This window comes from Vagococcus silagei (assembly GCF_004795745.1).
In the GTDB taxonomy this organism is placed as follows: Bacteria; Bacillota; Bacilli; order Lactobacillales; family Vagococcaceae; genus Vagococcus; species Vagococcus silagei.
Genome location: NZ_SDGV01000004.1, coordinates 115,344 through 173,014, shown reverse-complemented (window position 1 = coordinate 173,014; position 57,671 = coordinate 115,344). Strand labels below are relative to the sequence as shown.

58 protein-coding genes (2 of these 58 cut by a window edge) are annotated in these 57,671 nt (G+C 35.3%); 41 read left to right on the top strand and 17 right to left on the bottom strand.

From position 1 onward, the window contains the following. The 18 genes from yqeH to ESZ54_RS02250 form a co-directional block, all read left to right on the top strand. Positions 1–361: the 3' portion of a ribosome biogenesis GTPase YqeH gene (yqeH, locus tag ESZ54_RS02335; RefSeq protein WP_136136065.1), read on the top strand. The gene continues 749 nt to the left of window position 1, outside the view; the window shows 361 of its 1,110 coding nt (coding positions 750–1,110); its start codon lies beyond the left edge, outside the window; its stop codon occupies positions 359–361. Between the two features lie 15 nt (positions 362–376). Then, entirely contained in the window at positions 377–691 is a 315-nt protein-coding gene (gene yhbY, locus ESZ54_RS02330; RefSeq protein WP_136136064.1) for a ribosome assembly RNA-binding protein YhbY, read from the top strand. A gap of 16 nt (positions 692–707) precedes the next feature. Continuing rightward, entirely contained in the window at positions 708–1,361 is a 654-nt protein-coding gene (locus ESZ54_RS02325) for a nicotinate-nucleotide adenylyltransferase (protein ID WP_136136063.1), read from the top strand. Next, positions 1,336–1,935: a bis(5'-nucleosyl)-tetraphosphatase (symmetrical) YqeK gene (gene yqeK, locus ESZ54_RS02320; RefSeq protein ID WP_136136062.1), complete on the top strand. Its 600-nt coding sequence runs from the start codon at positions 1,336–1,338 to the stop codon at positions 1,933–1,935. The genes ESZ54_RS02325 and yqeK overlap by 26 nt, the downstream gene beginning before the upstream one ends. 10 nt (positions 1,936–1,945) lie before the next feature. Continuing rightward, on the top strand, positions 1,946–2,302 hold the full coding sequence (rsfS, locus tag ESZ54_RS02315) for a ribosome silencing factor (protein ID WP_136136061.1): 357 nt from the start codon (positions 1,946–1,948) through the stop codon (positions 2,300–2,302). Beyond that, on the top strand, positions 2,280–3,041 hold the full coding sequence (locus tag ESZ54_RS02310) for a class I SAM-dependent DNA methyltransferase (protein WP_136136060.1): 762 nt from the start codon (positions 2,280–2,282) through the stop codon (positions 3,039–3,041). The genes rsfS and ESZ54_RS02310 overlap by 23 nt, the downstream gene beginning before the upstream one ends. 64 nt (positions 3,042–3,105) lie before the next feature. Next, complete coding sequence (locus tag ESZ54_RS02305; RefSeq protein WP_136136059.1) at positions 3,106–4,275, top strand: nucleotidyltransferase; 1,170 nt, start codon at positions 3,106–3,108, stop codon at positions 4,273–4,275. A gap of 120 nt (positions 4,276–4,395) precedes the next feature. Continuing rightward, a complete protein-coding gene (liaX, locus tag ESZ54_RS02300; protein ID WP_136136058.1) occupies positions 4,396–5,898 on the top strand; it encodes a daptomycin-sensing surface protein LiaX in 1,503 nt (500 codons plus the stop codon). 29 nt (positions 5,899–5,927) lie between these two features. Continuing rightward, positions 5,928–6,263 (top strand): PspC domain-containing protein, encoded by a 336-nt coding sequence (locus ESZ54_RS02295; protein ID WP_136136057.1) that lies wholly within the window; start codon positions 5,928–5,930, stop codon positions 6,261–6,263. Further along, a complete protein-coding gene (locus ESZ54_RS02290) occupies positions 6,263–6,619 on the top strand; it encodes a phage holin family protein (RefSeq protein WP_136136056.1) in 357 nt (118 codons plus the stop codon). Before ESZ54_RS02295 ends, ESZ54_RS02290 begins: the two co-directional genes overlap by 1 nt. A 277-nt stretch (positions 6,620–6,896) precedes the next feature. Beyond that, positions 6,897–7,835 (top strand): HPr(Ser) kinase/phosphatase, encoded by a 939-nt coding sequence (hprK, locus tag ESZ54_RS02285; protein ID WP_136136055.1) that lies wholly within the window; start codon positions 6,897–6,899, stop codon positions 7,833–7,835. A gap of 3 nt (positions 7,836–7,838) precedes the next feature. Beyond that, positions 7,839–8,654, top strand: coding sequence for a prolipoprotein diacylglyceryl transferase (lgt, locus tag ESZ54_RS02280; protein WP_136136054.1), 816 nt, complete (start codon positions 7,839–7,841; stop codon positions 8,652–8,654). A gap of 58 nt (positions 8,655–8,712) precedes the next feature. After that, positions 8,713–9,723, top strand: coding sequence for an NAD(P)H-dependent glycerol-3-phosphate dehydrogenase (locus tag ESZ54_RS02275; RefSeq protein WP_136136053.1), 1,011 nt, complete (start codon positions 8,713–8,715; stop codon positions 9,721–9,723). 18 nt (positions 9,724–9,741) lie between these two features. Then, positions 9,742–10,644 (top strand): UTP--glucose-1-phosphate uridylyltransferase GalU, encoded by a 903-nt coding sequence (gene galU / locus ESZ54_RS02270; protein ID WP_136136052.1) that lies wholly within the window; start codon positions 9,742–9,744, stop codon positions 10,642–10,644. Positions 10,645–10,721: 77 nt separating this feature from the next. Next, entirely contained in the window at positions 10,722–11,711 is a 990-nt protein-coding gene (locus tag ESZ54_RS02265; protein ID WP_136136051.1) for a nucleoid-associated protein, read from the top strand. A gap of 253 nt (positions 11,712–11,964) precedes the next feature. Then, the gene (locus tag ESZ54_RS02260; RefSeq protein WP_136136050.1) at positions 11,965–14,640 is read left to right on the top strand and encodes a cation-translocating P-type ATPase; all 2,676 of its coding nucleotides are present in this window, start codon (positions 11,965–11,967) and stop codon (positions 14,638–14,640) included. A 151-nt stretch (positions 14,641–14,791) separates the two neighbouring features. Next, positions 14,792–15,352, top strand: a complete 561-nt coding sequence (locus tag ESZ54_RS02255) for a histidine phosphatase family protein (RefSeq protein ID WP_136136049.1) — start codon at positions 14,792–14,794, stop codon at positions 15,350–15,352. A 133-nt stretch (positions 15,353–15,485) separates the two neighbouring features. After that, positions 15,486–17,735, top strand: a complete 2,250-nt coding sequence (locus ESZ54_RS02250) for an ATP-binding cassette domain-containing protein (protein ID WP_136136048.1) — start codon at positions 15,486–15,488, stop codon at positions 17,733–17,735. Between the two features lie 284 nt (positions 17,736–18,019). Here ESZ54_RS02250 and ESZ54_RS02245 read toward each other — a convergent pair whose 3' ends face one another. The 6 genes from ESZ54_RS02245 to ESZ54_RS02220 form a co-directional block, all read right to left on the bottom strand. Beyond that, on the bottom strand, positions 18,020–18,292 hold the full coding sequence (locus ESZ54_RS02245) for a type II toxin-antitoxin system RelE family toxin (RefSeq protein WP_136136047.1): 273 nt from the start codon (positions 18,290–18,292) through the stop codon (positions 18,020–18,022). After that, the gene (gene relB / locus ESZ54_RS02240) at positions 18,292–18,513 is read right to left on the bottom strand and encodes a type II toxin-antitoxin system RelB family antitoxin (RefSeq protein WP_136136046.1); all 222 of its coding nucleotides are present in this window, start codon (positions 18,511–18,513) and stop codon (positions 18,292–18,294) included. Before relB ends, ESZ54_RS02245 begins: the two co-directional genes overlap by 1 nt. Before the next feature lie 171 nt (positions 18,514–18,684). Continuing rightward, positions 18,685–20,109, bottom strand: a complete 1,425-nt coding sequence (locus tag ESZ54_RS02235) for an MFS transporter (protein WP_136136045.1) — start codon at positions 20,107–20,109, stop codon at positions 18,685–18,687. 23 nt (positions 20,110–20,132) lie between these two features. Then, complete coding sequence (locus tag ESZ54_RS02230) at positions 20,133–20,891, bottom strand: ABC transporter ATP-binding protein (protein WP_204249503.1); 759 nt, start codon at positions 20,889–20,891, stop codon at positions 20,133–20,135. Beyond that, on the bottom strand, positions 20,888–21,916 hold the full coding sequence (locus tag ESZ54_RS02225) for a FecCD family ABC transporter permease (RefSeq protein WP_136136044.1): 1,029 nt from the start codon (positions 21,914–21,916) through the stop codon (positions 20,888–20,890). The genes ESZ54_RS02230 and ESZ54_RS02225 overlap by 4 nt, the downstream gene beginning before the upstream one ends. Next, positions 21,913–22,893, bottom strand: a complete 981-nt coding sequence (locus tag ESZ54_RS02220) for an ABC transporter substrate-binding protein (protein WP_136136043.1) — start codon at positions 22,891–22,893, stop codon at positions 21,913–21,915. The genes ESZ54_RS02225 and ESZ54_RS02220 overlap by 4 nt, the downstream gene beginning before the upstream one ends. Before the next feature lie 70 nt (positions 22,894–22,963). Here ESZ54_RS02220 and ESZ54_RS02215 point away from each other — a divergent pair, with 70 nt between their 5' ends. After that, positions 22,964–23,605: a TetR/AcrR family transcriptional regulator gene (locus ESZ54_RS02215; RefSeq protein WP_136136042.1), complete on the top strand. Its 642-nt coding sequence runs from the start codon at positions 22,964–22,966 to the stop codon at positions 23,603–23,605. 189 nt (positions 23,606–23,794) lie between these two features. Then, positions 23,795–24,160 (top strand): hypothetical protein, encoded by a 366-nt coding sequence (locus tag ESZ54_RS02210; protein WP_136136041.1) that lies wholly within the window; start codon positions 23,795–23,797, stop codon positions 24,158–24,160. Between the two features lie 143 nt (positions 24,161–24,303). Here ESZ54_RS02210 and ESZ54_RS02205 read toward each other — a convergent pair whose 3' ends face one another. Genes ESZ54_RS02205 through ESZ54_RS02195 form a run of 3 tightly spaced genes read right to left on the bottom strand, consistent with a single transcriptional unit; the run spans position 24,304 to position 27,894 of the window. Next, a complete protein-coding gene (locus tag ESZ54_RS02205; RefSeq protein WP_136136040.1) occupies positions 24,304–25,590 on the bottom strand; it encodes a TPM domain-containing protein in 1,287 nt (428 codons plus the stop codon). Further along, complete coding sequence (locus tag ESZ54_RS02200; protein WP_136136039.1) at positions 25,587–26,636, bottom strand: TFIIB-type zinc ribbon-containing protein; 1,050 nt, start codon at positions 26,634–26,636, stop codon at positions 25,587–25,589. The genes ESZ54_RS02205 and ESZ54_RS02200 overlap by 4 nt, the downstream gene beginning before the upstream one ends. A 34-nt stretch (positions 26,637–26,670) precedes the next feature. Beyond that, the gene (locus ESZ54_RS02195; protein WP_136136038.1) at positions 26,671–27,894 is read right to left on the bottom strand and encodes an SPFH domain-containing protein; all 1,224 of its coding nucleotides are present in this window, start codon (positions 27,892–27,894) and stop codon (positions 26,671–26,673) included. 175 nt (positions 27,895–28,069) lie between these two features. Between ESZ54_RS02195 and dnaX the strand changes: the two genes are divergently transcribed. From dnaX to guaC, 17 genes are all read left to right on the top strand, one after another. Further along, positions 28,070–29,773, top strand: a complete 1,704-nt coding sequence (gene dnaX, locus ESZ54_RS02190) for a DNA polymerase III subunit gamma/tau (RefSeq protein ID WP_136136037.1) — start codon at positions 28,070–28,072, stop codon at positions 29,771–29,773. A 36-nt stretch (positions 29,774–29,809) separates the two neighbouring features. Then, positions 29,810–30,124: a YbaB/EbfC family nucleoid-associated protein gene (locus ESZ54_RS02185; RefSeq protein WP_204249502.1), complete on the top strand. Its 315-nt coding sequence runs from the start codon at positions 29,810–29,812 to the stop codon at positions 30,122–30,124. A 75-nt stretch (positions 30,125–30,199) separates the two neighbouring features. After that, positions 30,200–30,796 (top strand): recombination mediator RecR, encoded by a 597-nt coding sequence (recR, locus tag ESZ54_RS02180; RefSeq protein WP_136136036.1) that lies wholly within the window; start codon positions 30,200–30,202, stop codon positions 30,794–30,796. A gap of 29 nt (positions 30,797–30,825) precedes the next feature. Then, entirely contained in the window at positions 30,826–31,470 is a 645-nt protein-coding gene (gene tmk / locus ESZ54_RS02175; protein ID WP_136136035.1) for a dTMP kinase, read from the top strand. A gap of 17 nt (positions 31,471–31,487) precedes the next feature. Further along, positions 31,488–31,817, top strand: a complete 330-nt coding sequence (locus ESZ54_RS02170; RefSeq protein ID WP_136136034.1) for a cyclic-di-AMP receptor — start codon at positions 31,488–31,490, stop codon at positions 31,815–31,817. Beyond that, on the top strand, positions 31,817–32,740 hold the full coding sequence (locus tag ESZ54_RS02165; RefSeq protein ID WP_136136033.1) for a hypothetical protein: 924 nt from the start codon (positions 31,817–31,819) through the stop codon (positions 32,738–32,740). Before ESZ54_RS02170 ends, ESZ54_RS02165 begins: the two co-directional genes overlap by 1 nt. A 12-nt stretch (positions 32,741–32,752) precedes the next feature. After that, on the top strand, positions 32,753–33,562 hold the full coding sequence (locus ESZ54_RS02160; RefSeq protein WP_136136032.1) for a PSP1 domain-containing protein: 810 nt from the start codon (positions 32,753–32,755) through the stop codon (positions 33,560–33,562). Positions 33,563–33,587: 25 nt separating this feature from the next. After that, positions 33,588–33,911 (top strand): initiation control protein YabA, encoded by a 324-nt coding sequence (locus ESZ54_RS02155; protein ID WP_136136031.1) that lies wholly within the window; start codon positions 33,588–33,590, stop codon positions 33,909–33,911. Positions 33,912–34,106: 195 nt separating this feature from the next. Further along, positions 34,107–35,003, top strand: coding sequence for a 16S rRNA (cytidine(1402)-2'-O)-methyltransferase (rsmI, locus tag ESZ54_RS02150; protein ID WP_136136030.1), 897 nt, complete (start codon positions 34,107–34,109; stop codon positions 35,001–35,003). Between the two features lie 145 nt (positions 35,004–35,148). Then, positions 35,149–37,044: a coiled-coil domain-containing protein gene (locus ESZ54_RS02145; RefSeq protein WP_136136029.1), complete on the top strand. Its 1,896-nt coding sequence runs from the start codon at positions 35,149–35,151 to the stop codon at positions 37,042–37,044. Between the two features lie 21 nt (positions 37,045–37,065). After that, positions 37,066–38,658: a glucosaminidase domain-containing protein gene (locus ESZ54_RS02140; RefSeq protein WP_136136028.1), complete on the top strand. Its 1,593-nt coding sequence runs from the start codon at positions 37,066–37,068 to the stop codon at positions 38,656–38,658. An 89-nt stretch (positions 38,659–38,747) separates the two neighbouring features. Then, a complete protein-coding gene (locus ESZ54_RS02135) occupies positions 38,748–39,323 on the top strand; it encodes a xanthine phosphoribosyltransferase (protein WP_136136027.1) in 576 nt (191 codons plus the stop codon). Between the two features lie 166 nt (positions 39,324–39,489). Then, on the top strand, positions 39,490–40,620 hold the full coding sequence (locus ESZ54_RS02130; RefSeq protein ID WP_204249501.1) for an ATP-grasp domain-containing protein: 1,131 nt from the start codon (positions 39,490–39,492) through the stop codon (positions 40,618–40,620). 20 nt (positions 40,621–40,640) lie between these two features. Continuing rightward, positions 40,641–41,279, top strand: a complete 639-nt coding sequence (locus ESZ54_RS02125; protein WP_136136025.1) for a GntR family transcriptional regulator — start codon at positions 40,641–40,643, stop codon at positions 41,277–41,279. A 30-nt stretch (positions 41,280–41,309) separates the two neighbouring features. Continuing rightward, positions 41,310–42,173, top strand: coding sequence for an ATP-binding cassette domain-containing protein (locus ESZ54_RS02120; protein ID WP_136136024.1), 864 nt, complete (start codon positions 41,310–41,312; stop codon positions 42,171–42,173). A gap of 16 nt (positions 42,174–42,189) precedes the next feature. Next, positions 42,190–42,954, top strand: a complete 765-nt coding sequence (locus ESZ54_RS02115) for a hypothetical protein (RefSeq protein ID WP_136136023.1) — start codon at positions 42,190–42,192, stop codon at positions 42,952–42,954. A 167-nt stretch (positions 42,955–43,121) separates the two neighbouring features. Then, complete coding sequence (gene guaC / locus ESZ54_RS02110) at positions 43,122–44,099, top strand: GMP reductase (RefSeq protein WP_136136022.1); 978 nt, start codon at positions 43,122–43,124, stop codon at positions 44,097–44,099. Positions 44,100–44,352: 253 nt separating this feature from the next. Here guaC and yidA read toward each other — a convergent pair whose 3' ends face one another. The 3 genes from yidA to ESZ54_RS02095 are packed head-to-tail and all read right to left on the bottom strand — an operon-like array spanning position 44,353 to position 47,383. Then, the gene (gene yidA / locus ESZ54_RS02105) at positions 44,353–45,162 is read right to left on the bottom strand and encodes a sugar-phosphatase (protein ID WP_136136021.1); all 810 of its coding nucleotides are present in this window, start codon (positions 45,160–45,162) and stop codon (positions 44,353–44,355) included. A gap of 17 nt (positions 45,163–45,179) precedes the next feature. Beyond that, positions 45,180–46,532 carry an HD domain-containing protein gene (locus tag ESZ54_RS02100; protein ID WP_136136020.1) on the bottom strand — a complete coding sequence of 451 codons (1,353 nt, stop codon included), beginning with the start codon at positions 46,530–46,532 and terminating at the stop codon, positions 45,180–45,182. Between the two features lie 2 nt (positions 46,533–46,534). Continuing rightward, complete coding sequence (locus tag ESZ54_RS02095; protein WP_136136019.1) at positions 46,535–47,383, bottom strand: lipoate--protein ligase family protein; 849 nt, start codon at positions 47,381–47,383, stop codon at positions 46,535–46,537. 143 nt (positions 47,384–47,526) lie between these two features. Between ESZ54_RS02095 and ESZ54_RS02090 the strand changes: the two genes are divergently transcribed. From ESZ54_RS02090 to ESZ54_RS02075, 4 genes are all read left to right on the top strand, one after another. Then, complete coding sequence (locus ESZ54_RS02090) at positions 47,527–47,964, top strand: YwiB family protein (protein ID WP_136136018.1); 438 nt, start codon at positions 47,527–47,529, stop codon at positions 47,962–47,964. 130 nt (positions 47,965–48,094) lie between these two features. Beyond that, a complete protein-coding gene (gene rpoE / locus ESZ54_RS02085; RefSeq protein WP_420824348.1) occupies positions 48,095–48,664 on the top strand; it encodes a DNA-directed RNA polymerase subunit delta in 570 nt (189 codons plus the stop codon). Between the two features lie 57 nt (positions 48,665–48,721). Continuing rightward, on the top strand, positions 48,722–49,060 hold the full coding sequence (locus ESZ54_RS02080) for a DUF1622 domain-containing protein (RefSeq protein WP_136136016.1): 339 nt from the start codon (positions 48,722–48,724) through the stop codon (positions 49,058–49,060). A 324-nt stretch (positions 49,061–49,384) separates the two neighbouring features. Beyond that, complete coding sequence (locus ESZ54_RS02075; RefSeq protein WP_204249499.1) at positions 49,385–53,158, top strand: SpaA isopeptide-forming pilin-related protein; 3,774 nt, start codon at positions 49,385–49,387, stop codon at positions 53,156–53,158. Between the two features lie 71 nt (positions 53,159–53,229). Here ESZ54_RS02075 and ESZ54_RS02070 read toward each other — a convergent pair whose 3' ends face one another. The 5 genes from ESZ54_RS02070 to ESZ54_RS02050 all read right to left on the bottom strand — a co-directional run. Beyond that, a complete protein-coding gene (locus tag ESZ54_RS02070; RefSeq protein ID WP_136136014.1) occupies positions 53,230–54,090 on the bottom strand; it encodes a polysaccharide deacetylase family protein in 861 nt (286 codons plus the stop codon). A 67-nt stretch (positions 54,091–54,157) separates the two neighbouring features. Then, on the bottom strand, positions 54,158–54,790 hold the full coding sequence (locus tag ESZ54_RS02065) for a hypothetical protein (protein WP_136136013.1): 633 nt from the start codon (positions 54,788–54,790) through the stop codon (positions 54,158–54,160). Beyond that, entirely contained in the window at positions 54,787–56,166 is a 1,380-nt protein-coding gene (locus ESZ54_RS02060; RefSeq protein WP_136136012.1) for a HAMP domain-containing sensor histidine kinase, read from the bottom strand. The genes ESZ54_RS02065 and ESZ54_RS02060 overlap by 4 nt, the downstream gene beginning before the upstream one ends. 2 nt (positions 56,167–56,168) lie before the next feature. After that, complete coding sequence (locus ESZ54_RS02055) at positions 56,169–56,828, bottom strand: response regulator transcription factor (RefSeq protein WP_136136011.1); 660 nt, start codon at positions 56,826–56,828, stop codon at positions 56,169–56,171. 85 nt (positions 56,829–56,913) lie between these two features. Beyond that, on the bottom strand, positions 56,914–57,671 hold the 3' portion of the coding sequence (locus tag ESZ54_RS02050; protein ID WP_136136010.1) for an LCP family protein. It continues 148 nt past the right edge of the window; 758 of the gene's 906 nt are visible here — the last part of the coding sequence; its start codon lies beyond the right edge, outside the window — the gene reads right to left on this strand; its stop codon occupies positions 56,914–56,916.

Below are 57,671 nucleotides of genomic sequence, written 5' to 3'. Positions count from 1 at the left end.
AAAAGTCTATCAATTAAATGCTGGACAAACGCTATTTTTAGGTGGTTTGGCGCGCTTTGATTATCTTCAAGGTGAGAAGACATCATTTGTCGTTTATGCTTCAAATGAATTATATCTTCACCGAACTAAAACAGATAATGCGAGCGATTTTTATGCCAAACATGTGGGAGACCTTTTACAACCACCAACCCAAGATGATGTAGCGGAGTTCCCGGAACTCACTCGTTTTGAGTTTTCAGTGAAAGAGCCATCTGATTTAGTCTTTGCTGGCTTAGGTTGGATTACAATTAAAGATCCTGGTGTTGTAGCTGGTTGGGCCCCAAAAGGTGTCGATGTCGTGATTCGTAAGGCATTAATTTAAGAAAGTAGGAAAAACATGGAATTAAGAGGAAAACAAAAAAGATTTTTAAGAAGTCAAGCACACCATTTAACACCAATCGTTCAAATTGGAAAAAGTGGTTTAAGTGAGAACTTACTTGATCAAGTCGATGATAACTTAGAGCGTCGTGAATTAATTAAAGTGACGCTTTTACAAAATACAGATGAAAATGCTGAAGAAGTGGCTGCAATTTTAGAAGAAACACTGCATTGTGCGGTGGTCCAAATCATTGGCCGAGTGTTAGTTGTGTATCGCCCATCTTCAAAAGCAAAATTTCAAAAAATATCACTTCAAGTAAAAGTGATGTCATAAAGAAAGGATGTCTTGCATGATAAAGCAAACAAACGTTACAACGGAAGTCGTGCCGGAACTTGCAAGTGAACCTAAAAAAATCAAAAGAGTAGGACTACTTGGTGGCGGCTTTAATCCCGTTCATTATGGTCATCTTTTAGTAGCAGATCAAGTGTTTCATCAACTTAACTTGGACGAGTTTTATCTCTTGCCAAGTTATGAATCACCACATAAAGATCCTAAGAAAACAATTTCAGCAGAGCATCGGGTGGCGATGTTAAAATTAGCCATTGCAGATAATCCTAATTTAAGTTTAGATTTGTCTGAAATTCATCGCCAAGGTAAAAGCTATACGTTTGAGACGATTCGCCATTTAAAAGAACAACATCCGGATACCGAGTATTATTTTGTCATTGGTGGCGATATGGTTGACTATTTACCAACGTGGTATAATATTGAAGAACTCGTAACGCTTGTTTCGTTTGTCGGGATTGGTCGACCGGGATTTAAAAAAGAATCAGATTATCCTATTATTTGGGTCGATGTACCAGAAACGTCAACTAGTTCAACTTATATTAGAGAAAAAATTAAACAAAAATGTTCCGTTAATTATCTCTTGCCAGATGCTGTAATTGCGTATATTGAGAAAGAAGGCTTGTATCAAGATGACAGTGATAACAAAATGGTCTAGTGATCTAACAACTCTTTCCAGAGTAGAACTTTTGGAAAAAATTAGGGCGCAAATCAATGAAAGACGATTTGCACATGTCTTGCGTGTTGAGGAAAAAGCTTTAGAATTAGCCCAAGACAAAAATGTGAACCTTGAAAAAGTGAGCTTAGCAGCACTTTGCCATGATTATGCCAAGGATCGTCCTGATGAAGAGATGATTGCCCGCATTAAAGCTGGAGATTATGATCAAGAGATGCTCAAATTTGGCAGTGCCATTTGGCATGGTGATGTTGGTGCAGAACTCGTGAGTGAAGAGCTGGGAATCAACGATGCGGAAATCTTAAATGCTATTCGTTTGCATACTGTAGGTGCTAGTGAGATGTCACTCTTAGAGAAAATTATCTATGTGGCTGATTACACCGAAGCAGGACGCGATTTTCCGGGTGTTGAAGAAGCACGCCAAATTACAGCAGTTGATTTGGATGAAGCTGTTTCATTTGCAACTAAACATACCTTGCAACATTTAATCGAAACAAATCAAAAAATTTATCCCAAAACATTAACGACATACAATCGCTGGGTAGCGAAATTATAAGGAGGATCATATGTTAGAAAGTAAACAAATTTTAGAAATCGCAGTCAAAGGGGCTGACGATAAACGCGCTGAAGATATTATCGCAATGGACGTATCAAAAGTATCATTACTTGCTGATTACTTCTTAATTTGTCATGGAAATAGTGACAAACAAGTCATGGCTATCGCGGATTCAATTATTGAAGCGGCACATAAAGCCAATGTTGAAATCAAACGTGTTGAAGGCCGTGAAAATGGCAAATGGGTTTTAATTGATTTAAGCGAAGTTATTGTCCATGTCTTCTATCACGAAGAACGCGAATTTTACAATTTAGAAAAATTATGGAAAGATGCACCACTTGTGGATGTATCAAGCATGGTTGAGTAAAATGGCAAGTTATGAAACATTTGCGAAAATCTATGATGAAGTCATGGATGATCAACTTTATGAAGAATGGTTAGCTTTTACTAAGCGTCATTTGCCAAAAAATCCAAAGCGCATTTTAGAGTTAGCTTGTGGTACAGGTATTTTATCCGTTAAGTTAGCCCAAGCGGGATTTGACGTAACGGGTCTTGATTTGTCGAGTGAGATGGTTGAGTTAGCGAAAAAAAGAGAAGCTGAGTTTGAAAGTGGTGCGAAGTTTATCGAAGGTGATATGTTAGAGTTATCTGACGATACTTTGTATGATGCAGTGACTTGCTATTCAGATTCCTTATGTTACATGCCTGATAAAGAAGCATTATTACAAGCTTTTGCCGGTGTCTATCTTAGTCTGAAAGAAAACGGTCAGTTTATTTTTGACGTCCATTCTATCTATCAAATTGAAGAACTATTTAAAGAATACAGTTACCATTACCAAACAGATGAGTTTGCTTTTTTATGGGAATCATATCCAGGTGAAGTTGATTTTAGTGTGGAACACTTCTTAACTTTCTTCGTTCAAGATGAAAAGGATGAAAAATTTACGCGTTTTGATGAGTTACATGAAGAACGTACTTATCCAATTGAAACTTATCGCGAATTATTAGAACAAGTTGGATTTAAGTCAGTTGAAGTTTTGGCTGATTTTACAGATGATGCCCCAGAAGAAACGAGTAAACGTTGGTTCTTTGTGTGTCATAAATAATGAAAAAAAGCTGATGATTAATTCGTTAATTCTTCAGCTTTTTCGCTATCAAAGAGGTGAAAAAATGAAAAGTTGTGGTTTAATCGTTGAATATAATCCCTTCCACAATGGCCATCGTTATCATATTGAAGCCGCTCGTGCTGCGTCTAATTGTGATGTGGTGGTTGCAATCATGAGTGGAAACTTTTTACAACGTGGTGAACCGGCGTGCATGGATAAGTGGTCACGTGCTGAGGCTGCACTTCAAGAAGGTGCGAATCTGGTGATTGAATTGCCATTTGCGCACGCGGTTCAGTCGGCTGATTATTTTGCGCGCGGTGGTGTTCAATTGCTTGCAGCTTTGGGTGTTGACAGTTTATGTTTTGGTACAGATTTATCGAGTGACTTAGATTATGAAGCATTCGGTCGCGCTCACCTTGAGCATGAATCAGCCATTAATGACCTGTATCAAGCACGTGAAGTGACTGGCGAAAGTTATCCCGAACGCATGACGGCGATTTATCGTCAGCTCTTACCGGAATGGACGTTAGATTTTTCCTCTCCGAATCATATATTAGGAATGGCTTATGCAAAAGAAAATGCAAAGTTAGCATCACCAATGCAGATCTTTCCCATTCAAAGGCAAGGCAGTAATTACCATGAAAGCGAGCTTAATCCCATTAATTTTAGTAGTGCAACTGCTATTCGCCAGGCAGTGAAATCAGGCACGTTTAACGATTTATCGAGTGCCATGCCCACTTCATCGCAAAAATTACTTCAAGAAGCGCCTTTCATTGATTGGGAATACTTTTGGCCGCTTTTGAAATATCGTTTGTTAACGACTACCCCAGAACAATTGCGTAGCGTGTATCAAATGAAAGAAGGTTTTGAATATCGTTTATTTGAAAAAGTGAAACAAGCCAATTCATTTCAAGAATTGATGACATTAGCAAAAACTAAGCGCTATACATGGACAAGAATTCAGCGTTTGTTAACTTATGTCCTATTGAATGTCACGGAAAATGAAATCATGCAAGCCCGAGAGCATCCGTACATACGCGTATTAGGTTTTGATGAAATAGGTCGCGATTTCTTGAAACAACAAAAGGGAAGAGTGTCGATACCACTTATTACAAATGTGAATCGGAAGAACGAATCATTGCTAGCTTTGGATATCAAAGCAGGCCAGGTTTATCAAACAGCTTATAGCAGTTTAAAACAACAAGACTATTACCGTGCACCTCATTATAATTAGTCTGATTACTTTGTCATACTTAAAATAGAAAAATAAATCCAACTCAAGTCGTATGACAATTTCGAAAAAACTTGGCATAATAGAGTCATAGGAAAAACCTATTACAAGGAGGCAAACAAAATGCAAGAAAGAGAAAGAATTTTAGAACTCGTTAAAAAAGGTGTTTTATCAACAGAAGAAGCACTTGTACTGCTAGAAAATATTGCTACCGAAAAAGATGAAAAATTAGTCAATGAAGAAGCTTCCCAAGTTAAAAATAAAACAGCTTACCAAAAACAAGAAGAACTTGAACAAGAACAAGAGGAACGCGAAGCGCAATATGCAAAACTTGTTGAGGAAGCAAGCCAAGTGTCTGTCCATATCGATCAAGTGAATGCTGATATTCAATTAATCAAAAAACAAATCAATGAAGCTGAAGAAACAATTACAGTGATTGATACATTAGAAGATTTAGATGCTTTAGAAGACGGTCAAGATGTTGAACGTGACCTTCAATATGAACGTCTAGATGAATTGAAAGAAACATTAGCTCGTTTAACTTCAGAGCGTGAACAACTCAACAATGATTTAGAACAAATCAAAAAAACACAACGTAACCAAAAGAAAGATGAAATGTTCTCACGCTTCGATATTCCAGAAGATTGGAAAGAACAAACAAATGACACAATCAGTCAAGTAGCTAATAAGTTTGGTGAAGCAGGTACCCAAATTGGTGGTTTTGTGAAGAAAACATTTGAATCAGTTTCAAATTCAGTTAATGATAATATTGACTGGAAAGAAATTAACATCAAAGTACCAGGTGTTGTTTCGCAAAGCTTTACCCACGAATTTGTTTATCCTGTCAATGCAGCAACAATCATTGATATGAAATTAGCAAATGGTGAAGTTGACATTCAAACATGGGATTCAGAAGATGTTAAAATTGTTGCCGACGTGAAACTTTACGGCAAAATGAATTCTGCATCAGGACTGGAAGCTTTCTTAGAAAGAAGTCAAATTGATGTTGATGATGAAAAAATCTTAGTCCATATCCCAAATAAACGTGTACGTGCCGAACTAAAAATTTATTTACCAGATCGCGTCTATGACCACTTAGCAATTAAAATGCTAAATGGCGATATTGATCTTGATAATATTGATACAAAAGATGTCTATTTAAAAACAACAAATGGTGATATGAAAATCTCAAATTTCACAGCAACAATGTTAGAAATTGATGGTGTCAATAGTGAAGTGGCGATTAAAGATAGTACCATCAATGATTTATTAGGTGAATTAGTGAATGGTGACGTGACGGTTCGCGGTAATGTCGTGAACAGTAAAATTAACTTAATTAATGGTGACATCCGTGTCACAGCGAAAGTTTCAGTTTTCCGTCGTGTTGAAGCAAGTATTGTCAATGGTTCAATCAAAATAGCGATGCCTAAAGAATTAGGTATTGAAGCACAATGTAAAACAAACTTTGGTAATATTAAAAATCGTTTCTCAGACATGGAAACTATTCGTGAGAAAAAAGATCGCACCAATCAAAAACTTGAAATCAGAAGAATTAAAGAAGATATGTTACAGTTAAAACTAAATGTCGCAACAGGTAATATTTATCTGAAAGATACAGAAGAATAAAAATACTATAAATTTTAGAGGTGGAAATCATGACTAAACGTTTAACTAAATCAAACACAAATATCGTTTTTTCAGGATCATTAGCAGGAATTGCAGAATATTTTGGAATTGATCCAACCGTTTTAAGAATCTGTTATGTCGTACTATCATTCGTCTTAACAGTTTTCCCGGGAATCATCGTTTACATCGCTTTAATGTTCTTGATTCCTAGAAATACACAAAGAGATAACCGTTATCATTACGGACAATCACAAGACTATAACCGCAACCCATATTATGGATCAGGGAACCAAAGTCGTCCTCGTAAAGAGGCTGAAAAAGTACCAGAAGATCGAGAATCTAAAGATGATTGGAGCGACTTTTAATGTCGGCTCTACAACGAATTGTTGTGAACACTTTAGCTTTTGTCTCACTATCAGTGATGTTTCCCTCTAAAATATATGTGAGTAGTATTATGATTGCGGTTTTAGCTAGTTTCGTGCTCGCACTATTAAACTTTTTAGTTCGACCGATACTATTTGTTTTATCTCTCCCAATTACGATTATTACATTAGGATTGTTTAGCTTTGTATTGAATGCCGTCATGTTACTGATGACTTCGGCAATTGTGGGTCACTATTACTTCGCCTTCTCTAGTTTCGGCGCAGCCTTACTGATTTCACTAATTATGTCGGTCATTAACGCGATTGTATCTGAACACAATGCTAGTAAATATGTTTAATAGACATGAGTATTAGCCTCTCAAATGAGTAATTATTTGAGAGGCTGTTTTGATTTATGCAATAAATATGAAATGATATGATAAGAGTAATTATATTCGCTAAAAAATACAAAAACTCAAACCAAAAAATCTGACAATGCTTTTAGTTTAAGAATTTTTTGACTCTATTGTGACATTCCATGATTATCTCATTTTTGTTGGCAGTATTTCTAGTAAGCACCTCAATAAAATGATAAAATAGACTGGTCAATGGTTTTTTTGAAAGGAAGTGCAACTAATGAAGATAATTGAAATTAAAGAAATTGTAAATCGTTTACAATTAAACGTCTTTTCCGGCGAAGAATATTTGTCTCGTACTGTGTCATCAAGTGAAATTTCTCGTCCCGGATTAGAATTAACAGGTTACTTTAATTACTATCCACATGATCGTATTCAATTATTCGGACGTAAAGAAATAACATTCGTAGAAAAAATGACGCCAGAAGAGCGTTCAATTATTTTTAAAAAATTATGTCGTGAAGATACACCATGTATCGTCATTGCTAGAGGGTACGAACCGCCAGAAGAATTAGTTTTTCGTGCGAATAAAACAAAGATTCCGATTATTGCGTCAACAATACCAACTTCCCGTTTGTCAGGAATTATCTCAAACTTCTTAGAAAGTGAGTTAGCCGTTAGAACATCAATTCATGGCGTTTTAGTTGAAGTGTATGGATTAGGGGTCCTAATCCAAGGACATAGTGGTATTGGTAAAAGTGAAACCGGTTTAGAATTGATTATGAAGGGACACCGTTTAATTGCCGATGATCGCGTTGATATCTATCAACAGGACGAACGTACAATTATCGGTGAAGCGCCTGAAATTTTAGAACATTTAATGGAAATCCGCGGTGTTGGGATCGTGGATGTGATGAATCTATTTGGTGTAAGTTCTGTCCGTAATAGTACGGAAATCTCACTCGTGGTTGATTTACATGAATGGAGTGCTGAGAAAAAATACGACCGTTTAGGTTCGGACACAGAATCGATTTTACTCGCAAATGTACCGGTACCTAAAATTACAATTCCGGTTTCAACAGGTCGAAATGTAGCTGCGATTATTGAAGTGGCTGCTATGAACTTTAGAGCGCGCACCATGGGGTATGATGCGACGAAAAAATTTGAAGGCAATTTAGCCAAACTAATTCAAAAGAATTCAGAAAGTGGGGAACAATAGTCCATGTTTGCAACTGTCAATCCAACAGCTTTTGAAATTTTTGGGTTACCGATTCAATGGTACGCCCTTATTATTGTCTCAGCGATTATCTTAGCAACGTATTTAGCATCAAAGGAGGCTGTGAAAGTTGGCTTAAAGAGTGATGATATTACCGATTTTATGCTTTGGGCAATTCCAATCTCATTTTTAGGTGCTCGCATTTATTATGTCATCTTTGAATGGCGTTATTATGTTGAAAATCCACATCTGATTTTGGCGATTAGAAATGGTGGTCTAGCTATTTATGGTGGATTAATTGCAGGAGCGATAGTCGTTTATTTTTTCACACGTCATCATTTTATTTCAACATGGAAATTTTTGGATGTGGCAACACCAAGTGTCATTCTAGCTCAAGCAATTGGACGTTGGGGTAATTTCATGAATCATGAGGCTTTTGGTGGTGATACGACACGTGCCTTTTTAGAAAAATTACATTTACCAAATTTTATTATTGATAACATGTATATTGAAGGGGTGTATCGTCAACCAACGTTCCTCTATGAAAGTGTTTGGAATTTAATTGGTTTTGTGATTTTAATTTGGTTACGCCGTAAACCTAACTTCTTTAAAGAAGGTGAAATTACCTTATGTTATGTGATGTGGTATTCGTTTGGCCGTTTCTTTATCGAAGGCATGCGAACAGACAGTTTGATGCTGTTCCAAACATTCCGAGTTTCGCAACTTTTATCAGCCATTTTATTCGTGGCAGCGATAGTCATCTTTGTGATTCGTCACAAAAAAGAAGACGTTCCGTTGTACGTTCGTGATAAAGGGTTATAAAAAAGGTATACCTATGATAGAATAGTGTGTAATCAATGATTATGAAGGAGATAGACGAATGAAACAAAAAATCGCCGTCTTAGGGGCGGGTTCTTGGGGGACTGCGTTAGCGTTAGTCCTGAATGAAAACAAGCATGATGTCACTTTATGGAGCCATCACCCTGCTCAAATTAAAGAAATAAATGAAGAACATACGAATACGCATTATTTATCAGATATTAAGTTGCCAGAAAATTTAAAGGCGACTGAAAATCTTAAAGAGTGTGTCGCAGATGCGGATGCCGTTCTTTTTGTTGTGCCAACTAAAGCAATGCGCGAAGTCGCACATAAATTTAGTGAAGTTTGTGAAAATAAACCGGTTATCATTCATGCAAGTAAAGGTTTAGAGCAAGTCTCACATAAACGTATTTCAGATGTCTTAAAAGAAGAAATTACACCAGAGCATCGTCAAGATGTGGTGGTCTTATCTGGACCAAGTCATGCTGAAGAGGTTGCCGTGAAAGACGTGACGACCATTACAGCAGCTTGCGAAAACCATTCGAGTGCTCAATATGTGCAAGAGTTATTCTCAAATCGTTATTTCAGAGTCTATACTAATCAAGATGTGATTGGCGTTGAGATGGGTGCCGCACTTAAAAATATTATTGCATTAGGTTCAGGTGCGTTACATGGACTAGGTTATGGTGATAATGCACGTGCTGCAATTATGACGCGAGGTTTAGCTGAAATTAGTCGTCTAGGCGTCGCAATGGGTGCCGATCCATTAACATTTATTGGTTTAAGTGGTGTGGGTGACTTGGAAGTTACATGTAATAGTGTGCATTCAAGAAACTGGCGTACTGGTAACTTACTTGGACAAGGTCAAGATTTAGATACTGTTTTAGAAAATATGGGAATGATTGTTGAAGGTGTAGCCACAACAAAAGCAGCCTATGAATTAGCGGAAGAGCGTAAAATTGAAATGCCGATTACCGAAGCAATTTACCGTGTCCTATACAATGGCGAAAAGATTGCTAGTGTCATTGAAGAAACAATGTTACGTGATTATAAATCAGAACAAGAATTTTAATTGGAGGAGAAATTAAAAATGGATAAAGTAAGAAAGGCAGTCATCCCAGCAGCTGGTTTGGGAACTCGTTTTTTACCAGCAACAAAAGCAATGGCAAAAGAAATGTTGCCGATTGTAGATAAACCAACGATTCAATTTATTGTTGAAGAAGCACGCGCTTCTGGTATTGAAGATATTTTAATCGTGACAGGAAAAGCAAAACGTCCAATCGAAGATCATTTTGATTCTAACTTAGAACTTGAAATGAACTTAAAAGAAAAAGGAAAGACTGATTTACTAAAATTAGTTGAAGAAACAACTGGTTTAAATCTACATTTCATCCGTCAGTCACACCCGCTTGGTTTAGGGCATGCCGTTTTACAAGCAAAATCTTTTGTCGGCAATGAACCATTTATCGTGATGCTTGGTGATGATTTAATGAGTGATGAAGTGCCGTTAACTAAGCAATTAATGGACAACTATGAAAAAACACACGCTTCAACAATCGCTGTTATGGAAGTCCCAGAAGAAGATGTGAATAAATATGGCATCATCAATCCTGGACAAGAAGTTGAAAAAAATCTTTTCAACGTGAAAAACTTTGTTGAAAAACCAGATGTTGATAAAGCTCCAAGTAATATGGCGATTATTGGCCGTTACTTATTAACTCCAGAAATTTTTGGTATCTTAGAAAATCAAAAACCTGGTGCGGGTGGCGAAATCCAATTAACAGATGCGATTGATACACTAAATAAAACTCAACGCGTTTTTGCTAAAAATTATAAAGGTATTCGTTATGATGTTGGTGATAAATTTGGTTTTATGAAAACAAGTATTGAGTATGGTTTGAAACATCCTCAAATCAAAGATGATATTAAAGACCTAATTTTAGAATTAAGCGATGAAATTCGTGCTGAAGAAAGTTCTAAGACAAAAAAATAGTTAGCAAGCATCCTCGCGTGTGCGTAATGGCAGACGCGAGTTTTCTTTTTGCTTGAAACGAAAGTGAGTGACACGTGATGGAAATAAAACAAGCGATTCTACATATTTTAGACCGAGATGCTGGCAGCCTTATTTGTTCTCAAGCAACTCTGAACTTACATGAATACGCAGTTAAAGAGTATCTTGCAGGGGTAGAAAAACAATTAAATAAAGCTGAATTTAAATATGGCCAATTATCAGCGGATAATTTGGTTTATCATAAATTACAAGATAAAGAACTTGATTTTGTTGAACGAACAGCTGATATTGCCCAAGATATGATGGATAGTTTAGCTATTAGTGAGGATGCACCAAGTGGGGATCTCTTATTCTTTGAAGCGGATGATTATGAAAATGAATACTTCGGTTTGGTAAAATTCAATTACAAACCGGGATTCACGCATATTGTTGATTATCAAGATGAAGTGATGCAAAATAATATTGTTCTCAATAAGACGATTTTTCCTTCACCAACGCAACGAATTGAAGAAGCAATGGTGATTAATACTGCCGATCATCAAATTCAATTAGTTGAGAAAAAGTATAGTTTTGAAGGGCAAAAACGTTTCTTCTTCACTGAACGTTGGCTACAACTAGACCCAACGCCAACTGTGACTGAAAATTTAAAAATTGTAAAAAAAGCAGTCAAAGAAGTTTCCAACAAATATAACGAATCTGAGTATGTCGCATTTAGTCAAGCACAACAAGCTATTTTTGAAAGCATTGAAGAACAAGGTAGTTTAGACAATCAGAAAATTGCGACCACAGTTTTTGAAGATAATTTATCAGCTCAAAATGATTATCTTGAAATCGTCAGTCAAACAAAATTTTCAGAAGAAATCCCAAGTAATATTCCAAAATATGAAAAAAAATACAGTAAGCAAAAATTTAAACTAACGAATGGTATTGAGTTGACGATTCCTGTCGATGTCTTTAAGAATAAAGATATTATTGAATTTGTTAACCATCCAGATGGTACAATTTCAGTGATGATAAAAAATATTGAAGAAGTAAAAAATAAATTTTAATTTTTTTAGTGAAAGAATTAAAGAGCATTTATTAGATATTAGTTGCTAAAGATTTAAAAGTTGGGTATACTTAAATAAATTAATCGGTCCTTTAGGGGAGTAACCAGCAAATGATTGCGGCGATATCAACAGCAAGAGTAAAAATAACTCTGGTATCGTCTTAAATGGTGAGACCTAAGGCAAGGCATCCCCCTTGTCTTAGGTCTCTTTTTCTATTAAGGGGCCGAAATAAAAAAGTAAAGGAGTAAATCGCATGAATCAAAATATTTATCAAAAATCCATCGATGAGGTCTTTAAGGATGTTCAAAGCTCAGAAGAGGGGTTAACAGAAGCACAAGCCAAACAAAAGCTTGCGACAGATGGTCCAAATGCGTTGAAAGAAGCTCCAAAACCGAGCTTAGGCAAATTGTTTTTAGAAACATTTAAGGATGCGATGGTCATTGTCTTACTCGTTGTTGCTATTATTCAAGTTTTTATGGGCGCTTATGTCGAATCATTAGTCATCTTTATCGTGTTAATGATGAACTCAGTTGTCAGTGTGATTCAAACGAAAAAGGCTGAAAGTTCACTCGATGCATTGAAGAGTTTGTCAGCACCAGATGCAACGGTGATTCGTAACAATCGTGAACAAAGTGTTCCTGCAAGTGAATTAGTTGTGGGTGATATCGTTGTTCTTGAAGCAGGAGACTATGTCCCAACTGACGGACGTTTATTAGAAATTAGTTCACTAAAAGTTGATGAAGGCATGTTAACAGGTGAGTCAGTTCCTGTTGAAAAGTCATTGAATGCTATTTCAGCTGAGGTGCCAATTGGCGATCGTGATAATATGGTCTTTAGCGGTACGATTGTTACATATGGTCGTGCAAAATATTTAGTCACTTCAACAGGAATCAATACTGAAATTGGTCAAGTTGCAAGTTTACTTGAAGGTACAACGGAACAAAAAACACCACTACAACGTGGTTTAGATTCATTTAGTAAAAAATTGAGTGTTTGGATTTTGATTTTATCTATTATTATTTTAGCGGTACAATTATTCCGTATCTTCACTTCAGGTGGTAGTGGTAATATGACCAACGACATTGTCAATGCAGCGATGTTCGCGGTGGCAGTAGCAGTGGCAGCAATTCCGGAAGCTTTACAATCAATAGTGACGATTGTCTTATCAATTGGTACGAAAAAGATGGCCACGCGTCATGCGATTATTCGAAAATTACCTGCTGTTGAAACATTAGGTTCAACAAGTATTATTTGTACTGATAAAACGGGAACTTTGACACAAAATAAAATGACCGTTTTAGATTACTATTTACCAAATGGTCAAACGGGTGAATTCAATAATAATCCAGAAACATGGAGTTTGGATGAACGGCGCTTGATTCAAGTCAGTGTCTTATCAAATGATGCAACGATTACTGAAGAAGGCGTAAAACTTGGTGATCCAACGGAAATTGCGTTAATTGATTATAGTGATAAAAATAATAAACCATTTAAAGAGTTGCAACGTGAATTTCCACGTTTAACAGATTTACCTTTTGATTCTGATCGTAAATTGATGTCTACCTTAAATGATGTTGATGGCGAACGCCTAATGATGACCAAAGGTGGACCTGATATTGTCTTTAGCCGTTGTTCAAAAGTGTTAATCAATGGTGAAGTTGTGCCAATGACTGCTGAGATTAAAGCTCAATTACAAGAACAAAACGAAGGCTTTTCAAATCGTGCGTTACGTGTCTTGGCATTTGCTTATAAACCAATTGAAAAAGACAGCCTGACATTAGAAGATGAAGATGATTTAATCTTAGTAGGGTTACTTGCAATGATTGATCCACCACGTGAGGAAGTCTTTAAAGCTGTTGCCGATGCGAAATCAGCAGGGATTAAGACAGTCATGATTACTGGTGACCACAAAACAACTGCGGTTGCGATTGCAAGAGAAATTGGTATTTTTAAAGACAATGATTTAGCGTATACTGGTCAAGAATTAGATGCATTAACAGAAGAAGAATTAATGCGTGACTTAGAGCGTGTCTCTGTTTATGCACGTGTCTCACCAGAAAATAAAATCCGTATTGTGCGTGCATGGCAAAATAAAGGTAAAATTTCTGCGATGACTGGTGACGGTGTAAATGATGCACCAGCCTTGAAACAAGCCGATATTGGGATTGCGATGGGAACAGGAACAGATGTTGCTAAAGATGCTGCGGCGATGGTCTTAACAGATGATAACTTCGCATCTATCGTAAGCGCAATTGAAGTGGGTCGTAGTGTCTTTGATAATATTAAAAAAGCAATTGCTTACCTGTTTTCAGGTAACTTAGGTGCGATTATTGCGATTATCTTTGCATTAATTGTGGGATGGGATAATCCATTTACAGCACTTCAATTACTTTTCATTAACCTAGTCAATGACTCATTACCAGCTATTGCATTAGGAATGGAAAAAGCAGAGCCTGCGATTATGAAGTTAGCACCACGTGATTCAAAAGAAGGTATCTTTAGTGGTGAAACACTAAAATCAGTCATCTATCGTGGTTCAATTATTGGCGTGATGGTCATCATCGCGCAATATATTGGAATGCAACATTCATCAGAACTTGGTGTGGCAATGGCATTCTCAACTTTAATTTGGTGTCGTACATTGCAAACATTCCCAGCACGTTCAAATACACAAACATCGATTAAAGCAGGATTCTTTAGTAATCAAATGGTCTTGTTTGCAGTTGGACTTTGTACAATTCTATATTGTGTTACTTTAATTCCTGGTTTACGAGAAGTCTTCTCATTACCAACAACATTTACAGCAAATTATATTTTCTTAAGTATTGGTTTAGCGCTGCTTGCTATGATCTTAATGGAAGTTGCAAAATTAGTGTTAATCCGTATTAACCATAAAACTTATAAAAATATGGAATCAAATATTAAATAGAGTAGAGAGATTGTGACAGAAGTGTTCAGCTTCAAGAAATAAGAAGGAAATCACGAAAAATTTTTTTCAAATTTTTGTGATTTTCGGCTTATTTCAGAAGAAGCTACTTCTGTGACACCGTTTAATTTGTAGATAAGGAAGAAAAATAGGTATGAAGAAAATTTATTTTGTCCGTCATTCAATTCGTGATGAAAGTGTTCATACAGAAACTGCCCCCTTGTCAGAAGAAGGTATGCTTAAGGCTGAAGCTTTGCAGCATTATTTCAAGACAATACCTGTCGAAGCAATTTATTCGAGTGCTTTCACTCGCGCACATGATACAATCAAACCAACAGCTAAGTTGCTTAAACTACCAATTCAAGTGATACCAGAATTCAATGAAAGAAGAATTGGTGAATGGCTAGAAGATTTTGATGGCTTTGCTGCGAAACAGTGGTCTGATTTTGAGTATAAGTTGGCTCAGGGAGAGTCTCTTGATGAGGTGAAAGCACGTATTTTGCCAAAATGGCGTGAACTATTTTCTGAATCAGCTTCAGAATGGATTTTGACAGGTCATGGGACCGCACTATCTGTTTTGTTAAATGAACTGACACAAGGTAAGTTTGATTACACAGATTTTCGTGAGATGTTAATGCCTGATGTTTATCTTGGGATATTTACTGATGATGGTGACTTGCTTGAACTACGAAAACACGTTCATTTGGACATGTGATTTTGAGATTCTTTACATTTTTTAAGAAAAAGGCTATACTAATTGAACCAAATAAAACGTTTAAAAGAACCATCAATCTACGTAGATTCCTACTTTGTATTGATGGTTCTTTTAGTCGCAAAGGAGGACTACAATGACAGCAGAACATGAAAATATCATCTTGAAAGGTATGCGTCAAAATAATTTACAAAATGTATCACTTGAAATCCCAAAGAATAAGATCACAATTTTTACGGGTGTTTCTGGTTCGGGTAAATCATCAATTGTTTTTGACACAATCGCCAATGAAGCAGGTCGTCAAATGAATCAAACTTACAGTACCTTTGTACAAGGCTTTTTACCAAAGTACGAAAAACCTATTGTTGATTCGATTCAAAATTTATCGCCGGCTTTTATTGTCGATCAGAAACGTTTGGGTGGGAATGCGCGTTCAACTCTAGGAACACGTACGGATATTTATAGTTTCTTAAGACTACTTTTTTCACGTGTTGCAACACCGTTTGTAGGGTTTTCAAATGTTTATTCTTTCAATGATCCCGATGGAATGTGTCCGCATTGTCAGGGAATCGGCAAAGTGATTGGACCAAATGTTGATTTAATTATTGATTTTACTAAGTCCTTAAATGACGATGCAGTATTATTTCCTCCATTTAGAAAAGATACCTGGTATTATCATTCATTTGCAGAGGCTGATTTTGTTGATAAAGATTTACCCTTGAATGAATACACACCAGAAGATTTAGATAAGTTATTATATGGTCATGGTGGCAAAATAATGGTGTCACATAAAGATGGCACCTATAAAACTGACTTCGAGGGTATTCTATATAAATTTAATCGCTTATATATTGAGCGTGATTTGAGTAAGCACTCTGAGTCAACACAAAAGAAATTGTCAGCATTTACAGTTTTAGAAACATGTCCGAGCTGTCATGGTCAACGCTTGAACGATAAGAGTCTTAGTAGTCGCTTGAATGGTAAGACAATTGCAGATTTAACTGAGATGGAATTAACTGATTTGTTGGCATTTATCAAACAAATTGATGCACCAGAAGTACAGCCGATGGTTAGCGAAATAGTCATTCGCTTGCAGAATTTAATTGATATGAACCTAGATTATTTAACGCTTTCGCGTGAAACAACCACTTTGTCAGGTGGTGAATCACAACGGATTAAAGTGGTGCAATACTTGAATAATAGTTTAAATAATGTGCTTTACATCTTTGATGAACCAAGTACTGGGCTTCATCCGAGAGATGTCCAAAGTTTAAATAAGATGCTTCAAAAGTTGCGTGATAAGGGGAATACGGTTCTGGTTGTCGAACACGATCCAGATGTGATTGAAGTTGCGGATCTAATTGTTGACGTGGGACCACTAGCTGGTAGTCATGGTGGCGAGATTATGTTTACCGGAACGGTTGCAGAGTTAAAGAAAAGAGATACTTTAACAGGTCAATTTTTAAATCAGTCCATTGATTTTAAAGAGGCGCCAAGACAACCAGACAGTTATTATCATGTCTTAAACGCGACAGCAAATAATCTCAAACAAATTGATGTCGATATTCCCAAAAATGTTTTGACCGTTGTAACTGGGGTGGCAGGGTCAGGTAAAAGCTCATTAATTTTTGAAGAATTTGTCAAACAACATCCTGAAGCAATTGTCATTGATCAAAGTGCCTTACATAAATCGAATCGTTCTAATCTAGCCACCTATACAAAAATTCTGACAACGATTCGTGAGATTTATGCGAAGAAACACCAAGTTGATAAGGCACTATTTAGTTTTAATTCAACTGGTGGCTGTGAAAAGTGTAATGGTAAAGGTTATATTGTGACTGAGCTCGCCTTTATGGAAGGTGTTAAAACGACGTGTACGGCTTGTAATGGTACGCAGTATAAAGAAGAAGTTTTGCAATTTAAACTAGGTGGTTACAATATTGTGGAAATCTTGAAGATGACAGTTTCAGAAGCACTTGATTTTTTTGAGAATAAGAAAATTAGTAAAGTCTTATCAACATTAGAAGAGGTTGGACTTGGTTATCTTTCACTTGGTCAAATGATGGACACTCTTTCAGGTGGAGAATGTCAACGAATCAAACTCGCCAGCGAACTGCATAAATCAGGAAATCTCTATATTTTAGATGAGCCAACAACTGGTTTACATATGGCAAATGTTAAAGAATTACTTGATTTATTAGAACGACTTGTTAACAATGGCAGTAGTGTAGTGGTCATTGAACATAATGTTGATGTGATGAAACATGCGGACTGGATTATCGATATTGGTCCCGAAGCAGGGAAAAATGGTGGTGAGATTATGTATGCTGGTCCCGTTAAAGAGATGAAACAGGTCGAGCAATCGCTAACGGCGAAGTATTTGTAGGATAAAAATAGAACACTGGAAATTGAAATAAGCTATGCTTATGAAGATTTCCAGTTTTTTTGTTCAGATAGTTTATGAATAATAAAATTGGCGTTAATGATATAATGAAGTAAAAGAGTTACTAGTATATGGATTAAAATGACTTGGAGCTGTGCTTAGTATTCGAAGAAACTATGAAACAATCAGATGTTCTGAACTAGTTAGTGATAAAAAATAGTTTGGTAGATAGTTAACTGCGATCAATTTTTAGAATGAAAAAACACTCAGAACTTATCCGAGTGTCACTATTTATATATATCTTTACGGTGTCCTATTTCTAACAACAAGATGGTTATTGTCTCATCATTAATATCTGCTAAAAGCCGATAATCACCAACTCGATATCTCCACATACTGCTTTTATTACCAACTAAGCTTTTTCCATGATATCTTGGAAACTCAGTTCCTTCTAAATTTTTTGAAATCCATGATAATATCAAACTTGCTTGATGTTTGTCCATCCTTTTCAATTTTTTTATTACACTTTTTTCATATCTAACAGAGTATTTTTTTGACATCATAATCCTAGTTCTTTAAGCATATCTTGATGAGAAATACTTTCATCATTTAATTTATGAGCCTTCATAGCCTCATTATAGAGAGTGATGTCAATTTGATCTTCTAAGCTTTCTAATAATTTTTTTCGAGCTAACTCAGATAGACTCAACCCATTTAGTTCTGCCATAGATTGAATAAAATGTTTTTCTTCATCCGTGACTCTGAATGTAATTGTACTCATTTTATATGCACCTCCAGTACACATGTTTTTGATAAGATAATTGTACAACAAACGTGTACAATTTGCAATTAATGTGAAAGACATCTTGTTGTTGTTATGTCAAGTATATTAATATTTTAAGGCTCTGTTTTAGTTGTATTTTCATATCACTAAAACAGAGTCTTAAAATACTTATTTATGCTTTTGTAGTGTCATCTTCATGAGCATACAAGTTGTCAAACCAGCAAAAACTGCCGTTGCAATGAGAGATTTTGAAAAACTAAAGGTATAGTTGTCAAGCTGTGTTGAATAGGTATTTGCTGCTAGTAGTTTTGAAAAAATGAAACTTATGAAACATACACCTAAGGCATTCGCAAGATACATAATCGTATTTAACATCGCTGCACCAATTCCTGCAAATTGCGCTTTAAGATCTATTAAAACAATTCCAACGAGTGGTGTCGTTGTCATTCCCAGCGCTGCGCCATATAAAAATAATAGCAAAATGTTTTGTGGTGCTAAAAGTTGTGGTGTGATTTTAACACTAAGACATAAAGAAATCGTACTGACACCCATGAGAGCCGCGCCCCAAATTAAAACAAAATTTCCTTTTTTTCGCACCCAACGAGCTGAAAGAAGTGAGGTGGCAATGAAACTTAAACCTAGTGGTAAGAAAACTAAGCTTGTTTGTGGCACCGTGTAATCAAGGCCATTTTGAGCATAGTAGGTGATGAGGAAAAAAAGTGAAAACATATTAATATAAACAAAGATCACAGCCAACATTCCCGTTGCAAAATTTTTTTCTTTAAAAATAGCAAAATCAATGAGATGTGGTTTTGTAGCCAGTTTTTTTTTCTTTTCATAGTGAAAAAAAACAATAAATAGAATGATTGCTAAACCTATTAACCCCAACTCGCGAAGAGGCGTTGTACTTTTTGCCAAAGTGAACAAGCTAAGCACACATAATAAAATGCTGCCAATAAAGAGGCTACTTCCAATAATATCAAAAGCTTTATTCTCTTCAACAATTGTTTCATCAATTAATTTAAGCCCTAGTAAAATCACTAAACAAAGTGGCATGTTCACGAAAAAGATATTGCGCCAACCTAAGTTGAAAGTGTTTAGATGAATAATGAAGCCACCCAACATTAAACCAAATGTAAAGCCGATGCCAATCATCGCTCCATAAATGGAGAAAACTAAAGGTTGCTCTTCTTTGGCAAAATTAGATTTCATTAAAACAAGGACTTGTGGTTGAATACAAGCACCAAAAATACCTTGAAAAAGGCGCACAACAATTAAAATAAAAATCGAATGTGTTAGTCCACCAATTAAGGCCATGAAAAAGAAGCCTGTTACACCAATGGTTAAAAGTCGCTTACGCCCAAAAAGGTCGCCTAATTTACCACTAATCATTAATGTTGTTGCTAAACCAATGGCGTATCCACTTAAGATGAGTTGTGCGTCAGAAAATGAGGCATGTAAATCTTTTTGGATGATCGGTAAGCCAATTTGTAACATGTATGTGTTTAAAGAAATCATTAAATTTGGTAGTAAGATAATCGCAAGTGAGAGCCATTTTTTGAATGGGCTCTTGCTTTGAAGCGTTGTGTTCATGTTAATCGTCTTCTTTCTTTTTGTTAAATGTAACTTAGTGTTTTATTTCCAGTTGTTTGACTTGTGATGATTTCACAATTCACGTCATAAATAGCTTGAATAATATCTGGTTTCATCATCTCTTCAATCGAGCCGTGATAGTGAATTGCACCATCACGCATAAAATAAAGTTTGTCACAAAATTGACTAGCGAGTGAGAGGTCATGAAGGACTCCTAAAACAGGAATGTTTAAGGCTTTCACAAGACGTAGAATTTCTTGTTGGTATTTAATATCAAGGTGATTTGTGGGTTCATCTAAAATTAAAAATTTTGGTTGTTGTGCTAAAGCGCGGGCAAGGATGACCCTTTGTTTCTCGCCACCGGATAAATGACTGTATGACTCATTGGCTGCCTGTAGTAAGCCCACCTTTTCTAAAGCTACTAAGATAATCAGATCATCTTCTTTTGTAAATTTTTGGCGCTGTTTTTTATGCGGATAACGCCCCATCTGTACAATATCGTAGACTGTAAAATCAAAATTTATTGCTTGCCACTGACTGACAACAGCAAGTTGCGTGGCTAAACATTTTTCGTCAATGGTATTTAAGTCACTTTCTAAAAAATGCACAGTATCATTTTTGATTGGATACTGTTTGTAGATACATTTTAAAATGGAAGATTTACCGCAGCCATTGGGACCTAAAAGACCAACAAATTGTTGTTGCTGTACAGAGAGACTCACATTTTTAATGATTTGTTTTTCACCAAGCGTGAGAGACAATTGATTAACTGTTAAGGTCAAAATGAATCACGTCCTTTTTGTTTGATTAAGAGATGCATAAAGATCGGCGCACCGATTAATGAAGTGATAATCCCAATTGGTAACTCACCATTAGGAATGATGACACGTGCCAAACTATCTGACCAAAGTAAGAGTAGGGCGCCTAAAATGGCAGTAATGTGTAACATTTTTTGATGATTGACACCAACTAAAACACGACTCATGTGGGGGACAATCAAACCGACAAAAGCGATGATGCCACATTGTGAGACAATGACAGCGGTTAGCCCAGCTGTTACAATCATGAATCTTTGTTGTTGTTTTTCTGTTTGAATGCCTAAAGTTGATGCTGTTTCTGATCCCATCATCAATAAATTGAGTGTTTTAGTATGCTTCGGAAAATAGGAAAGAGCTACTAGACTTGAAAGTCCTAGAAATAGAACGGAAAACCAAGAGGCATTAGCTAAGCTTCCCATTGTCCAAAAACTGACATTTTTAACACCAGAGACATTGCTTGAAAGATAAATGAAAAGAGAAGTTAAAGCTTGGCAAATCGCATTGATTACAACACCAGCTAAGATAATTGTGGTCAGTTGTTGAAAGGACGAGCGTGCCCCAATTTTTAAAATGGTAAGGGTTGCGGCAATCCCACCTAAAAACGCAAAGATACTGGTCCCAAACCGACCGAGAACGGTCACACCAAAAAGTAAAGCAAACGTTGCCCCAGTTGTCGCACCTGCGGAGACGCCCAAGAGATAAGGATCTGCGAGTGGATTTTGGATACAGGCTTGCATGACACTGCCCGAGACAGCCAAACTTGCCCCAACAATTACCGCTAAAATAATTCGGGGTAAGCGAATATGCCAAATCACACGGGCTAAAGGATGAGCGGTGTGATTTAAAGAGGCTGTTAAAACCTCAGTAAAATCGGTAAAGCTTAAACGTAATTGTCCGATAAAAAGTGAAGTGATCATCGAGATAAACAAGATGATGACCAGTGTTGTAATCATTTGAGAATATGTTTTTCTCGCTAAAATTTTTTTCATTTTGAGGCCTCAATTTTTAAGTCCGGTTGAATGAAGTGACCGATTTTTTCATAAAGGTCCATATAATTCATATCACCACGCGTCGCTTGAATATAGTCAATTTCAAGCAATGCTTTATTTTTGATTGCCGTCACGTTTTGTAAGTTTTGATTGTTTAAAAGACTCTTTAGATAGTCTTCTTGATTATCAGATTGGAAGGCAGTAAAAAGAATATAATCAGGATTGTCTTTGATAACGGCCTCAAGTGAAATTTCGAGATAGGTGTCGCTTAACTCAAGGTATTTACCTCCAGAACCTTCAACCATCTCGTCAACTAAACTAAAATTACGTGGGTAGTAGTAGTAATGACCACGTCCATCTGTCGCAATTAAAAGCACGCTTGGTTGTGTGTTTAAAGCTTTAGATTGTTCTTTAATTTTTTGCTCACGTTTTTCTTGTGTTTCGATAAACTTATTAGTTTTGTTCTCAATTTGGAAGAGTTTACCCATTAGGCGAATTTCATCTAAGTAGTTAGGAATGCTTTTACCTATCGCATAATTCGATGTTGTCACAACAGGGACGCCTTGTGTATTCCATTCATCAATTGAGCCAATTCGATCATCATCAAAAGCAGTGGTTAAACTGTAAATTAAATCAGTATCTTGGGCGATTAAAACTTCTTTTGTGGGCCAAAGTTTAGCTAATACAGGTATATCTTTGAGTTTCTTATTCGTAATTGTTTGATCTTCTAAGTATGAAATACTTTGAATGCGGTTTTCTAGATCAAAGTAAGCCATCATTTCAGCAATTGATTGTCCAATGACAGTGACTTTTGTTGGTGTTTTTGTTAAATCCTGGGTGATTTTTTTGCCGCCAGTATCATAAATTTCATAAGTCAAACCTTGACTCGTTTTTGCTTTTGAGGTTTCGCTTTTACAGGCAACGAGACTGAAACAGAGTAAGATTGTAAGTGTTAGCGTACTGAATTTTTTGGACATAAGATTAAACTTCCTCTCAAATTGACTAAATTTTTTGTGCGTGTTTTAATTAAACTTAGGTGGTGAAAAAATGGGACGAACAGTAATGAAACCTGGAGAACGTAAAAATCAAATTTTAGATGTGGCTGAAAGTTTGTTTCGGACTGAAGGATACAATAAAACCACAACAAGCAAAATTGCCAAAGAAGCAGGTGTCGCCAATGGCACGCTCTTTTATCATTTTGAATCTAAAGAAAAATTAGCGGATGCTTTAGTTGCACGTAAATTACATGAAGATTTAGATGTGTTCGCAGTTATTTCAAACAATCCATCATTGTCTGGTTTTCAAAAACTCGCGTGGTTCTTTGTTTTTGAACTGGATGACCAGACCAATCATCTTAACCGTTATCATTACATGACCTCAATTGAAAATTTAGTGTTGCAACAAAAAATGTTTCAACAGATGGTGACAATGTATACGCCAATCATGACAGAGTGGTTGGTTCAGGCCCAAAATGAGGGGACAATCAAGATTGATAACCCATCATTAACGGCGGAATTCTTTTTAACAACTTTTCATCATTGGGTGGATGGTTCGTTGAATCAATGGACTAAACAAGAACGTATTTCGCGAATTGAAAGTATCCAACCCTATTTTGAAAAACTATTTGGTGTTTCGACTGGGACCCTTGCGCTAGCAAATTTACGCCAAAGTTTACCGGCTAATCTTTAACCGTAATTAAAAGCATTCAGCTGAGAATCGTTCTCAACTAAATGCTATCATACATTACTGACTGTTAGTCAGTCAACAAGAAAAATTATGAAATAGGGATTAGTGAATTATTGAGTGCTAGGTCGGATAACAAATTTCAGGAAAAATAGTCTCTTTTGTGTTAAACTAACCAAAATGGTGGTGGCTTGAATGAGAAGAAAGTGGTTGGGTTTGATTGTCTTAATTGTTTTGTTAATGGGATTTATTGGCGTTAAAAAGATGATAGAGTCGACGCAACAGGAAAAGCAAATTGCTTTTTTAAAAGAACATGAAACAGAACTGACCAAGTATGTCAAAAATGAAACCAAAGATGTACTTAAAGTGCAATATGATTGGGATAACGTAAAGATAATTAAAATGGGCAATAGTTTGCCTAATGGTGCAGGTCAAGCGATTCAAATTTTTGGGCACGTTACAACTGACACTGAAAAGTCTTTTCGATTGGACCTTAATTTAGATGAGAATAAGATGCCGGATTTAATTAGTGTTCACTATGGACATGCACCAGAAAATTAGTTAGTCGGTTACTGCATAGCACAAATAGAAAAAGCCTATGAAATCAAGTGATGAGCAACTTGCTTTCATAGGCTTATTTTTAGAAACTAAACGTTGAAACAGAAGTAGCTTTTGTCACAACCTTTTATATATAAGTGGCACGGTTAGAAACTACCGCCACCGCCACCGTGACTAGTGCCACTACTTCCAGAGAATGTCGATGAACCACCGCCGCCACCGAAACCGCCACTAGAATTGTTGTTGGTACGAATTGTTCGAGTCGTGACAAAATCACTAATTTTATTGTCTTCTTTGACTTGAAGATCAACATCACTGTTATCATAGTAAGGATAGCTATAGACTTTTCCTTTTAGTTGATATTTACGACTAATAATTAGGGCAAAGACACCCGCAGCTAATAAGCCGAAAAAGAGAGAAACGCCAACTTTTAATGGTGACATGTATTTATAGCGTTCAGATTGTCCCGTTTCTTTGTTGTAAACCCATCCCTTTGGCGGACCATCTGTAACGTATTTTTCAACATTTGTGAATAATAACTCGACAGTTCCAACATAGTCCTCATCGCGCATTAAAGGTGTGAGTACACTAATAATATTCTCGATACGACGATCAGAAAATGTGGCAATCATATTACCCGTTGTGACTAAATAAAAATTACGATGTTCCATATCAATGATGAAGATGATTCCATCATGCGTATCACTTGTTCCAAAACCACCATAATCATAGAAATCAGCGGCATACATTTTTGTTTCCATACCTTGTGTTGTATTAGTTGTTTGAACCACGATATCAATGTTTAGTTTTTCACGCAAGGCTTTGATTTCTTTTTCGATTGTTGTACTTTCTTCAGGAGAAAAGAGTTCTGCTTTATCAAAGACTCGTTGTGGTTTGCTAGCTAAATCACCTTTTCCGACAACAGTATTGCCAACCCATGGCTCTGGTGGCCCTTGTTTAATCGTGTCTCCAATTCGTGAAATAGCATAAGGAATCGTATAATTTGTTTTAATGTCAGAAATTGAATCGGCAATTTCTTTTGCGCGTTCTTCGGATATAATTTCTGTAAGATCACCAAAAGGAATGACAATCTTTTTTTGGTTAAGACTGCTGTAAGCGATAATCACGCCATCATGTGTCTCTCCTTCACCAAAATTACCATTCTGATAAAAGTTAGTTGCGAAAGTTTTTAAATCTTCTTCGCCAGTATCTTGTGTTGTTAAAATAACAATATCTTTTGTTTCTTTCTCTTTAAAATTATCGACACTATTTTGAAATTGTTCTTTTTGATAGTCGGTAAAAAGATTGCCTTCATCAAAAATTCTTTCTGGTTTTTCGGCTAGATTTTCTGCAAAGGTAGATATTGAAAAAGATAAGAGTAAACTAACCATAATTATTATTGAAAGGATGACTTTATTCTGTCTGTTTCTCATAAGAATAGATACCCCCCAGCAATAAAGATTCCAGTGACAACTGCACCGATGAGTCCAGATACAGTGAATAGTCGTGATTTCTTAATCGGTAAAACTCCACCAACTTTACTTGTAACACCATTCATTGCATAATAGAACGTTTTATTTTGTCGGCGATCTTGATAAGTAATAATCCAAAGCGGTAACAATAAATATTGATTGGATTGTTCAATGATTCTTGATTTGGTTCGTTGATTGGTGATAGTTGTATAAAAGGCAGTGTCACTCATTAGAACGGAACCAGTATAATCATTTAATTCTTTTTTTACTTCTGCTTCAAGTTCGGTAAATTCAATATCACGTTTTTCAGCTTGAAAACCTGATAAAAACTGGGTATTAAACATTTGTGCTTCTTCAACTGGGAATGGTTGCACACATTCAATCATTTTTTGTTTGGTATTTTTTGCTAAGGCATTTTTAGTCAATGAATGGAATGAGACATAGCCTTTACGAATTAAATCATATGTTCGTGTTCGTGTATGTTCGGTATCACCCGAACGCCAAACGTCGATTTTTGTTGCTTTGGCAACAGTGCTCCCTTTGAGCTTGGCATCAACATTCCAGTAAGGGAAGTAAACGCCTGTCATTTTTTCGATTTGATCGGCATTGAAAAAGTTCTTTGGAATAAATTTCTTTTTACTTGCCCATTCTAAAAAGACTTCTTGTGCTTCTTTTTTGGATACTTTGAACGGTAACATAGCGTTTGGTAAAAAGTCACCAGCGACTCGGTCGCTTAGGACGACTGGATTGTGGCAATAATAACAAAACGTTGCCGCCGTGGTTTCATCAGTTACGACTTCACCACCACAACTTGGGCAGTGGTAAAGGTTAAACATATGTTCTTTTGTTTCTTTTAAATTGTCTTCTTGTTCCGAAAAATGATGATCGACAATCTCTGGTTCTGAAAACTTACTTAAACAGTACTCACAGTGAAAGACTTGGTTTTCAGGATCAAATAGTAAGGGACCGTCACAGTTGGGACATTTATGCGAAATAACATCAGACATTTACAACCCTCTTTTCTTGAAATACAAACCTTTTTTATAGTGGAACTGCTTGGAATGCTTGACCGCATTCGGGACAGAATTTTGGCATTTGGTCAACAATGGTTACGACTTCGTGACAACTAGCGCAACGCATTTTTATACCTTGAGAATTACCAGCTGGAGCAGGTTTTGGTGTACCGCATTCGGAGCAGAATTTACCTGTATTGACTGTGCCATCTTGTGGACAAGTCCATGAATCTTCATTTGCTACTTGTTGTTGTTTCATTTGTTCTTGATTTGTTTGTGATGCTTGACCAAAGAAATTACCAGCGGCTCCCATACCAGTACCAACACCCATAAAGCCGGTCATACTACCACCTTCGTTTGAACCCGCATCTTTCAACCCTTCAGCAATCGAGCCTTGAACAAACCCTTCGCGAATATTCGCGTCTCCAAGCATCGCACCTTTATTACGCATATTGATTAAATCTTTTGAGTCGTCTGTGTATGAAATACTTGCGACTGCAACAGAGACAACTTCCATCCCACGTAGATGACGCCATTCTTCATCTAAAACAGTACTCATTTGTTTACTTAATTCCATACTTTTTGATGGAATATACGAAATACGCTCTCCCATAGCTGACATTTGATTGATTGATGTTTGTAAAGCTGTTAAAAACTCAGCTAGAAATTGTTCATTGATTTCATCAATCGTAATGTGTTTTTTGTCTTTACCGGCTACATTTGTATAGAATAAAATTGGATCGACAATCTGAACTGAATAATTACCATGCGCTCTTAAGAAAAGTTCAGCATTATAAAAATTATCAAAATAATTGAGTGGGCTACTCGTACCAAATTTAATGCCACGAATTTCTTGTAAGTTAATATAGATCACTTGTTGTTTTTGAGGTGTGACACCACCAAATTTGAAACGATTAAATGATTCTTGAATCGCTTCACGCATACCACCTGTGAACATTGAAGGTGCTAAATCGTTTTGCACTGTGTAGTAACCTTCTTCGGCAGTGAAATCGATAATTTTACCACCGTCAACTAAGAGCATCATTGTATTGGGATAAACGTGAATCACGGATCCATCAGTGATTACATCGTCAGTGCCTTTTTTATTTGATCCTCGTTTTTCATTTTTACGAACTTTAGTTCCAGTTGTTAAAACAGTTTGATCACTTAAACTATCTGGTTCGATAATTTCAAGCCATTGATCAGCTAAACCACCAGAAATTGAACTTGTTGCTGCTTTTATAAGACCCATGAAAATCACTCCTTCGTTTGTTTGTTTATATTTTATCATAGTCTAAACCTAACTCACAATCATCCTAAAGTATGAGAGAATCGAGTTGATTTGTTTTCCTTTGTTTATGTGGCATTTTTGAGTCAGTTACCGTATAATGTAAGGAGTTGAAATTCGAATTGAGAGGAGCGTTTATGTGACGTATCAAGCATTGTATCGCCAATGGCGTAGCCAAACTTTTGATGATTTAGTTGGTCAAAAAATGATCACGCAAACATTAAAGAATGCGATCTCACAGCAAAAAATTTCACATGCCTATTTATTTACAGGGCCTCGAGGAACTGGAAAAACTAGTGCGGCTAAAATTTTTGCAAAAGCTGTCAATTGTCCAAATAGTCAAGACGGTGAACCTTGTAATACTTGCCCAAGCTGTATAGGGATTACCGATGGTTCGATTAATGATGTCTTAGAAATTGATGCGGCTAGTAATAATGGTGTCGAAGAAATTCGTGATATTCGCGATAAGGTAAAATACGCCCCAACTCAAGTTAAATATAAAGTTTATATTATTGATGAAGTGCACATGTTGTCGACAGGAGCTTTTAATGCACTCTTAAAAACATTAGAAGAACCGCCAGAACACGTCATTTTTATTTTGGCGACAACAGAACCGCACAAAATTCCGGCAACAATTATCTCGCGAACGCAGCGTTTTGATTTTAAACGGATTACGTTAAGTGAGATTGAAGCACATTTAAAAGCTATTTTAGAGAGTAAGGAAACACCATTTGAAGAAGAAGCACTTAAAATTATTGCGCGTTCGGCTGAAGGTGGAATGCGAGATGCTTTAAGTATTTTGGATCAAGCTATTTCTTATAGTTCCGGTACGATAACTGTTGAAGATGCACTAGAAGTAACAGGGAGTTTAACTAATGATATGATGGATCGCTATTTAATCGCGGTTCAGAATCATCAAACTGAAGAAGCTTTAGAATTAATGAATCTTTTGATGACGGAAGGCAAGGATAGTCAACGAATTGTTGAAAATCTATTATTATACTGTCGCGATATTTTAATGTTTCAACAAGCACCGAATTTAGTTGCGGAACAACGTGGTTACTTAACAGATGACTTCAAACAATTAAGTTCCTCAACAGAACAAGTTGTGATTTATCAGTGGATTGAGCATTTCAATCAAACACTTAAGGAATTAAAATTTAGTGATCAACCAACCATTTATCTTGAAATCTTGAGTATTAAATTGGCAACACGTCAAGCCAAAATGATTTCAGAATCATCAGATGGTGATGGTGGGGCATCATCGGTTGAATTCGAGCGTTTGCAAATGAAAGTTACTGAGTTGGAACAATTAATTCAGGAATTAAAAAAATCAATTTCTCAAACGGCAGTCACTCAGACGAAAACGTCAGAACCTAAACGAACTAAAAAAACCGGTTCTTATCGTGTACCAGTTGAAGCGGTTTATGGTGTATTATCAGCTGCAACTAAAGAACATTTGGAACGCGTTCACGATGCGTGGGAAGAATTGATGAGTATGTTAAGTGTGACACAGCGAGCGCTAGTCAAGGCAAGTGAAGTTGTTGCCGCAAGTCCTAAAGGGATTGTCATGGCTTTTGATTACGAAATACTGTGTCAAAAAGTCAACCAAGATGTCGAATTGCAACAAACCATTCGTCAAGGGATGAATCGTTTGATACAATATGAACCAGAGCTAATAACAATCCCCAAAAATGAATGGGGAACGTTAAGGAAAAACTACATTAATCAAATGAACGACCAAGATATGCCTCGTGATGAAACACCACCAACTCAGAGAAATCCTATTGTTGATGAAGCGAAGGAATTATTTGGTTCATTAGTTGATGTTGTAGATGATTAAAAAAATAATATAGAAATTTAAGGAGACTGATTTAATATGATGCGCGGAATGGGAAATATGCAAGGTATGATGAAACAAATGCAAAAAATGCAAAAGGAAATGACAGCTGCCAAAGATGAGTTAGACCAAAAAGAATTCACAGGTCAAGCAGCAAATGGCCTAGTTGAAGTTATCATGACTGGTAATAAACGTGTGAAAGATATTGCAATTAAACCAGAAGTCGTTGATCCTGATGATGTTGATATGATTCAAGATTTAGTTTTAACAGCTGTTAATGATTGTTTAGAAAAAATTGACGTTGAAACAGAAAATACAATGGGTCAATATGCTAAAGGAATCCCTGGATTCTAGACAAAAATCAATATCAAGAAAAGAGGCTTTCCCGTTTGGGCCAGCCTCGTTTTTTGGCAGAAAGTAGGAAAAATGATGCAATACCCAACTCCAATTGCTAAATTAATAGATAGTTATATGAAATTACCGGGAATTGGTGCTAAAACAGCCACTCGTTTAGCATTTTATACACTAACAATGCGTGAGGAAGACGTAACCGATTTTGCCAAGGCTTTGATTAGTGTTAAACGTGATCTGCATTTTTGTGATGTGTGCGGAAATATTACAGATGAAGCAACATGTGATATTTGTCGTGATCAAACGCGTGATCGTTCTGTAATTTTAGTTGTGGAAGAACCAAAAGATGTGATGTCAATGGAGAAAATGCGGGAATATCGTGGATTGTATCATGTTTTAAATGGTGTTATTTCACCGATGGACGGAACAGGTCCGGATGATCTTAATATTGCATCTTTAATTAAACGCTTACAAAACGATGAAGTACAAGAAGTCATTCTAGCAATGAATGCGACGACTGAAGGTGAAGCAACAGCTATGTACTTATCACGTCTGATTAAACCAGCGGGAATCAAAGTAACACGTTTGGCACACGGATTGGCTGTTGGAAGTGATATTGAGTACGCAGATGAAGTAACACTATTAAGAGCCGTTGAAGGCCGAACAGAATTATAAAAATAAGGATAGTATAGGTGGTAAGACGCATGGCAGGCAAATTTATTACAATTGAAGGTCCAGACGGCGCTGGAAAATCGACGATTATAAAACTAGTGGCTGAACGCATGGAAGCTGATTCGGCAATTCCAGTGTTATTAACACGTGAACCAGGTGGAATTCGCATTTCAGAAGCAATTCGTGAAATCATTCTCTCACCTGAAAATACTGAGATGGACGACCGAACAGAAGCACTTCTATATGCTGCTGCAAGACGTCAGCATTTGGTTCAAAAAGTAAGACCAGCACTTTTACGAGGCGAAACGGTTCTTTGTGACCGCTTTGTGGACAGTTCTTTAGCTTATCAAGGAGCTGGTAGAAAGTTAGGTATGGAGCATGTTTGGGCTATTAATCAGTTTGCAATTGAGGATACCATGCCAGATTTAACTCTTTACCTCGACATTGAATCTCATCTTGGTTTAGAACGGATTAATAAAGGTCGTAAAGCAGAGGACTTGGATCGCTTGGATCAAGAGGATTTAGCCTTTCATGAACGTGTGAGAGATGCCTATTTACTACTGTTAAAAGAACATCCTGAACGAATTAGTTTAGTAGATGCTTCTGAAAATATAGAATCTGTTGTTGATGCATGTTACAATTTAATCAGAGAACGATTTAATAACGAGTTATTTTAGAAAGGGATGTTTGGAAGATGAAGATTATTTTAGCTATTGTTCAAGATAAAGATAGCAACCGTTTATCAAGTGAATTTACGAAAAATAATGTACGAGTGACGAAACTATCGACGACAGGTGGTTTCTTGCGAGCAGGGAATACAACATTTATCGTCGGAATTGAAGACGAACGTATTGACGAAGTTTTAGAAATTATTAAAGAAACATGTCGTTCACGTGAACAATACATCACATCACCACTTAGTCTCGATATGCCAATGGATGTCCATAGTGCCCATCCTATTGAAGTAAAAGTTGGTGGCGCAACGGTCTTTGTTTTACCAGTTGAAGGGTTTTATCATTATTAATGAAAAACAATATTCAAGAAGTTAAAATGCATCAACCACAATTGGTTCGTTTTTTTAATAAAGTTTCAGCAGAACAAAAAATTAACCATTCATATATTTTTGAAGGCTTAGACCGAGATGATGTCTATGCTTTTAGCTTATGGATTGCGCAACTTGTTTTATGTCGGGAAAAACAAGCAGATGGTTCTGCGTGTGGCGTTTGTTCTGTCTGTCGTCGTGTTGCAACTTTAGATTATCCTGATCTTTTGACGATTGAACCAGACGGTCAATCGCTTAAAGTTGAACAAATTCAAAATGCAAAACAGATAATGATGAAAAGTGCACTTGAAGGGCAAGCCAAAATATTAATTATACGAGATAGTGAAAAGATGACACCGAGTTCTGGCAATCGTCTATTAAAATTTATCGAAGAACCTGAGGGTGAAACGTATATTTTCTTCTTAACGTCCCAAGCAGGGCAATTATTAACAACGATTAAATCGAGATGTCAACAATTTACTTTCATGCCTATTTCAAAAAAAGTGATTACAGCAGATTTAGTTGCTAAACAAGTACCTCAATCTAAAGCTGAAATAATCGCAGAAGTCAGTAATTCCTTATCAGAAGCAGTTGAATTAATTGCAGATGAGTGGTTTAATGATGCTAAGTCAAATGTTGAAAAATGGTATAGCTATTTATCTAAAAGAGATCCATTAGCATTTGTTTATGTCCAACAGTACTTAGTGAAATTAGCAAAAGAACGTGAACAGCAATGGCTTATTTTTGATTTGCTTATTGCGTTTATTAAGTCCAGTGCCCAAAGGGCAGAAGTCGTGGCTACGGAAATAGATTTAGTTTTAGCTGCACGTCAAAAGCTGAAATCAAATGTCAGTTTTCAAAATGTCTGTGAACAGTTAGTCTGGCGTTTGATGAACAAAGCTTAAGGAGGAAATCAAATGGTTGAAGTAGTTGGAGTGCGTTTTAAGCCGGCGGGTCGGATTTATTATTATGCACCTGAACGTCAAAAAGAATATCAATATCGAGATTATGTTGTCGTTGAGTCTCAAAAGGTGAAAGAAATCGCAGAAGTCGCAATTCCAAGTAAAGAGATTTCACCAGATGAATTACCTGATGACTTGCAAACGATTTTATATACAGCAACAGAAAAGCATTTAAAAAAAGTCGCGAAAAATGAAGAAGATGCTAAAATAGCACTTAAAGAAGCTCAAAAAATTGTCAGCGATCATCGTTTAGAGATGAAGTTGGTTAGTGTAGCGTACTCATTTGACCGCAGTAAAATGACTTTTTGTTTTACAGCTGATAATCGCATTGACTTTCGTGAGTTAGTTAAGGATTTGGCTGCAACCTATAAAACGCGTATCGAGTTAAAGCAAATTGGTGTCCGTGATGAAGCCAAAATTTTAGGTGGTATTGGACCATGTGGCCGACCACTTTGTTGTAGTACATTTTTAGGTGATTTTGTTCCAGTCTCAATAAAAATGGCAAAAGAACAAAGCTTGTCTTTAAATCCTACAAAAATTTCAGGACTGTGCGGTCGCTTAATGTGTTGCTTAAACTATGAGAATAGTGAATATGAGCGTTTGAGAAAATTGATGCCAGATTATGGTAAAAAAGTTGAAACACCTGATGGACCTGGTAAGGTCATTGGATTAAATATCTTGGAAGAGATTGTTAAAGTGAAATTGGTTAATCGTGAAACACCAATTGAATTTGATGCAAGTGAACTAACACTGATTAAAGAATAGAGATTTGTTGAAAAGGAAGATTGACATGGAAAAAATAAAGTTGTATGAAGAATTAGTGGAATTTGAAAGTAAATTACAAACCATGTTAGTACAAGTTGGTGAGATGAAAAATGTTGTAGATTTACTCTTGGAACAAAATTTAAATCTAGAGCTTGAAAATCAACATTTACGAGACAAACTCGAAAAAACAGAAATTCATGATGATGGTAAACAAGAGTTGTCAAAATCACGTTTAAATCTAGAAAAACTTTATGAGGAAGGGTTCCATGTCTGTAAAGATTTTTATGGTTCAAGACGAGAAAATCATGAAGAATGTGTTTTTTGTTCAAGTATGATTTATGGTAAATAATTTTTTTGGTAATCAAATTTGAGCAAAAAAGACAGACTAATAGTGAATTTAGTTTGAAGAATAGGTTAATGTTCTTGATCAAATAGTCTAACTGGTAACCACGAACGAGTGCTTTTAAGCCTTGTTCGTGGTTATCTCTTATTACTGAGAGAAATTGCTGAGTAGATAACAGAAATGAATATTAAGGAGATTGAAATGAGAAAACAAAAAAGTTTTAAAGGTGAGACCAATTCGTTTGGAAAACTGTATCTTGTACCAACCCCAATTGGAAATTTAGAAGATATGACCTTTCGTTCAGTCAAAACTTTGCATGACGTCGCATTAATTGCGAGCGAAGATACACGTAATACACAAAAATTATTAAACCATTTTGAAATAAAAACCAAACAAATTAGTTTACATGAGCACAATGTAAAAGAACGGATTCCAGAACTTATCACATATTTAGAAGAGGGAACGAGCATTGCTCAAGTGAGTGATGCGGGCATGCCATCGATTAGTGACCCAGGACATGAACTTGTTTTAGCGGCAATTGAAGCTGAAATTGCGGTTGTTGCATTGCCAGGTGCAAGTGCTGGAATTACAGCTTTGATTGCTTCAGGTATCACACCGCAACCATTCACCTTTTATGGTTTTTTACCACGTAAAAAGGGCGAGCAATTAAGTGAACTAGAAAAATTAGCTAAACATCGTGAAACGTTAATTTTTTACGAGTCTCCTTATCGAGTAGCGAAAACACTGGAAACTATGTTGACACATTTTGAACCAACAAGATTAGTGACTGTTTGTCGTGAATTAACTAAAATCCATGAAGAATATTTACGAGGGTCATTAAGTGAAGTGTTAGAATATTGTCAAGAAACACCATTGAAGGGCGAATGCTGCTTAATTGTCGAAGGCTTTAGTGGCGAAGCAGTACTAGAAGTAGCAGTGGATTTGAATTTATCTTTAAAAGAACAAGTGATTCTATTAATGGAGAATGAGAAATTAACTTCGAAAGAAGCGATAAAAAAAGTTGCTAAAAGACAGGGACTAAAAAAACAAGAGGTCTACTTGGAATATCATGAAGAAAATGTTGTCTCCGATAACTAAAGTCTATTGCATAATATGGTAGTTATGCTATAATTTTATTGTATATCTTTGTGTCTAAGTCTACAAAAAAGGAAATAAATTTAAGTAAAACACCAAGTTAAACAGTAAATGAATGAGTGTAAATATGGTAGTGAGGTGACGTTGATTGTTTAGTAACTGGTTAAAAAGAAAAGATAACTCAGATGACTCTTTAGATGAACAAACTAATGAGTCTAGGCAAGCATCGGAATCTACGGAAGCACCACAATCGTCTCCCAAACCGGATGATGAATTGACTTCACTAGATGCGATGCAGGAAGTGATTGACCCTGATTTTAAATTAGATCAATCAGAAGATGATGATTATTTTTATTATTATTATTATGTGGATGAACCTGTTGCACAAGGTCCAACAATTCCACTCTTAACAAAAGAGGAATTAGAGGGACAGGTTGAACCAACATTAGAGCAAAATCCGACTATGAATGCTTCTAATCCAGTGGTTATGAGCGAAGATTTCCCTTCAGTCGAAGCCTTGATGGAAGAAAATGCGACCTTAAAAGAAATGGTTCAAACTCTAAAAGTGGATCAGGATAGTCAAGAAAATCTACGCGATAAATTGAAAGCTTTAGACACAAAGTTTGAGAGTCTTGCCACTGAATATTCTGATAGACAAAGTGCTACAGAAGAAGATATTAAAGCCAAAAATGAGTTAATTAACTCATTAAATGAACAGTTGGATCAAGCTAAATCAGATCAAACATTATCTGATGAACTTAAAGCCAAATTAAGCGAGTTATCTGAGAGTAATCTTGATATCAGTCAAAAATTTGATGAAATGTCAAAATTATTATCTGATAAAGAAACTGAGTTAGAAACAATCTCTAATTCGCTAGCTACACAACTTCAAGAAAAAGATGATGTGTTACGTGAATTTAAAGAAAAAGCGCAAGAGGAATTAACGACTGTCAAAGCTGAACAAGCAGAAACAGTTAAATTATTAGAAGAAGCACAAACTAAAACAACAGATTTAGTCAATGAGTTGGCGCTTCAAAAAGAAGAAAATGCTGATCAAAAACGTATTTTTGAAGAAGAAAAACAAGTAATTGTTCAAGAAAACTCTGAAAAACTACGTGAACTTGAAGCGATGCAAGACGCATACGAAAAAGAAAAAGAAGCTCGAATTGCATTGGAAGCAAAACTTTCAGAGTCTCAGAATACGCAGTCAACTACGACAGATAGCATGAAAGTCTTGGTTACAGAAAATGAAGAATTAATGCAAACAATTAGTGATTTAGAAAAAGCACTAACTGGAAAAGACGAAGCATCAGAAAAAGAACAAGTTGTGATTCAAGAACTTAATCGCGAACTTGAAGATTTAGAACAAGAGATTAAAAAAATGCAAGCAATGGAAAGTAATTTAACTGACCAGTACCAAGGTCAATTAAAAGGTTTGTCAGCATCGCAAGAAGATACAGATAAAAGTGAACGGGAGTTAGTTGAGATGAACGAAAAATACGAAAATGAAGTAAGCAAACGCGAACAACTAGAAAAAGAATTAGCAGAATTGAAAGAAAATCAATCAATGCTTACAAACTTAGAGCAAGAAATTCATAATATGAAAGCTCAACAACAATCAGTGACAGAAACATTAACTGAGTTATCAACTGAAAAAGAAAAAAATCAACGTCTAGTTCAAGAGATTGAAACTCTTAAAACACAAGAAACACCAGATGTTCAAGTGTTGAAACAAGAATTAGACCGTGTGAAAGCTGAACTTCGTGTTGCCAATGAACAATTAACACAAACTGGTGGTATGAACCAAGCTGATATCGCGCAAGTTATGTTAGAAGCACAAGCAAGAGCAAGACAAATTGTTGAAGTTGCTAACTATGATGCAAAACGTAAAGTTTCAGAAGCTGAAACTGAATTAAGTGTTGTGAGCCAAGAAGCACGCAATTACTATCGTAAATTAACAAGATTAAAAGCAGAATCAGAAGTAATCTTCTCTGATTTATTACGTAAATTAGAATCGATTGGAAATGTTGAACGTCTGCAATAAACAGAATTGAGGTGAGGAACTTTGGTTACTAACAAACACGGGGGAATTAGTTTTAGAAAGACGGTATCGTCGCTATGTATTGGGGCTACATTATTATCAATTAGTACACCTGTAATTGGGACTTATGTTGAAGCGGAAACGCTAAAAGAAGGCCCAACGGATTCAAGTTCGTTAGTCAGTAACAGTGGGATTTACCAAAAGGCGGGCGTAAATGCTAGAAGAGCAACAGCAACTGAATCTTCTTCCTCTGAAGGATCAAATTCAGAGTCTTCTAAAGATCTGGAAACAAACGAAGAAGAAGTCATCACAACGCCGTCAAGTTCAACAAATAATTCTAGTTCATCAAAAGGCAATTCAAATAATAATTCAAATAGCGGTAATCAAAATAGCAATAGCTCATCAAGAGATGAAGAAGTTGTTGCGAAACCAGAAAAAAAAGATTCAGATAACAAAAGTGAATCAGAAGAAACTAAACCATCCGCGGCAGACAATACACCAATTACGTATACACGAAATATTTCAACATTAGAATTTGTTGAAGAGATTGGTGAAGATGCACGTGAAATTGGACAAAAATATGACTTATACGCATCTGTGATGATTGCCCAAGCGATTTTAGAAAGTGCATCAGGTAATAGCCGCTTAGCCAAGTCACCAAATAATAACCTTTTTGGTATCAAAGGTAAATTTCAAGGTAATTATGTTGAGATGCCAACGTTAGAAGATAATGGTAAAGGCGGTATGTATACTGTTAGTGCTAAATTTAGAAAATATCCAGATAAAAAAGCCTCAATTGATGACTATGCGTCATTAATGAAGGGTGGTACTGATAATCAATCAAGTTACTATGCTGGTGCCTTTAAATCAAACACACAAAATTATCGTGAAGCAACAAATTTTTTAACAGGACGCTACGCAACCGATACACGTTATTATGAAAAATTAAATGGCTTAATTGAAACATATGATTTAACTAAATACGATCAAAAGAAAGCTAAAGCAGAAGTAAGTCAAAAGACGCCAGAAACGATTGATTTTATTAAAGATATTTCTGGAGATGCTAAAAAAATAGCAGAAAAAAATGATATGTATGCATCTGTCTTAATTGCTGAAGCAGTGATTAAGAGTAATTCTGGTAAACATCCTTTAGCTAAGGGACATAATATCTATGAGTTAACAGGTGAATACGAAGGTAAGAGTAAATCCATTGATTATTTCAAAAAAGAAAATAATAAAATGGTCTTAAAAGAAGAAAATTTCAAAGAATATCCTTCTTACGAAGCAAGTATCTCTGATTATATAGATACGTTAAAGAAAGATTCAGATAATTTTGCTGAAATGACGTTAGCTAAAAAAGATAATTATCGTAAAGTTACAGCTTTTTTAACAGCACAAAATAAAGACGATCGTCAATATCATAAAAAATTAAATACAATTATTGAAACATATGATTTAACAAAATATGATAAAAAAGCAACTGTTAAAGATGATAAAGCTAAACGTAAAGAAAAAGAAAGAACTTTATCAATGTTGAATAAAGTTGGTAATAGTTTATCAAAAACATTATCAGAAAGTTTGAACCAACCAGTGAAGTATGAAATTGGTGAATCTTAATGAAGCAAGAAGTAATTCTCAAGAATGTTTAGCACATTTTGGGGATTACTTTTTTTTAACAACCTTATTAAATATGGAGGGTAATATAGATGAAAGCACTAGAATTAGTGATTAATCGAGAAGCAGTTGTTGTTAATCAAGAGTCGATCAAAGTTGATAATTTTTTAACGCAACAAGTAAATCCTCAGTTAATGAACTTAATTGGTGAAGAGTTTTTTGATTTATTTGGAAATTGTAAAGTGACCAAGGTGTTGACTTTAGAATCCTCAGGAGTACCTCCAGCAATTTTTGTTGCTCAAAAATTTGGTGTCCCATTAATCTATGCGAGGAAACAAACAAATTTATCTGTTGAACAAGATTATTCACTGTCACATGTCCCAACATATAACCCGCAAGTTACGAATCGTATCTTAATTTCAAGACGACATTTAACACCAAATGATCATATTCTGATTATCGATAATATATTAGCAAAAGGTGATAGCGTCTTGGGAATGATTGATATCTGTCAACAAGCAGGTGCGACTGTAGAGGGTGTTGGTATTGTGATTGAAAAATCATTTCAAGAGGGCCGGTTAAAACTAAATCAATATGGATTTCGTGTTGAGTCATTGGCGCGAATTGCGTCGCTGAATAATAATAGAATTCAATTTTTACGTGATTAGTTCAATAAGAAATATATTCATAATCGGATACTTAAAATAAAAAGGTTGTTATTTAAAATATCCCACTTTTTAACAAATTATTTATAAACAGAATGATTTATTTCTTTACACTTAACCTACTGATTGATACTATTAAGTTATGTTAAAAAGAAAGTAGTTGAGAAAATTGTCGAAAGTTATACTACCGAATCAGACAATTGGTATTATTGGAGGAAACCATTTGGCACGCTTTATGTGTTTTTCTGCGAAAAAAATGGGTTGTCGTGTGATAGCTCTTGATCCAGATATAAATAGTGCAGCTTCATCAATCGTAGATGAACAAATTGTCGGCAACTATAACGATGGATTCGGTTTGTTAGAGTTGATTCAAAAAAGTGATATCATCACTTATGAATCAGAATTGGCAGATGCGCAGACGTTAGACTATTTAAAAGCTAAAACCAAAATACCTCAAGGTGTATTTGGACTGGAAGTCACTCAAGATCGACGCTTGGAGCGAGAGTTCTTGAACCATCATTTGATAAACATATCACCATATACTGTTGCTTACTTAATTTCAGAAGTTCGTGAAGCTGGCCGTAGTTTGGGTTATCCATTAGTGGTAAAAAATATCCATCGCGATGTCTTAATTGACAGTCATTATGTTATCTGTTCAGAAGCAGAAGTGGATAAAGCCGTCCCCTTTGTGCAACAAGGAGGCTGCTTGATTGAACCTTTTCTTAAGATTCAGCGTGAGCTCTTTATTACCATTGCTGTTAATAAAAAAGGTGACTACACCTTGTTCCCAATCGTGGAAACTAAGCATGGGAAGAATGGTGAATTAAAAGAAGTCTATGCTTCTTATGATGATTTAAGTGAAGACTTAGAAAATCAAATTGTTTTAATTGGAAAAGTAATTGCTTCAGAATTAAATACCAGTGGTGTGATTGGTGTGGAACTCTTTTTAATGGAGAACGGCAACTTATACGTTAATGAAATTTCAACACGCCCTCATGAAGCTGGACTTTTTACTATGGATAGCTGTAATTTTTCTGTGTTTGATACGCATATTAAAGGAATTTGTAATTTACCAATGCCCGAGATTTGTCAATTCATTCCATCGATTTCTATTATGATTTCAGAGGAAAATGTATCACTTATAACCTCGCTTATGACCAAAAAAAGAAATTGGCATTATTATTTTTATAAGCCTCAAAATTTAATATCAGCTCATACTCAAATTGGTCATGTCACGATACTCTCTGATAATTTTGCAGAAACAAAACAAGAGTTAAAATATCTAGGGCTCATAAAATAGAGTGATTGGGGATTAATATTATGGGGAAAAAATTAAAAGCTCAAGAAATTGCCTATGAGTATATTAAGGAAATGATTGATTCAAATTCTTGGGAAACAGGAGTTAAATTAATCGAACAAGATATTTCGGAGACCCTTGGCATTAGCCGAACGCCAATTCGTGAAGCAATTCAACGTTTAGTGGATGAAGAGTATCTTCAAAAAGAAGTAAATAAAGGTGTTACGATAAATAAAAAAATAATATCAAAAAAAGAATTTGTTGAACGATCACAGCTAGTTGAAATTCTTTTATCAAATTATATATTTCAACTACAAATTAAAGGTCGAAATTTGGATATTAATGCGTGTAAAAAAATTTTAGAGGAGATAACCTTTACAAATCAAGTGAAAAAAAGAGCGCAACAGGTGACTCATTTTTTAGAATTGTTTTTTATAGAAATGGACAACCATCTTATTAAGTCACTTATTATTAAACAATTTGACCAAATGAGTTATGCGAAGTTTCCGCATGATTCGCTTCATTTTTATTACGATGAGTTTGTTCGTTCGTTTAGAAAAGTTTTAGAACACGTAAATACACAAAAATACGACTTCGCTAGAAAAGAAGTTAGGATTTTTGTGAATCGTTTAAATCTTGAATTAATTGACCAGCAAGTTTAATAAATATTTTTTTGGGATATGGAGTTTGTTATGAATATCGAAATTTCAAATGTTGTTAAGAAATATGGCATACTTACCGTACTTGATGTTGAAGAGCTTACTTTCAAAAGTGGTCATTCGTATGGAATTGTGGGCCCAAATGGATCAGGAAAAACAACCCTGTTCAAATGTATTACAAATATTATTACCGATTATTCTGGAACTGTTTTAATTGACGGACGTGATGTTCGTGAGGTAAATGAAATCCTGTTAAGTGTCGGAATAGTATTGGATGGTATGTCTGTTTACGAGAATCAAACAGGTTTATTTAATATCGAGTATTTTTCGAAATTACGTGGTGAATACAATTCTGAATTTGCATTAGAATTAGCGCGCGAGCTTGAGTTGGAAGATGTGTTGAAACGACAAGTTAGAACCTATTCATATGGGATGATAAAAAAATTAATCTTGTTAATCGCACTCTTACATGAACCTAAAATTTTAATTTTGGATGAGCCGTTTCGTGGTCTAGATGCTGAAACAGTTAGCTGGTTTAAAAAATATCTGAAAAAATTGACAGATAAAGGAATGACTTTGCTTATTTCAAGTCATGTTAAAGAAGATATTGTCTCACTTTGTGAAGAAGTTGTTGTGATTAAAAAAGGACAAATTGACAATCAAATTAATCTTGCTGAATTCCAAGAAAAACTAATTCGAGATGTGGTTACGACAAATCAGGATGGTTTTATTGCGATACTTGAAGCGACAAACTATTATTATCAAGTTCGTAGTACGGGTATTCGTGTCAATATTAGAGATGAGCGATGGAAGAGTGTGAAAGATCAATTAGATCAACAAGGTATTGACATTACGTCATTAGCAATTGTCCATATTTTAGACAACAAAATGAACTAAAAAGGGAGTGGAGTCAGTGACTGGTTTATTAATTTTTAAAGGTGAATTTTTTAAGTATTTTAATGAAAAAAAATATTTGTTAACAATGTTAATCTTGTTTGTTTTTAATACTTTGAGTGTCTTTTATTTTAAGTATTTGTCTTCATTAAGTGATCAAGCGGTTGATAGTTCAAGCGATGTATTTGCTGCATTTATTGCTTTATTCGGTTTATTATTTTTTACAAGCTATATTGCCACATTTGTTTTTATGTTTTATTATCCGTTTCATTTGCTATCAATGGACTATAAAAACAATGTCATGGCTTTACTGGTTGCTTCAGGTGTCAATCGTACCCGATTATTTTTTAGTAAGGTAGGTGCAGCTTTAATTTGGACATTTGCAGTCAGTGTTGTCGTTTTTGTCGTACCATTTTTGGTGATGTTAATGTTCATGATTAAGTCAGCTGACTTAAATTTTGTTCTATATAGCTTCTTGGAAGGTTTTGGCGTTTTCGGTAAGTCATTTGTTGAGATTGGTTTTGATATAATCCTAAAACTTTTATTATCAACTGTGACACTCTTTTTAGCGACAATTATGTTAAAAGGTCGTGGCTTGTCGATACTACTATTCTTTGGTCTAAATATGGCAACTAGTCTTGTTATTGGACTATTCAATATTATTCCGATAAAATTGAATTTTAGTTTCTTAGGTTTGAGATTATATACCTATTTAACAATGATCATTGCGATCCTTGTTATCATCGTTTTAGGCCTTGAAAGAATGAAAAAGCAGAATTTGTAAAGTGAAATCCGAACATTAGAAAGTTTGTCTGCAAGAAATATATTATATTTCTTGCATTTTTTTTTGAAATAGGTTAGATTGTCATAGGAGCTAACAAAAGAATGTTATAACATTACTTTTGTTCGGCTTTAATCCAAAATATTGAGGATGTCTAGGAGGAATGACAAATGAAAATATTTGATTACGAAGATGTACAACTAGTTCCAAACAAGTGTGTTGTTGAAAGTCGCTCAGAATGTGATACAACAGTGACACTAGGTGGACGTAACTTTAAGTTGCCAGTTGTTCCTGCAAATATGCAAACAATTATTGATGAAACTGTTGCTGAAAAATTAGCTACAGAAGGCTATTTTTATATTATGCACCGTTTTGATGAAGAAGGGCGCATTCCATTCATTAAAAAAATGCACGATAAAGGCTTAATTGCTTCAATTAGTGTGGGTGTCAAACCTGCTGAATATGATTTTGTGAAACAACTCGCTACAGAAGAACTTGTACCAGATTATGTAACCATTGATATTGCTCACGGTCATTCTGACAGTGTTATCAATATGATTAAACACTTAAAAGAATATTTACCAACTTCTTTTGTAATTGCTGGAAATGTCGGCACACCAGAAGCAGTTCGTGAACTTGAAAATGCAGGTGCAGATGCAACGAAAGTTGGTATTGGCCCTGGTAAAGTATGTATTACAAAACTTAAAACAGGCTTTGGAACGGGCGGATGGCAATTATCGGCTGTACGTCGTTGTAGTAAAGCCGCACGTAAACCAATTATTGCTGATGGAGGTATTCGTACACACGGTGATATTGCTAAATCAATTCGTTTCGGTGCTACGATGGTTATGATAGGTTCATTATTTGCAGGACACGAAGAGTCTCCTGGTCAAATGAAGGAAGAAAACGGCGAATTATTTAAAGAGTATTTCGGTAGTGCGTCGGAATATCAAAAAGGCGAACATAAAAATGTCGAAGGTAAAAAAATCTGGATTAAATATCGCGGAAAATTATCAGACACATTAAACGAAATGCAACAAGACTTACAATCATCAATCTCATATTCAGGCGGTAAAGACTTAGAAGCAATTCGCAAAGTCGATTACGTCATCGTAAAAAATTCAATCTTTAACGGAGATATATTTTAAAATAAGGTAATTTTTTTGGCGTCTTGGGATGAGCAGTAAGACAATCCTGATAATCAGGCGATTTTTACCTGATTATCAGGATTGACTTATTGCCGAACCCCAGCTCACGTAACCCAGTTAACCCAAGGTAATACAGTCTTTCTTGGTCTTTTCTACAAGTCCAAGAAAAATCACACTATTTTGAAAAAAAGCTAGTCCCAACCAATCGAGTGTCGATTGATTGAGGACTAGCTTTTTTAGTTGTTACTTTTTCTTACAAGACCCATTCATTAATAGCATAAGCAACACCATGCTCATCATTTGTCTTAGTAATTTTATTCGCTATCTCTTTAACAGCGGGCACAGCGTTACCCATAGCAACACCTAGTCCAGCGAATTCAATCATGGTTAAATCGTTTTCGTTATCACCAAGCGTCATAACTTCTTCTGGTTTAATCTTGAGTAATTCAGAAAGTTCTTTAACAGCAGCCCCTTTTGTTGCTTGTTTATTTAAAACTTCGTAATAATAAGGTGCACTTTTAACCATTGCAAAGCGTTCTTGATAGTCTTTTGGTACTTGTTTAATGGCAGCATCTAAAAGTTCTTGATGATCAATCATCATTGACTTGATAATATGCATGTCTGGTGTCATTTCGTCAACAGAGCGATATGATAATGGAATACCAGTTAAAGTAGCTTCTTCAATTGTATATTCGCTGATATCGCGATTTGCAGTGTACATACGGTCATGGTCTTGAACATGGAAATGCACGCCTAATTTACGTGATAAGTATTCGATTTCAAGATAATCGTCAAAAGTTAAACCATGTTCAACTAGGATTTCTTTGGTACCGGCATTTTGAACTAACGCGCCATTGTATGTCACAACGAAGCTATGGTCGTTTTCTAGACCTAATTCTTGAATTAAAGGAATGACCCCAATCGTTGGGCGACCAGTTGCAAGGATAATGTTCACTCCTTGATCAGTTGCTTTCTTGACCGCAGCTTTAACCTCTGTAGTTAATTTTCGTTCTGAGTTCAGTAAAGTACCATCGATGTCGATGGCGACAAGTTTAATAGACAAATTTTTCCACTCCTTCATTATTCTTCGATTAATGTCCCATTTTTTATGTGGCGATTAAATCGTTTTATTTCCTCTTCAAATAAAGTATAGGTATCTGATTGATGAGAAGCAAGCATTTCTTTAGGAAAGAAGAGACGTTTGTCACCAGTTATTTTACCTGTAATGGCATTAACAAGATAGCTAGCTTTTGATAATTCAATCAGAGAACCATCCATTTGGTAGAGTTCAATTTGCGTCCGATGACGATTTTCAGCAGGTGCATAAAAATCATATGGTAAATCAAAACTTGAACTAATAGCGGTATAATACTTTGTATCAAAACCGACTGTCTCAATTAAGTCAGTTAGTAATGGTAGCATATGTTTAGCTTGATCATCAAATGAGATTGATTTAAGTGGTTTTCGATTTAAAAAACGTTTTGCTAAATCACTTAATATTGGATCAGAATGCTCAGACCACAGAATAAAACTCGTTAATAGGACACCATCATCTAATTTTAGATAATCTTCTAAAGTAAAATTGCCTTTTAAGAATGGAATTAATAAAATTGAGTTTTGTTCAAAGTAGCTAGGAGCGTCATGGTAGACTTCTGTAGCTCGTTTGAGTAATCGGTCTAAAATGACTTCCATTCCTCTAGAAACAGGGTGAAAATAGATTTGCATGTACATTTGATAGCGACTTACAATATAATCTTCAACTGCGTGCATGCCGTTCATTTGAAAGACGATGCCTTCTTTATGAGGACGAATGACGCGTAGAATTCGAGTTAAATCAAAAGTACCATATTCTGTTCCAGTATAATAAGCATCTCTAAGTAAGTAATCCATGCGATCGGCATCAATTTGACTTGAAATTAATTGGACGACTTGCGGGTTTGGATAAGTTTTCTGAATCACACTCGCGACCTGTTCTGGAAATTCCGGTGAGACTTTGCGTAGAACTTGATTGACTTCAGTTTCTTTTGAGGTAATAATTTGAACCGTAATTTCTTCATGGTCGGTATTAAAAATTCCTTCAAAGGTGTGAGAATAGGGGCCGTGGCCAATATCATGAAGTAAGGCAGCACATTGTGCAATTAATTTTTCTTCAACATCCCAACCATTAACGGGATCGTCTGCTAATGAATAATGTCGTTTAAAATATTGACAAATGCGGCGTGTGATTTCGTAGACTCCAAGTGAATGCCCAAAACGAGAGTGTTCTGCACCGTGAAAAGTAAAAGAACTAGTCCCAAGTTGTTTGATTCGTCGAAGGCGTTGCATTTCTTTCGTATTAATTAAATCAAGAATAAGTGCGTCTTCCACGTGAACATAATTATGGATTGGATCACGGAAGACTCTTTCAGTTGTCAGTCTTTCAAAATATTTCATCCTTAAACTCCTTCCGCTTGAATGATCTCGTTTCTTTTAATCATTCGTTCAAATTGTTTTTGATAATCAACTTGCCAATCAGAACTATCGAGATAGATAGATAATTCTGAATTTACCAATGGTTCGATTGAAAAATAGCTGTTCATTGTTGCGCTTATTCGGTGCTTAACGTCACTAATAGTTAAAGGCAAGTCGAGTAAATCTGAAAGGTTAGCCATCGAATCCGCTCTAACTGGTGGGTAACCATCAGTACCAAAATGATCACCTAAAGACGATTGATAAAACTCATGTATTAACTTGCCACGTTTGGGTTGATCGCCATTCACACTTAAGTAGATCATGACAGAAATCCCATCTTTAACTCGTCTTTGCGCAATACCAGCAAATTTTTGGCCATTGATGGATAAATCAAAATCACCAGGACAATATGAATCTGTCACTTCAAAGGGCATGATTTTATCTGTTTGATCTTTAAAGGCATGTTGAATGATTTCTGTCATACATTCATAGCCAAAATTAATCGAAAGTTTTTCGTCATTAATAATGTGAGGGAAGATAAGTGAAAAATTTAATATTCCTGGATCACTCACAACGGCTAAGCCACCTGAATTACGGACCACGACATCAAAGTCCTGTGACTTTATATAGGCAACGCCTTTTTGCAAGTTTGTCACGCGTGTGTCTTTCATGCCAAGGATGACATGCGGAGTCATCTCCCAAAAGTGACCAATCACCATTGGATGCTGACCAACGTAGGTGGTGAGTAAGTCTGTATAAATAAAAGGATCATAATGATTCTTGGAATTGATTGTTTGCTCTTCATAGAGTGTTCCTGAAAGTTTAAGTTTCATGCTTGTAACTCCTTAAAATTAATTTACGTTTCTATTATACCTATTATAGAAGCGACCGCAAAATAAAAGGACAGCGGAAAGTTTGACAAATAGTAAAAAAATTAGCAAAATGAAGAAGAGAAAAGTTAGAGAAGAGTGAAAAAATGCAAGATAGAAAATCAATACCAGTTGAAATTAAAATAAGAACTGAAATGTTTCAAAATGATGAAATGAATGAACACTTTGTTGAGGTTTCAGGCCAAATGGTTCGGATTGGCGAAGTACTATATTTACGTTATGAAGAAATGGTAGAAGGCGTTGAAACTCCAGTCCCCGTTACCTTGAAAATTTTACCAGACGGTAAGGTGGAATTAATTCGTGCAGGGGATCTAAGAATGAAGTTACGCTTCCATTATCAAGAGTCTCAAGAAACACATTATAAATCACCATATGGTACTTTATATATTTCAACTTATACCAATAATATCCGTGTTAGCTTGAAAGACCGTCCTTATTCAGGACATGTTGTGATTGATTATGATTTATTTGCTGGTGAAGAAAAACTAGGGGTCTATCATTTAGATTTAACTTTTACAGCATAAGTGTAAAAAAAATGAAATAGGTAATTGCATTTTAGGTTCAGTTTATTGTATTATAGAGAGTAGACTGTGAAAGGACGTGTGCCGGTTGGAAATAAAAGCATTAGATGGCAATATTAAAAGTGAATTATCAATGATTGAAGTAGCGCATGCTATATTAGAACAGCATGGCGATATTATGGATTTTTCCGATTTAGTAAATCAAATCCAAGCGTATTTAGAAAAATCAGACAGTGAAATCAGAACAATTTTACCTCAATTTTATACAGACTTAAATATTGATGGTAGTTTTATTTCTTTAGGGGATAATCGTTGGGGCTTACGCGGCTGGTATCCGATTGATTCAATTGATGAAGAAGTTTCAGGAATTGATGAAGATGAAGAAGACACTCCACGTCGTAAAAAACGTAAAAAAGTTAACGCCTTTATCGGACAAGATGAAGATGCGATTGATTATAACGATGATGATCCAGAAGACGCTGAATTAAATGACGAAGACGAAGAAGACGATCTTTACGATGAAGATGAAGATGATTCAAAAGAAATCAAACAATATACATCTGATTTAACCGAAATTGGAGCAGATAATGATGTTGATGAAGATGAGGTTCCAGAGGGAGTCGAAGAAGATTTAACAATTGTTGATGATGAAGATTTATTTGATGAATCTGATGAAGAAGACGAAGAAAAAGTTGAAGAATAAATTTTGAGGGGAAGGCTTGCTTAACGCAGCCTTCTTTTTTGGAAAGATGGTGATTAAATGTATTATTTAACCGAATTAGTCGAAATGATAATCTTAATTTTAAATGGTTTTTCAATCTTAATTTTATTATTTGGAGTTGGTAAAGCAGTTATAGATTTTATTAAAAATGAAGCAAAGCAAGACGATCGTTTTACAAATGTCAAAAACAACAATCGAATCAAGCTTTATTTAGGCTCATATATTTTATTAAGCTTAGAAGTATTGATTGCATCGGATATTATTGAGACAATTTTGAATCCCTCAATTGAAGATATTCTTATATTGGCAGGTGTTGTCGTGATTAGAACTGCGATTTCGTATTTTTTAGGGAAGGAAATGGAACAAACTGAACAATAAAAACGTCAAAATGAGAATAATTCTTATAATAAAATAAAATTTAAATAAAAAATAAGATATTTTTTTATGAACATCCATAAGTATGGGTGTTCTTTTTTTGTCGAATATTAAAGATATGCATACAATATTTAATAACTTGAAATCTTCTTCCCTAAATTTGCATATTGATAAGAAAAAGTAGAAAAATAAAATAAAAACCTGTGTGATACTATTCTATTTGTTCGTGTGAAGCAGTACGTTTATATAAACGTGAAAAGATAAAATAAGATAGGAAGTGCGTATTTAGTGGGGAGAAAAGCGGGGAATTTAATAAATATTGTTGTTATGTTATTTATTGTGATAGGAATAGCGATTATACCACAACGACAAGTGTATGCAGAACAATCAAATCACAATAATATTGTGAAAAAATTGTCTTTTAAAGATCAAACAGGTAAAGATGTTGAACCTGGAGCAAAACTTAGAGCAGGTGATAGAGTCTTTTTTAGTGGTGAATGGGAACTACCGAACGATTCGAGTGATAAAACTTGGCAAGCGGGGGATTATTTTGAAGTCGAATTACCTAAAATTCTAAAAGGAGCACATGGTGTGCTGAATTTGACTAGTCCTAATGGCAAAATAATTTTTGCTAAGGGAACTTATGATGAGTCTAAAAACGCGTATCGCTTTACTTTTACGGAAGAAATTGAAGGTTTAGTAAATCGTAAAGGTGGTTTCATCTTTAATGCAACCGTCCAAAAGAGTAAAGGAAAAGAACAAATCATCGTTACGGTTAACGGTAAAGAATTGATAAATCAAGAAATTGAAGTTGATAATGGCACATCGGGTGGATTATCTGATGGTACATTTGGTTTGAAACATACGCCAGTGTATAAGCATGCAATGAGTCAAGATGGTTATGGTACATTTGATTGGGCAGCTGAAGTGAATGTTGTCAATGAAAAGGACTATGCTAAAGGTCTCTTAATCTTTGAAGATATTCCATCAGAACATCATCGTGTTATCCCAGGTTCAATTCGTATTTCTGAAGTGCCGTTTGTTTATACGAATAAAAATGGTACCGAGATGGGCCGTGGCTATGGTAGCAGTCATGATGTGACAAATGTTGTTAAGATTGATTATAAGAACAATGGTTTTGCAGCTCATTTAGATGGAAATCCATTAGGCAAAACTAATCAAGGGCAGACAATCTACCGTTACTATCTAGTTCGTTATCAAACAGAATACGATGGTACAGGTAAACCTGGCGAAAAAATTGATATTAAAAATACAGCGAATTTGAAATTGAACCAACCAGGTGAGGATTTAATAGATTTATCAAATGCCCATTTTTCTTTTAATGAAAGTGCTTGGGGATATGGTGAAACAGGTCAAGGTCAGTTGGAAATCATGAAACGTGATGAAGAAACTGGTGAACCACTGACCGGTGCACAATTTGAAATTAGTGAGAAAAATAATCCGAAGAAACGTTATCAAACTTCGTTGTCTGATGAAACAGGAATTGCAAAAGTCGTAAATGCAGACGGACAAGAAATTGAACTTGATGCTGGAATTTATGCAATTAGTGAAGTAAAAGCGCCAAAAGGTTATCATCAGTCGGAGCAACAAGAATTCATCAGAATTCAAATGGGGAAAAAAGCAGTCTTAACCGTTACAAATAAAGCATTTGAAAAAGTTGATATTGAGATTACCAAAAAATGGCAAGATGAGAAAGGTGAACAGCTTAATAATCCAGAAAAAAATGCAGCAAACGTAATTTTTAATTTAAAACAAGATGATAAAACAATCCGTCAAGCAAGTTTAGATGCGGGTCAAAAAAGTTTGATTTTTAAAGGATTAGATAAATTTGACGATGCAGGAAAATTAATTCAATATACAGTTGAAGAAACGTTATCAGTTTCAGAACGTAAGAATTTTACACTTGAAGCAGCAAAAAAGGTGACTGATTCAGGAAAAGTTACTTTTACAAATAAAAAAATACCAGCAAAACTTGGTCAATTTAAAATTATAAAAACCAGCGAACTTGATGGTAAAGCCTTGCAAGGTGCAGAATTTGGATTGATAAAAGGTGAAAAACAAATCACTGCAATTTCAGATGCAGAGGGCATGTTAGTGTTTAACCAACTTACAGATGGAAAGTATACATTGCGCGAATTATCAGCACCAAAAGGCTATCAAAAAACAGATGCTATTTATCAAGTTACGGTGAAGGATGGTCAAGTAAGTATTACTTTAGCTAATGAAGAGAAGCTTGATGCTCAAGGTGTCTTAGAAATTAGTAACCAGCCAATCATCAAGAAGACTGAAATTCAAGTATCAAAAAAATGGCAAGTTAAAGACAAGTCATTGATACAACCTGTTGAGATGGTCTTAACAGTTAACGAAAAAGAAAATTTTGATTACAAAGTAGTTTTATCAGAAAAAAATGAATGGCAAGCTACATTTAAAGATTTACCGACTTCAAAACGTGTCACAACGGAAGACGGTAAAGTGGTTTATCAGAAACTAAACTATGGTGTGAAAGAATTGACAACGAATACTCGTCTTGAAAACAGTATTACTGGTGATGAGAAGGTTGGCTTTACTGTCACAAATGTTGAAAAATTGGGTCAGTTAACTTTAGAAAAGGTAGATTCAACAGATATAACGCAAGGATTAGCGGATGCAGTATTTGAAATCAGTAGCGCGTCGTTAAATTCTGAATTAGTTAAAACGGTAACCACTGATGCCAATGGACAAGCGATAGTTAATGAATTACCATTTGGTAAGTATGTTGTACGTGAGGTGACAGCTCCGGCAGGATATATGTTGGATCAAACGCCAAAAGAAATCGAAGTAATTGAAGACCAAGCTGGTAATCGCGAAACGAATCTACTTGTAACAAACACCAAAATGGATCAACCAACAAAACCAAATCGTGAAAAAGGGAAATTGGTTATTCATAAAGTGGATGCAACTGATGCAACGAAATATTTAGCAGGAGCAGTCTTTAAGCTTTCTGCTATCGATGGTCTTTTTGAAGAAACGCTAACGACAAATCAGTTAGGTGAAATTTATTTTGAAGAGCTAGATTTGGGTAACTATCAACTTGAAGAGATTCAAGCGCCAGATGGTTATCAAAGAGATGAATCGATTCGAACAGTTCAAATAACTAGAGAGCAAAGTGAAGTTGATTTAACGATTTCAAATCAAAAAGTAAAACCTTGGGTCCCAGTTGAACCAAGTCAAGAGTTTGGATCGTTATTATTAACGAAATATAATGAAAAAAATCAAAGTGAAACTCTGTCGGGCGCAATTTTCACGTTACAATCAAAAACTGATGTAACAGTAAAATTTGAATTAGTGACCAATGCAAGTGGCATTGCTCAACTTGATAAAATACCAGTTGGTCAATACGAATTAATTGAAACTAAAGCACCTGTGGGTTATGAAACAAATCATACATCACGTACAATCACAATTGAAAAAGGACAAAAAGAGCATGTCTCAGTTGGGAATATGCCAATAATAGAAATTCCCGCTGAACCTAAGACTGGTAATTTTCGTTTATTAAAAGTAGATGCGAATCATCCTGAAATTGTTTTAGCAGGAGCTACATTTAAGTTAACATCAATTGAAAATCCTACTGAAACGTATGCCATAACAACAAATGAAGCAGGAATTGCTGAAGTAACAGATTTAAAATTTGGTACCTACGAATTAGTGGAGACTAAAGCACCAAATGATTACCTTATTGATCAAGGAAAACGTCAGATTGTCATTTCGGTTGAAAATAATGGTTGGACAATTGAGACTGTTGCAAATGGTCGCATGATCGTTGATGTTAAACCCGGGGAAGAGGTTGTGCCAAAGGATAAAGAACCACAAAATCCAATTAATAAAGACGAGAAACCTCAGGATTCAAAAAAAGAACAACCAAAAGCTGAGAAAGAAAAAGCAACTGTTGTCAAAAATAAAGTAACGCCAAAAAAAGGGACTAAAACATTACCTCAAACTGGTGAAACGAAACAAATTTTTATTGTAAAAATGGGACTTTTAGTGATGACAATGGCAATTATTGTGATTGCTTTAAGAAAAAGAAAACCACTTAAGAAATAATTGAACAAAAAATAGGAAAGAGACTGTGACATAAGTAGGTCACAGTCTCTTTGTTTTTTATCTAGTTAAAATTAATCAACAATCTTATGATCATTAGCACCGAAATAGTGGGCAATATCGGTCGGATTATCTAGTAGTTCACTGATAGATACAAATTGATATTCCTGCTCTTTTAATTGCTTGATAATATCTGGAAGAGCTTCAGCCGTTGCAGGTTGAATATCGTGCATGAGAATAATTGATCCTGGATAAGTATTAGCAACAACTTGTTGGATAATTGCTGCTTTATTTTTAGATTGCCAATCTAGAGAGTCGACTGACCATTCGATTAGCGGCCGATTAATAATCTCAGCTTCGCGTTTTTTGGCAGCACCATATGGCGGGCGAACGTAGCGTGGTTTTTCACCAGTTGCATTTTTAATCGCGGTATCACTTTTTGAAAACTCACTTTTTAGAGATGCTTCATCAAGCGATGTTAATAACGGATGTGACTGCGAATGACTACCTATTTCATGTCCTTCATTTTTGATTTGCTTTACAATTTGTTCACTGCCGGAAACATTTTGCCCTAGTAAAAAGAAGGTTGCTGTTACATTTTCTGATTTTAGTGTATCGAGAATTTTTGGTGATGTGACAGGACTAGGACCATCGTCAAATGTTAATGAAATAGCTTTTTCCAATTTCTGTTCTTCTGTAGTTGATTCGGTTGTTTGGCTAGAAGTTGTTAGTGTCTCTGAAATAATGACTTTATTTTCAGTTGAACTTTGCTTCTTTGTGACTTCCTTAGTTTTTGAAGATTGCGTTGTGTTTTCAAGGAGACCATCTTTTTCTATTCCACTTGCGACTTTTGCTAAAATAAGCAAAAGAATGATAGTACCCAAAAAACTATATGAAAATATAATTCTTCTTTTTTTATGTTGTTGTCGTTTCATTGTTTTGTCCTTTCAGTTTAATCATTAATAAAAGAATAACAATGAAATGTATCTTCTTTGTATCTTGTTACTCATTCAGATAGTCATTTTCTTGAGGGAAATTAAGAAGAATGACTTTGGGCGCAATATAAAATGCAATGTCATAATCATTTTTCAATTTAATTGTTGTGACTTGTTGTGTTTTTTTTTCTTGATGAGCTTCGATCTTTAAATAGTCTAAATAGATTGTAATCAATTGTTTTTCGTTGCCATTTGAATAAGGATGGATACCGAAATATTCAAGTTGAAGAATTTTTTCTGATGATTCATCATAGACAAATGAGCCTGAAATATCGGTTGTCGAAGACATGAATTGCACTTGCCAAACCACTAATTCTTTAATGATATTTGGGGTAGCTCGCGTGATAATAAGTGATTCATGTTTTAAATCCGCCTTCTCAAGAAAATGATCTAAGGCGGTGTTTAAGGATAATATTTTTTCTTTATCAAAGGCAGTTTGACCTAAACTGTAATTAGCTTTTTGAATAAGTTGTAGTTTTTCAGGTATTTTTTCTGCCTTATTATTATTTAGTTGTTCGCGATTTACAGTTAAGCTTTCGCTTGTATTGTAGCTTCTTTTTTCAATGATAGACGGACTGAAAAGTAATACTGCTAGGAGTATGCCGGAAATTGAAAATAAAAATAGATTTAAATGTTTCATAATGATTTTCCTCGTTTTAGAGTGACGGTAATTTTTGTTCCTTCACTTTGAGATGACATAATTTGGAGGGTACTATGATGCAAAGTTACTACTTTTTTGACAATCGAAAGACCTAAGCCGAGATGGTGATCATCGCGTGCTTCATTTGTTGTGACAAAAGCTTCTGTTACATGTTCTAAAATGTGTTCAGGAATGCCAGGACCGTTATCACAGAACGTAAGGGTGTACTCTGTCTTGGAAGTTGGTTCGCCTGTAATCGTAATCTGGCCATCGTCAGGTAAAACACGGAGACTATTACTTAAAATATTATAGGCCAATAGCTTGAATAAATTTTTATCGAGCGATAAAGTATCTGCTTTTAGTAGTATGATAATTTGTGTTTTTTTTAGTGTTGCAAGTATAAATGAGTGTAGGTCCGCTTTGATTGCTTCTGTGGATATTTCTTGAAGTTCAATCGGATAAGTGGCAAGTTGACTAAGCTTTATTAAATCATTTGAAAGATTAGCTAAGCGTTGACTTTCTGAATGAATAAATTGGATTGATTCAAGATCATCTTGAGGTAACGGACTCCATTGCAATATTTGTGAATAGCCAATAATTGAAGTTAAGGGTGTGCGGATTTCATGTGAGAGATTCGCAAGAAAAAGATCTTGTTCCGTTTTCAGTTTGGTAATCTGATCAATATCGGCATTTAGTTTATCAGTCATTTGATTCAAACTTTGTCCTAGTTCGCCTAATTCATCTGTTGTATATTCCGGGGCACGACGTTTGATTTCCCCTTTGGTAATGTCAGTTGTAACACGAATCAGTTGTTTAATGGGTCTAACTAACATATTGGCTAGGAGTAGGGCGATTAAAGCACTCAAAAACGTAATGGCAATCAACAACATGAAATACATCATTTTTAGTTCTTGATTCGTTCGATTGTAGTCTTTTAAAGGATCGATGTAAGCTAAGTAATAGGGACTATTGGGTATTTTTTCAGTTAATATTAAATAGCGATTCTTAGGTTCACCGTGGATATCACTAATCAGTAACTTACCTTCCTTAGTTGGAAATTCTTTCTCGAATTTCCAGTTTTTTAAGGCGGTATTTGAGGTGTAAAGATTTTCACCAGATTTAGAAAAGATCATAAACTGTTCTTGACTCGTTTGACTGACAAATTCCCCTAGTTGATGTAAATTAGATTCTTCTTTAATATCTGGTAATTTCGAATGAATCAAGAGATAGACAATCTGTTCTTTAGAAATAGCAGTTTCTTTTTCTTGTTTTAAAGTATTTTGTAAAGTGCGATCTAAAACAAAAAAACTAATGACACCAAATAAAATAAGCAGACTAATAAAGACATAATAGTAAATCTTCGCAAAGTATTTCATTACTAAAGCTCCAAAACATAGCCCAAGCCATAGATTGTGCTGAGTTCGCCTGTTTGGAACATTTTTTGCCGCAAGCGTTGAATGTGTAAGTCAAGCGTTCGTGTTTCGGGATTAAATTCTTTTCTCCAAACAATTTGATAAAGTTGTTCGCGTGATAAAACAATTTTATTGTGAGCAACTAAGACACAAAGTAATTGAAATTCTTTTGGCGTCAGCGGTATGTTTTTATTTTTAAAAGTTACTTTTTTATTGAATGTGTCCACTTCTAGTTTTGGTAATCTAAGCAAAGTTTGACTCGCATTTGTGCCGAAAATACGTCTGCGAATTGTTTCAATTCGGGCAATGAGTTCAAGAATATCAAAAGGTTTTGTCATATAATCGTCTGCACCAAGCGTTAAACCTTTAATTTTGTCTTGTGGTTGATCTTTTGCTGTTAAAAATATTGTTGGGATATTAAATTCTTTTAGATACTCAAAAAGCTCCCAACCATTTATTTTTGGGAGCATAATATCAATTATCGCGAAATCAACTGTTTCTGTTTCAGCAACGTTACAGGCCTCAAGTCCATCGAAGGTTGGGATTGGGTGATAACCGTGTTTCTTAAGACTTTTTGCAAGTAGTGTATTAATACTTAAATCGTCTTCAGCAATTAAAATTTTCATTTTAAATCTCCTTAGGTTTTTTTTTACTCTAACAAATTTGAATATCTGAGAGATTGAGAAGTCCGAAATATTTTCTTAATATTTCTTAAGAATTAGTGTGATTCAATTTTGTTTGAATGCGGTTGATTTCTGCATCAGAGATGATTTCATATGAGCCGCCATCAATCATTTGTGTGTCACCAGTTACTTGATCCGTTGCAAAATCAAATTGAATAAGTTTTGTATTAAGTGCCAGAATAAGTTCGTTTAATGGCAAGTTTGTTTGAACATGATCCCCAAGTGTATTAGCAAGTTTTGGTAATGTTGAAATATTTTGAATGGTTAATAGTTGAGATGAGATTTGTTTAATCAGCTCTTGTTGTCTTCGTTGTCGTCCGAGGTTACCATCAGGGTCGTCATAACGCATTCGTACCCATGCCAGAGCCTGATGAGGTTCAAGTTTGATTTTACCTTTATTAAAATGATGACCGTCGTAGTCAAAATCTAATGGATTATTGACTTCTACTGGGCCAATAATTTTCAAAATGTCGTCAAATCCTTTAAAATCAATTGTAAGATAGTAAGGAATATCAATTTTGAGCAAATTTTCCAATGTTTGTATTGCTGTTTCTGGTCCTCCAAAAGCATATGCGGCATTTAATTTATCTTCTTTTTCTAAGTTAGCGATTGGTACAAGTAAGTCACGTTCAAAGCTAAACAATTGATGTTTATTACTTTCAAAATTAGCGTTCATTAAAAAGATAGCATCAGAACGTCCTTGATCAGTTCTGCCTAAGCCGCCGCTATCGATACCGAGAATTAAGATATTTAAATTTTGTGAGAGTAGTTCGGATACATTTTGTT

What these genes read in the sequence shown, in the direction of transcription:
- ESZ54_RS02245 (WP_136136047.1), bottom strand. Translation starts at nt 18,292, where the DNA reads ATGTCAAAAAAATACTCTGTTAGATATGAAAAAAGTGTAATAAAAAAA.
- ESZ54_RS02155 (WP_136136031.1), top strand. Translation starts at nt 33,588, where the DNA reads ATGGAAAAAATAAAGTTGTATGAAGAATTAGTGGAATTTGAAAGTAAA.
- ESZ54_RS02310 (WP_136136060.1), top strand. Translation starts at nt 2,280, where the DNA reads ATGTATCAAGCATGGTTGAGTAAAATGGCAAGTTATGAAACATTTGCG.
- ESZ54_RS02160 (WP_136136032.1), top strand. Translation starts at nt 32,753, where the DNA reads ATGGTTGAAGTAGTTGGAGTGCGTTTTAAGCCGGCGGGTCGGATTTAT.
- ESZ54_RS02100 (WP_136136020.1), bottom strand. Translation starts at nt 46,532, where the DNA reads ATGAAATATTTTGAAAGACTGACAACTGAAAGAGTCTTCCGTGATCCA.
- liaX (WP_136136058.1), top strand. Translation starts at nt 4,396, where the DNA reads ATGCAAGAAAGAGAAAGAATTTTAGAACTCGTTAAAAAAGGTGTTTTA.
- ESZ54_RS02275 (WP_136136053.1), top strand. Translation starts at nt 8,713, where the DNA reads ATGAAACAAAAAATCGCCGTCTTAGGGGCGGGTTCTTGGGGGACTGCG.
- ESZ54_RS02220 (WP_136136043.1), bottom strand. Translation starts at nt 22,893, where the DNA reads ATGTCCAAAAAATTCAGTACGCTAACACTTACAATCTTACTCTGTTTC.
- yhbY (WP_136136064.1), top strand. Translation starts at nt 377, where the DNA reads ATGGAATTAAGAGGAAAACAAAAAAGATTTTTAAGAAGTCAAGCACAC.
- relB (WP_136136046.1), bottom strand. Translation starts at nt 18,513, where the DNA reads ATGAGTACAATTACATTCAGAGTCACGGATGAAGAAAAACATTTTATT.
- tmk (WP_136136035.1), top strand. Translation starts at nt 30,826, where the DNA reads ATGGCAGGCAAATTTATTACAATTGAAGGTCCAGACGGCGCTGGAAAA.
- ESZ54_RS02290 (WP_136136056.1), top strand. Translation starts at nt 6,263, where the DNA reads ATGTCGGCTCTACAACGAATTGTTGTGAACACTTTAGCTTTTGTCTCA.
- ESZ54_RS02065 (WP_136136013.1), bottom strand. Translation starts at nt 54,790, where the DNA reads ATGAAACATTTAAATCTATTTTTATTTTCAATTTCCGGCATACTCCTA.
- ESZ54_RS02090 (WP_136136018.1), top strand. Translation starts at nt 47,527, where the DNA reads ATGCAAGATAGAAAATCAATACCAGTTGAAATTAAAATAAGAACTGAA.
- ESZ54_RS02205 (WP_136136040.1), bottom strand. Translation starts at nt 25,590, where the DNA reads ATGAGAAACAGACAGAATAAAGTCATCCTTTCAATAATAATTATGGTT.
- rpoE (WP_420824348.1), top strand. Translation starts at nt 48,095, where the DNA reads ATGATTGAAGTAGCGCATGCTATATTAGAACAGCATGGCGATATTATG.
- ESZ54_RS02070 (WP_136136014.1), bottom strand. Translation starts at nt 54,090, where the DNA reads ATGAAACGACAACAACATAAAAAAAGAAGAATTATATTTTCATATAGT.
- rsfS (WP_136136061.1), top strand. Translation starts at nt 1,946, where the DNA reads ATGTTAGAAAGTAAACAAATTTTAGAAATCGCAGTCAAAGGGGCTGAC.
- ESZ54_RS02135 (WP_136136027.1), top strand. Translation starts at nt 38,748, where the DNA reads ATGAAAGCACTAGAATTAGTGATTAATCGAGAAGCAGTTGTTGTTAAT.
- ESZ54_RS02055 (WP_136136011.1), bottom strand. Translation starts at nt 56,828, where the DNA reads ATGAAAATTTTAATTGCTGAAGACGATTTAAGTATTAATACACTACTT.
- ESZ54_RS02060 (WP_136136012.1), bottom strand. Translation starts at nt 56,166, where the DNA reads ATGAAATACTTTGCGAAGATTTACTATTATGTCTTTATTAGTCTGCTT.
- hprK (WP_136136055.1), top strand. Translation starts at nt 6,897, where the DNA reads ATGAAGATAATTGAAATTAAAGAAATTGTAAATCGTTTACAATTAAAC.
- ESZ54_RS02225 (WP_136136044.1), bottom strand. Translation starts at nt 21,916, where the DNA reads ATGAAAAAAATTTTAGCGAGAAAAACATATTCTCAAATGATTACAACA.
- ESZ54_RS02235 (WP_136136045.1), bottom strand. Translation starts at nt 20,109, where the DNA reads ATGAACACAACGCTTCAAAGCAAGAGCCCATTCAAAAAATGGCTCTCA.
- ESZ54_RS02265 (WP_136136051.1), top strand. Translation starts at nt 10,722, where the DNA reads ATGGAAATAAAACAAGCGATTCTACATATTTTAGACCGAGATGCTGGC.
- ESZ54_RS02255 (WP_136136049.1), top strand. Translation starts at nt 14,792, where the DNA reads ATGAAGAAAATTTATTTTGTCCGTCATTCAATTCGTGATGAAAGTGTT.
- rsmI (WP_136136030.1), top strand. Translation starts at nt 34,107, where the DNA reads ATGAGAAAACAAAAAAGTTTTAAAGGTGAGACCAATTCGTTTGGAAAA.
- yqeK (WP_136136062.1), top strand. Translation starts at nt 1,336, where the DNA reads ATGACAGTGATAACAAAATGGTCTAGTGATCTAACAACTCTTTCCAGA.
- lgt (WP_136136054.1), top strand. Translation starts at nt 7,839, where the DNA reads ATGTTTGCAACTGTCAATCCAACAGCTTTTGAAATTTTTGGGTTACCG.
- ESZ54_RS02195 (WP_136136038.1), bottom strand. Translation starts at nt 27,894, where the DNA reads ATGGGTCTTATAAAAGCAGCAACAAGTTCAATTTCTGGTGGTTTAGCT.
- ESZ54_RS02250 (WP_136136048.1), top strand. Translation starts at nt 15,486, where the DNA reads ATGACAGCAGAACATGAAAATATCATCTTGAAAGGTATGCGTCAAAAT.
- ESZ54_RS02215 (WP_136136042.1), top strand. Translation starts at nt 22,964, where the DNA reads ATGGGACGAACAGTAATGAAACCTGGAGAACGTAAAAATCAAATTTTA.
- guaC (WP_136136022.1), top strand. Translation starts at nt 43,122, where the DNA reads ATGAAAATATTTGATTACGAAGATGTACAACTAGTTCCAAACAAGTGT.
- ESZ54_RS02080 (WP_136136016.1), top strand. Translation starts at nt 48,722, where the DNA reads ATGTATTATTTAACCGAATTAGTCGAAATGATAATCTTAATTTTAAAT.
- ESZ54_RS02260 (WP_136136050.1), top strand. Translation starts at nt 11,965, where the DNA reads ATGAATCAAAATATTTATCAAAAATCCATCGATGAGGTCTTTAAGGAT.
- ESZ54_RS02200 (WP_136136039.1), bottom strand. Translation starts at nt 26,636, where the DNA reads ATGTCTGATGTTATTTCGCATAAATGTCCCAACTGTGACGGTCCCTTA.
- ESZ54_RS02210 (WP_136136041.1), top strand. Translation starts at nt 23,795, where the DNA reads ATGAGAAGAAAGTGGTTGGGTTTGATTGTCTTAATTGTTTTGTTAATG.
- ESZ54_RS02075 (WP_204249499.1), top strand. Translation starts at nt 49,385, where the DNA reads ATGTTATTTATTGTGATAGGAATAGCGATTATACCACAACGACAAGTG.
- ESZ54_RS02295 (WP_136136057.1), top strand. Translation starts at nt 5,928, where the DNA reads ATGACTAAACGTTTAACTAAATCAAACACAAATATCGTTTTTTCAGGA.
- ESZ54_RS02170 (WP_136136034.1), top strand. Translation starts at nt 31,488, where the DNA reads ATGAAGATTATTTTAGCTATTGTTCAAGATAAAGATAGCAACCGTTTA.
- ESZ54_RS02165 (WP_136136033.1), top strand. Translation starts at nt 31,817, where the DNA reads ATGAAAAACAATATTCAAGAAGTTAAAATGCATCAACCACAATTGGTT.
- ESZ54_RS02095 (WP_136136019.1), bottom strand. Translation starts at nt 47,383, where the DNA reads ATGAAACTTAAACTTTCAGGAACACTCTATGAAGAGCAAACAATCAAT.
- ESZ54_RS02185 (WP_204249502.1), top strand. Translation starts at nt 29,810, where the DNA reads ATGATGCGCGGAATGGGAAATATGCAAGGTATGATGAAACAAATGCAA.
- ESZ54_RS02305 (WP_136136059.1), top strand. Translation starts at nt 3,106, where the DNA reads ATGAAAAGTTGTGGTTTAATCGTTGAATATAATCCCTTCCACAATGGC.
- ESZ54_RS02120 (WP_136136024.1), top strand. Translation starts at nt 41,310, where the DNA reads ATGAATATCGAAATTTCAAATGTTGTTAAGAAATATGGCATACTTACC.
- recR (WP_136136036.1), top strand. Translation starts at nt 30,200, where the DNA reads ATGCAATACCCAACTCCAATTGCTAAATTAATAGATAGTTATATGAAA.
- ESZ54_RS02125 (WP_136136025.1), top strand. Translation starts at nt 40,641, where the DNA reads ATGGGGAAAAAATTAAAAGCTCAAGAAATTGCCTATGAGTATATTAAG.
- galU (WP_136136052.1), top strand. Translation starts at nt 9,742, where the DNA reads ATGGATAAAGTAAGAAAGGCAGTCATCCCAGCAGCTGGTTTGGGAACT.
- ESZ54_RS02325 (WP_136136063.1), top strand. Translation starts at nt 708, where the DNA reads ATGATAAAGCAAACAAACGTTACAACGGAAGTCGTGCCGGAACTTGCA.